Source organism: Caballeronia sp. S22, assembly GCF_964261745.1.
Classification (GTDB): domain Bacteria; phylum Pseudomonadota; class Gammaproteobacteria; order Burkholderiales; family Burkholderiaceae; genus Caballeronia; species Caballeronia jiangsuensis.
This window is the reverse complement of record NZ_OZ180035.1, coordinates 1,082,493-1,139,989: the sequence shown is the minus strand read 5'-3', so window position 1 is coordinate 1,139,989 and position 57,497 is coordinate 1,082,493. Positions and strand designations below refer to the sequence as shown.

50 protein-coding genes and 2 tRNA genes (2 of these 52 cut by a window edge) are annotated in these 57,497 nt (G+C 63.4%); 21 read left to right on the top strand and 31 right to left on the bottom strand.

Going from position 1 to position 57,497, the window contains the following annotated elements; translation table 11 throughout:
• The 3 genes from ACEN42_RS05390 to ACEN42_RS05380 all read right to left on the bottom strand — a co-directional run.
• Nucleotides 1-141, bottom strand: the 5' portion of a protein-coding gene (locus ACEN42_RS05390; RefSeq protein WP_371880822.1) for a hypothetical protein. It extends 54 nt beyond the left edge of the window; 141 of the gene's 195 nt are visible here — the first part of the coding sequence; the start codon lies at nt 139-141; its stop codon lies off the left edge, out of view.
• Between the two features lie 118 nt (nt 142-259).
• Nucleotides 260-1,012 (bottom strand): 5'-methylthioadenosine/adenosylhomocysteine nucleosidase, encoded by a 753-nt coding sequence (locus tag ACEN42_RS05385; protein ID WP_371880821.1) that lies wholly within the window; start codon nt 1,010-1,012, stop codon nt 260-262.
• A gap of 2 nt (nt 1,013-1,014) precedes the next feature.
• Nucleotides 1,015-3,375, bottom strand: a complete 2,361-nt coding sequence (locus tag ACEN42_RS05380; protein ID WP_371880820.1) for a UvrD-helicase domain-containing protein — start codon at nt 3,373-3,375, stop codon at nt 1,015-1,017.
• Between the two features lie 195 nt (nt 3,376-3,570).
• Here ACEN42_RS05380 and ACEN42_RS05375 point away from each other — a divergent pair, with 195 nt between their 5' ends.
• Entirely contained in the window at nt 3,571-6,438 is a 2,868-nt protein-coding gene (locus tag ACEN42_RS05375; RefSeq protein ID WP_187605651.1) for a valine--tRNA ligase, read from the top strand.
• 78 nt (nt 6,439-6,516) lie between these two features.
• On the top strand, nt 6,517-7,398 hold the full coding sequence (gene galU, locus ACEN42_RS05370; RefSeq protein WP_035509203.1) for a UTP--glucose-1-phosphate uridylyltransferase GalU: 882 nt from the start codon (nt 6,517-6,519) through the stop codon (nt 7,396-7,398).
• A gap of 87 nt (nt 7,399-7,485) precedes the next feature.
• Here the strand turns inward: galU and ACEN42_RS05365 are convergent, their stop codons facing one another.
• Nucleotides 7,486-7,713, bottom strand: a complete 228-nt coding sequence (locus tag ACEN42_RS05365; protein WP_035509205.1) for a sulfurtransferase TusA family protein — start codon at nt 7,711-7,713, stop codon at nt 7,486-7,488.
• Nucleotides 7,714-8,014: 301 nt separating this feature from the next.
• Between ACEN42_RS05365 and ACEN42_RS05360 the strand changes: the two genes are divergently transcribed.
• Nucleotides 8,015-8,350, top strand: coding sequence for a helix-turn-helix domain-containing protein (locus tag ACEN42_RS05360; RefSeq protein WP_035509212.1), 336 nt, complete (start codon nt 8,015-8,017; stop codon nt 8,348-8,350).
• A 34-nt stretch (nt 8,351-8,384) separates the two neighbouring features.
• Here the strand turns inward: ACEN42_RS05360 and ACEN42_RS05355 are convergent, their stop codons facing one another.
• The 3 genes from ACEN42_RS05355 to ACEN42_RS05345 are packed head-to-tail and all read right to left on the bottom strand — an operon-like array spanning nt 8,385 to nt 11,270.
• Complete coding sequence (locus tag ACEN42_RS05355) at nt 8,385-9,401, bottom strand: Gfo/Idh/MocA family oxidoreductase (protein ID WP_371880819.1); 1,017 nt, start codon at nt 9,399-9,401, stop codon at nt 8,385-8,387.
• The gene (gene iolG / locus ACEN42_RS05350; protein ID WP_371880818.1) at nt 9,398-10,402 is read right to left on the bottom strand and encodes an inositol 2-dehydrogenase; all 1,005 of its coding nucleotides are present in this window, start codon (nt 10,400-10,402) and stop codon (nt 9,398-9,400) included. The genes ACEN42_RS05355 and iolG overlap by 4 nt, the downstream gene beginning before the upstream one ends.
• Nucleotides 10,392-11,270, bottom strand: coding sequence for a MurR/RpiR family transcriptional regulator (locus tag ACEN42_RS05345; protein WP_238293979.1), 879 nt, complete (start codon nt 11,268-11,270; stop codon nt 10,392-10,394). The genes iolG and ACEN42_RS05345 overlap by 11 nt, the downstream gene beginning before the upstream one ends.
• A gap of 202 nt (nt 11,271-11,472) precedes the next feature.
• Here ACEN42_RS05345 and ACEN42_RS05340 point away from each other — a divergent pair, with 202 nt between their 5' ends.
• The 7 genes from ACEN42_RS05340 (at nt 11,473) to iolB (ending at nt 20,932) form a co-directional block, all read left to right on the top strand.
• Nucleotides 11,473-12,525: a sugar ABC transporter substrate-binding protein gene (locus ACEN42_RS05340; RefSeq protein ID WP_187605654.1), complete on the top strand. Its 1,053-nt coding sequence runs from the start codon at nt 11,473-11,475 to the stop codon at nt 12,523-12,525.
• A gap of 141 nt (nt 12,526-12,666) precedes the next feature.
• On the top strand, nt 12,667-13,833 hold the full coding sequence (locus ACEN42_RS05335; protein WP_187605655.1) for an ABC transporter permease: 1,167 nt from the start codon (nt 12,667-12,669) through the stop codon (nt 13,831-13,833).
• 13 nt (nt 13,834-13,846) lie between these two features.
• Complete coding sequence (locus tag ACEN42_RS05330; protein ID WP_035509225.1) at nt 13,847-14,635, top strand: ATP-binding cassette domain-containing protein; 789 nt, start codon at nt 13,847-13,849, stop codon at nt 14,633-14,635.
• A 13-nt stretch (nt 14,636-14,648) separates the two neighbouring features.
• Nucleotides 14,649-16,643: a 5-dehydro-2-deoxygluconokinase gene (gene iolC, locus ACEN42_RS05325; protein ID WP_371880817.1), complete on the top strand. Its 1,995-nt coding sequence runs from the start codon at nt 14,649-14,651 to the stop codon at nt 16,641-16,643.
• On the top strand, nt 16,640-18,523 hold the full coding sequence (iolD, locus tag ACEN42_RS05320; RefSeq protein WP_371880816.1) for a 3D-(3,5/4)-trihydroxycyclohexane-1,2-dione acylhydrolase (decyclizing): 1,884 nt from the start codon (nt 16,640-16,642) through the stop codon (nt 18,521-18,523). Before iolC ends, iolD begins: the two co-directional genes overlap by 4 nt.
• Before the next feature lie 697 nt (nt 18,524-19,220).
• Nucleotides 19,221-20,123 carry a myo-inosose-2 dehydratase gene (gene iolE, locus ACEN42_RS05315; protein WP_371880815.1) on the top strand — a complete coding sequence of 301 codons (903 nt, stop codon included), beginning with the start codon at nt 19,221-19,223 and terminating at the stop codon, nt 20,121-20,123.
• Nucleotides 20,120-20,932: a 5-deoxy-glucuronate isomerase gene (gene iolB / locus ACEN42_RS05310; RefSeq protein WP_035509234.1), complete on the top strand. Its 813-nt coding sequence runs from the start codon at nt 20,120-20,122 to the stop codon at nt 20,930-20,932. Before iolE ends, iolB begins: the two co-directional genes overlap by 4 nt.
• Nucleotides 20,933-21,597: 665 nt before the next feature.
• Here iolB and ACEN42_RS05305 read toward each other — a convergent pair.
• The 10 genes from ACEN42_RS05305 to alaS all read right to left on the bottom strand — a co-directional run bounded on the left by ACEN42_RS05305 (nt 21,598) and on the right by alaS (nt 32,692).
• Nucleotides 21,598-22,296, bottom strand: coding sequence for an ABC transporter ATP-binding protein (locus ACEN42_RS05305; protein ID WP_371880814.1), 699 nt, complete (start codon nt 22,294-22,296; stop codon nt 21,598-21,600).
• On the bottom strand, nt 22,293-23,033 hold the full coding sequence (locus tag ACEN42_RS05300; RefSeq protein ID WP_371880813.1) for an ABC transporter ATP-binding protein: 741 nt from the start codon (nt 23,031-23,033) through the stop codon (nt 22,293-22,295). The genes ACEN42_RS05305 and ACEN42_RS05300 overlap by 4 nt, the downstream gene beginning before the upstream one ends.
• Nucleotides 23,030-24,112, bottom strand: a complete 1,083-nt coding sequence (locus ACEN42_RS05295; RefSeq protein WP_371880812.1) for a branched-chain amino acid ABC transporter permease — start codon at nt 24,110-24,112, stop codon at nt 23,030-23,032. Before ACEN42_RS05295 ends, ACEN42_RS05300 begins: the two co-directional genes overlap by 4 nt.
• Nucleotides 24,105-24,986 carry a branched-chain amino acid ABC transporter permease gene (locus ACEN42_RS05290; protein ID WP_371881068.1) on the bottom strand — a complete coding sequence of 294 codons (882 nt, stop codon included), beginning with the start codon at nt 24,984-24,986 and terminating at the stop codon, nt 24,105-24,107. The genes ACEN42_RS05295 and ACEN42_RS05290 overlap by 8 nt, the downstream gene beginning before the upstream one ends.
• 70 nt (nt 24,987-25,056) lie before the next feature.
• Nucleotides 25,057-25,494 (bottom strand): thioesterase family protein, encoded by a 438-nt coding sequence (locus tag ACEN42_RS05285; protein WP_035509244.1) that lies wholly within the window; start codon nt 25,492-25,494, stop codon nt 25,057-25,059.
• A 3-nt stretch (nt 25,495-25,497) separates the two neighbouring features.
• Nucleotides 25,498-26,646, bottom strand: coding sequence for an iron-containing alcohol dehydrogenase (locus ACEN42_RS05280; protein ID WP_371880811.1), 1,149 nt, complete (start codon nt 26,644-26,646; stop codon nt 25,498-25,500).
• 65 nt (nt 26,647-26,711) lie between these two features.
• Nucleotides 26,712-27,746: a low specificity L-threonine aldolase gene (locus ACEN42_RS05275; RefSeq protein ID WP_238294019.1), complete on the bottom strand. Its 1,035-nt coding sequence runs from the start codon at nt 27,744-27,746 to the stop codon at nt 26,712-26,714.
• Between the two features lie 155 nt (nt 27,747-27,901).
• Complete coding sequence (locus tag ACEN42_RS05270) at nt 27,902-28,138, bottom strand: hypothetical protein (protein ID WP_187605665.1); 237 nt, start codon at nt 28,136-28,138, stop codon at nt 27,902-27,904.
• Between the two features lie 227 nt (nt 28,139-28,365).
• Nucleotides 28,366-29,337, bottom strand: coding sequence for an IS110 family transposase (locus tag ACEN42_RS05265; RefSeq protein ID WP_371880810.1), 972 nt, complete (start codon nt 29,335-29,337; stop codon nt 28,366-28,368).
• 730 nt (nt 29,338-30,067) lie between these two features.
• Nucleotides 30,068-32,692 (bottom strand): alanine--tRNA ligase, encoded by a 2,625-nt coding sequence (gene alaS / locus ACEN42_RS05260; RefSeq protein WP_371880809.1) that lies wholly within the window; start codon nt 32,690-32,692, stop codon nt 30,068-30,070.
• 213 nt (nt 32,693-32,905) lie between these two features.
• Here alaS and ACEN42_RS05255 point away from each other — a divergent pair, with 213 nt between their 5' ends.
• Entirely contained in the window at nt 32,906-34,126 is a 1,221-nt protein-coding gene (locus ACEN42_RS05255; protein ID WP_371880808.1) for a CaiB/BaiF CoA transferase family protein, read from the top strand.
• Nucleotides 34,127-34,133: 7 nt separating this feature from the next.
• Here the strand turns inward: ACEN42_RS05255 and ACEN42_RS05250 are convergent, their stop codons facing one another.
• On the bottom strand, nt 34,134-34,346 hold the full coding sequence (locus ACEN42_RS05250; RefSeq protein ID WP_035510797.1) for a hypothetical protein: 213 nt from the start codon (nt 34,344-34,346) through the stop codon (nt 34,134-34,136).
• A 363-nt stretch (nt 34,347-34,709) separates the two neighbouring features.
• Here ACEN42_RS05250 and ACEN42_RS05245 point away from each other — a divergent pair, with 363 nt between their 5' ends.
• Nucleotides 34,710-36,419 (top strand): glutamine--tRNA ligase/YqeY domain fusion protein, encoded by a 1,710-nt coding sequence (locus ACEN42_RS05245; RefSeq protein WP_371880807.1) that lies wholly within the window; start codon nt 34,710-34,712, stop codon nt 36,417-36,419.
• 90 nt (nt 36,420-36,509) lie between these two features.
• A complete protein-coding gene (locus tag ACEN42_RS05240; RefSeq protein WP_187605671.1) occupies nt 36,510-37,484 on the top strand; it encodes a transporter substrate-binding domain-containing protein in 975 nt (324 codons plus the stop codon).
• Between the two features lie 666 nt (nt 37,485-38,150).
• On the opposite strand, the gene ACEN42_RS05235 is transcribed toward ACEN42_RS05240, so the two are convergent.
• The 4 genes from ACEN42_RS05235 to ACEN42_RS05220 all read right to left on the bottom strand — a co-directional run bounded on the left by ACEN42_RS05235 (nt 38,151) and on the right by ACEN42_RS05220 (nt 41,793).
• Nucleotides 38,151-39,298 (bottom strand): IS3 family transposase gene (locus ACEN42_RS05235; protein ID WP_371880806.1). Its coding sequence is split into 2 segments (ribosomal slippage): nt 38,151-39,049 and nt 39,049-39,298, totalling 1,149 coding nucleotides; the frame shifts between segments, so codons are not numbered across the junction.
• A 128-nt stretch (nt 39,299-39,426) separates the two neighbouring features.
• Nucleotides 39,427-39,876: an NUDIX hydrolase gene (locus ACEN42_RS05230; protein ID WP_187605742.1), complete on the bottom strand. Its 450-nt coding sequence runs from the start codon at nt 39,874-39,876 to the stop codon at nt 39,427-39,429.
• A 19-nt stretch (nt 39,877-39,895) separates the two neighbouring features.
• Entirely contained in the window at nt 39,896-40,294 is a 399-nt protein-coding gene (locus tag ACEN42_RS05225) for an RT0821/Lpp0805 family surface protein (protein WP_238288596.1), read from the bottom strand.
• 146 nt (nt 40,295-40,440) lie between these two features.
• Entirely contained in the window at nt 40,441-41,793 is a 1,353-nt protein-coding gene (locus ACEN42_RS05220) for a cytochrome-c peroxidase (protein WP_371880805.1), read from the bottom strand.
• A 247-nt stretch (nt 41,794-42,040) separates the two neighbouring features.
• On the opposite strand from ACEN42_RS05220, the gene ACEN42_RS05215 reads away from it, so the two are divergent.
• On the top strand, nt 42,041-43,609 hold the full coding sequence (locus ACEN42_RS05215; protein WP_187605745.1) for an acid phosphatase: 1,569 nt from the start codon (nt 42,041-42,043) through the stop codon (nt 43,607-43,609).
• 72 nt (nt 43,610-43,681) lie between these two features.
• Here ACEN42_RS05215 and ACEN42_RS05210 read toward each other — a convergent pair whose 3' ends face one another.
• Complete coding sequence (locus ACEN42_RS05210; RefSeq protein ID WP_371880804.1) at nt 43,682-44,395, bottom strand: GntR family transcriptional regulator; 714 nt, start codon at nt 44,393-44,395, stop codon at nt 43,682-43,684.
• A 201-nt stretch (nt 44,396-44,596) separates the two neighbouring features.
• On the opposite strand from ACEN42_RS05210, the gene ACEN42_RS05205 reads away from it, so the two are divergent.
• Complete coding sequence (locus tag ACEN42_RS05205) at nt 44,597-45,901, top strand: cyanate transporter (protein ID WP_371880803.1); 1,305 nt, start codon at nt 44,597-44,599, stop codon at nt 45,899-45,901.
• Here ACEN42_RS05205 and ACEN42_RS05200 read toward each other — a convergent pair.
• The 3 genes from ACEN42_RS05200 to ACEN42_RS05190 form a co-directional block, all read right to left on the bottom strand.
• Nucleotides 45,801-46,256, bottom strand: a complete 456-nt coding sequence (locus tag ACEN42_RS05200) for a response regulator (RefSeq protein WP_187605748.1) — start codon at nt 46,254-46,256, stop codon at nt 45,801-45,803. The genes ACEN42_RS05205 and ACEN42_RS05200 overlap by 101 nt on opposite strands.
• A gap of 311 nt (nt 46,257-46,567) precedes the next feature.
• Nucleotides 46,568-46,644, bottom strand: a tRNA-Arg gene (locus tag ACEN42_RS05195).
• 95 nt (nt 46,645-46,739) lie between these two features.
• Complete coding sequence (locus ACEN42_RS05190; protein ID WP_187605749.1) at nt 46,740-47,570, bottom strand: undecaprenyl-diphosphate phosphatase; 831 nt, start codon at nt 47,568-47,570, stop codon at nt 46,740-46,742.
• Nucleotides 47,571-48,123: 553 nt separating this feature from the next.
• Between ACEN42_RS05190 and ACEN42_RS05185 the strand changes: the two genes are divergently transcribed.
• The 3 genes from ACEN42_RS05185 to ACEN42_RS05175 all read left to right on the top strand — a co-directional run bounded on the left by ACEN42_RS05185 (nt 48,124) and on the right by ACEN42_RS05175 (nt 50,176).
• The gene (locus ACEN42_RS05185; protein ID WP_371880802.1) at nt 48,124-49,026 is read left to right on the top strand and encodes an aldose epimerase; all 903 of its coding nucleotides are present in this window, start codon (nt 48,124-48,126) and stop codon (nt 49,024-49,026) included.
• Nucleotides 49,027-49,151: 125 nt separating this feature from the next.
• Complete coding sequence (locus tag ACEN42_RS05180; protein WP_371880801.1) at nt 49,152-49,826, top strand: peptidoglycan DD-metalloendopeptidase family protein; 675 nt, start codon at nt 49,152-49,154, stop codon at nt 49,824-49,826.
• A 29-nt stretch (nt 49,827-49,855) separates the two neighbouring features.
• A complete protein-coding gene (locus ACEN42_RS05175; RefSeq protein ID WP_035510821.1) occupies nt 49,856-50,176 on the top strand; it encodes a hypothetical protein in 321 nt (106 codons plus the stop codon).
• A gap of 11 nt (nt 50,177-50,187) precedes the next feature.
• Here ACEN42_RS05175 and ACEN42_RS05170 read toward each other — a convergent pair whose 3' ends face one another.
• From ACEN42_RS05170 to ACEN42_RS05160, 3 genes are all read right to left on the bottom strand, one after another.
• Nucleotides 50,188-50,331 carry a hypothetical protein gene (locus ACEN42_RS05170; protein ID WP_187605752.1) on the bottom strand — a complete coding sequence of 48 codons (144 nt, stop codon included), beginning with the start codon at nt 50,329-50,331 and terminating at the stop codon, nt 50,188-50,190.
• 306 nt (nt 50,332-50,637) lie between these two features.
• Nucleotides 50,638-50,811: a hypothetical protein gene (locus tag ACEN42_RS05165; RefSeq protein WP_187605753.1), complete on the bottom strand. Its 174-nt coding sequence runs from the start codon at nt 50,809-50,811 to the stop codon at nt 50,638-50,640.
• A 70-nt stretch (nt 50,812-50,881) separates the two neighbouring features.
• A tRNA-Pro gene (locus ACEN42_RS05160) sits at nt 50,882-50,958 on the bottom strand.
• Between the two features lie 106 nt (nt 50,959-51,064).
• Between ACEN42_RS05160 and ACEN42_RS05155 the strand changes: the two genes are divergently transcribed.
• Both ACEN42_RS05155 and ACEN42_RS05150 read left to right on the top strand, forming a co-directional pair.
• A complete protein-coding gene (locus ACEN42_RS05155; protein ID WP_238215383.1) occupies nt 51,065-51,523 on the top strand; it encodes a histidine phosphatase family protein in 459 nt (152 codons plus the stop codon).
• A gap of 141 nt (nt 51,524-51,664) precedes the next feature.
• Nucleotides 51,665-52,489: a GNAT family N-acetyltransferase gene (locus ACEN42_RS05150; RefSeq protein WP_187605755.1), complete on the top strand. Its 825-nt coding sequence runs from the start codon at nt 51,665-51,667 to the stop codon at nt 52,487-52,489.
• Between the two features lie 50 nt (nt 52,490-52,539).
• Here ACEN42_RS05150 and ppx read toward each other — a convergent pair whose 3' ends face one another.
• Complete coding sequence (ppx, locus tag ACEN42_RS05145) at nt 52,540-54,051, bottom strand: exopolyphosphatase (RefSeq protein WP_250483856.1); 1,512 nt, start codon at nt 54,049-54,051, stop codon at nt 52,540-52,542.
• 268 nt (nt 54,052-54,319) lie between these two features.
• On the opposite strand from ppx, the gene ppk1 reads away from it, so the two are divergent.
• Nucleotides 54,320-56,383, top strand: coding sequence for a polyphosphate kinase 1 (gene ppk1 / locus ACEN42_RS05140; protein ID WP_035510828.1), 2,064 nt, complete (start codon nt 54,320-54,322; stop codon nt 56,381-56,383).
• Between the two features lie 685 nt (nt 56,384-57,068).
• Here the strand turns inward: ppk1 and phoR are convergent.
• Nucleotides 57,069-57,497, bottom strand: partial view of a phosphate regulon sensor histidine kinase PhoR gene (phoR, locus tag ACEN42_RS05135; protein WP_371880800.1) — the end only. 885 nt of this gene lie beyond the right edge of the window; the window shows 429 of its 1,314 coding nt (coding positions 886-1,314); the start codon falls outside the window, past its right edge; its stop codon occupies nt 57,069-57,071.

Sequence of the window (57,497 nt, the reverse complement as noted above, 5' to 3'; positions counted from 1 at the left end):
CGGTTGCGTGACGCGCGGCGGACGTTGCGTCGCCTTCTTCGGCGCCTGAGCCGACGCCTCGTTCCACGCGCGGCGCGTCGTTTCGAGCACCTTGGCGGCGTTCGCCGAAATCATGCCGATGGCGGTGAAATCGTTGGTCATGTCGTCGGACCTCCCGTTTGCTCGATGACTGCCTCACGTCGTGCGAGTCATTGTATTGAGAATCATTCTCAACTACAAGCGGGAATTTCAGCGAGGGAACGCGGGCGCGGCCGGTGAATCAGGCCGCGTCGCGCAGAAATCGCGACAGGATGCCCGACGAGTAAGTCGCGGCGATCGAGGTGAGGAATTCGGCGAAGGATGCGGGCGCTGCGGCGTCGGCGGTATCGGAGATCGTGCGCACGACCGCGCACGGCACGTCGTGCTCGTAGCAGACTTGCGCGATGGCCGCGCCTTCCATTTCGACCGCGAGCGCGTGCGGCAATGCATCGCGCAACGCGAAGAGCGCGTCGTGGCTCGCGATGAAGCGATCGCCGCTCACGACCAGCCCGCGATGCACGCGCGGCGCGGCAACGGCGAAGCGTTCCGCCAGCGCGCCGCCTTCTGCGGCGATGAACGCGTCGGCGGCTGCGGCGAGCGCATCGGAAAGCGGGCGATCGGCGTCGAAGCGCGCGCGGTCGAGCAGCGGCACTTCGTAGCGCGGAAAGAGCGGCGACGCATCGAGATCGTGCTGCATCAACGCATCCGCGACGACGACATCGCCCACCTGCACATCCGCGCGAACGCCGCCCGCGACGCCCGTGAAGACGATGGCATCGGCGTCGAAGACGTGGATCAGCGCGCTGGCGGTCGCCGCCGCGGCCACCTTGCCGATGCGCGCGAGCGTGACCACGACGGCCCGGCCGTGCGCATCGCCGACGTAGTACTCGCGCCGCCCGAGCGTGACCGTGCGAACCTCGCCCGCCGCCTGCATCTGCGCGATCAGGTCGCCCAGTTCCTGCGGCAGCGCCGCCATGATCCCGAGCCGCTTCATGTTCATTCGACGGCCTGAAGCTTCGCCACCGACAACGCGAGCCACTTCTCGCCGTGGCGCTTGAAGCGCACCTGCGCGCGCGCATCGCCGCCGGAGCCTTCGAGCGCCGTCACGGTGCCTTCGCCGAACTTCGTGTGGAACACGGCCTGGCCGACCTTGAAGCCGCCCTCCGCCGCGCGCTGCTCGTTGGCGAACGCGGGCAGGGCCGGACTCGACTGAGCGGCGCCGTAGGTGGAACCGCCGCGCTCCTGTCCGGGACGCGCGAACCAGTCGCGGCCCCAGCCGGCGTTGTCGGCGCGTCCGCCCCAGCGCGCGCCCGCCTCGACCTTCGGCGTGAGCCACTTGAGCGAGCCTTCGGGCAATTCGTCGAAGAAACGCGAGCGGATGTTGTAGCGCGTCTGGCCGTGCAGCATGCGGCTCTGCGCGAACGACAGATAGAGCCGTTCCTTCGCCCGCGTGATCGCCACGTACATGAGACGCCGCTCTTCCTCCAGCCCGTCCGATTCCTGCGCGCTGTTCTCGTGCGGGAACAAGCCCTCTTCCAGCCCGGTGATGAACACCGCCGTGAATTCGAGGCCCTTCGCCGCGTGCACGGTCATCAGTTGCACGGCGTCCTGGCCGGCCTGCGCCTGGTTGTCGCCGGCTTCGAGCGATGCGTGCGACAGGAAGCCGGCGAGCGGCGTCATCGTGTCGGGATTCTGCGCGGGGTCGGCGATGTTGGGTGCGTCGAGCACTTCGATCTCGCCGTCGTCGCTGACGATCTCCGGCAGAGCCGTAGCGCCCGGACGTAGCGGAATCGAGCGCGCGGGCGTATCGAGTCCGTAGCCTTCTTCGCTGACGAACGCCGCCGCCGCGTTCACGAGTTCCTGCAAGTTCTCGAGACGGTCCTGACCTTCGCGCTCGCCTTCGTAGAACGCGGCGAGGCCGCTCGTGCGCACGACGTACTCGACCGTTTCCGGCAGGCTCATCTGCTGCGTCTCGGCGCGCATCTTCGCGATGAGGGTCGCGAACGCGCCGAGGCTCGAACCCGCCTTGCCGGTGACATACGGCACGGCGGCGGCCATCGAACAGTTATAGAGACGCGCGGCGTCGGCGACCTGCTCGATGGAACGCGCACCGATGCCGCGCGTCGGGAAATTGACGACGCGCGCGAACGCGGTGTCGTCGTTCGGATTGTCGATCAGACGCAGATACGCGAGCGCGTGCTTCACTTCCTGGCGCTCGAAGAAGCGCAGGCCGCCGTACACACGATACGGAATGCCCGCGTTCACGAGCGTGTGCTCGATGGTCCGCGACTGCGCATTGCTCCGATAAAGCACCGCGACCTCGCCGCGCGACACGCCCGTATTGATGAGCGCCTTGATCTCCTCGACGATCCAGCCCGCTTCCTGCGAATCCGTCGCGGATTCGTAGACGCGCACCGGCTCGCCGTGGCCCGCGTCGGTGCGCAGATTCTTGCCGAGCCGCCGCGCGTTGTTCGCGATGAGGTAGTTCGCCGTATCGAGAATATGGCCGTGCGAGCGGTAGTTCTGCTCGAGCTTGATGAGATTGCGCACGCGAAACTCGCGCTCGAAGTCGTGCATGTTGCCGACGTTCGCGCCGCGGAATGCGTAGATCGACTGGTCGTCGTCACCGACCGCGAAGATTGCGTTATGTTCGCCCGCTAGCAGTTTCAGCCATGCGTATTGCAGCTTGTTCGTGTCCTGAAACTCGTCGACGAGAATGTTGCGAAAGCGCGCCTGATAGTGCGCGCGCAGCGGCGGATTGTGCGCGAGCAGCTCGTAGCAGCGCAGCAGCAACTCCGGAAAATCGACGACGCCTTCGCGCTGGCATTGCTGATCGTAGGCTTCGTAAAGCTCGACGAACTTGCGATTGAACGCGTCGGTGGCATCGACGTCTTTCGGACGCAGGCCCTGCTCCTTCGCGTTATTGATGAAGTACTGCAGGTTCTTCGCCGGATACTTTTCGTCGTCGACGTTCAGGCCCTTCATCAGACGCTTGATGGCGGAAAGCTGATCGGCCGTATCGAGGATCTGGAAGGTCTGCGGCAGGCCGGCGTCGCGGTAATGCGCGCGCAGCATGCGGTTGCACAGGCCGTGAAAGGTGCCGATCCACATGCCGCGCGTGTCGATCGGCAGGAGCGCCGAAAGGCGCGCCATCATTTCGCGCGCCGCCTTGTTCGTGAAGGTGACGGCCAAAACGGTCGGCGGCGACGCATAGCCCTGCCGGATCAGCCATGCGATGCGCGTGATGAGCACGCGCGTCTTGCCGCTGCCGGCGCCCGCGAGAATGAGCGCGGGCTCGTTCGGCAGCGTCACGGCGGCGAGTTGTTCGGGGTTCAGATTCGCGAGCAGGTCGGGCATGGGAAAGTGCAGCGGCAGGAGAGCGGGCCAGAAATAATTCTGGCGACAGGCCGGTCATTATAAGACCGCGCCGATGGAGTCGCCGGCCGGCCGGAGGTGCGCGCCCACGGGCCGAATTCGTCCGACGTCGCGCGCGCAACCTTATAATTGGGGATTCCCCCGCATTTTTTCACGCATTTTTCGGCAGATTCCACAATGAGCGACAGCACGCTTGCGAAGAGCTTCGAGCCTCAAAACATCGAGTCCCAATGGGGCCCGGAATGGGAAAAACGCGGGCTTTCCGCTCCCACGTTCAAAGAGGGCGCGAAGAATTTCTCCATCCAGTTGCCGCCCCCGAACGTCACCGGCACGCTGCACATGGGGCACGCGTTCAATCAGACCATCATGGACGGTCTCACGCGCTATCACCGCATGCTCGGCGAGAACACGCTGTGGGTACCGGGCACGGACCACGCGGGCATCGCGACGCAGATCGTCGTGGAGCGCCAGCTCGATGCGCAAGGCGTCTCGCGCCATGACCTCGGCCGCGAGGAATTCCTGAAGCGCGTCTGGGCGTGGAAGCAGCAATCCGGTTCGACCATCACGAATCAGGTGCGCCGCCTGGGCGCGTCGATCGACTGGTCGCGCGAATACTTCACGATGGACGACAAGATGTCGGCCGCCGTGCGCGACGTGTTCGTCACGCTGTACAAGCAAGGGCTCATCTACCGCGGCAAGCGCCTCGTGAACTGGGACCCGGTGCTCGGCACGGCCGTGTCGGATCTGGAAGTCGTGAGCGAGGAAGAGAACGGCAGCCTGTGGCACATCCAGTATCCGCTGCCGGACGGCTCGGGCCATCTCACGGTTGCGACGACGCGCCCCGAAACCATGCTCGGCGACGTCGCCGTGATGGTGCATCCGGAAGACGAGCGGTATCGGCATCTGATCGGCAAGACGGTCGTGCTGCCGCTGTGCGACCGCGAAATCCCGGTCATCGCCGATGAATACGTCGATCGCGAATTCGGCACCGGCGTCGTGAAGGTCACCCCCGCGCACGATTTCAACGACTACGCCGTCGGCCAGCGCCACAAGCTGCCGCAGATCGAGATTCTCACGCTCGATGCGAAGATCAACGACAACGCGCCCGAGAAGTATCGCGGCATGGACCGCTTCGACGCGCGCAAGGAAGTCGTGAAGGATCTCGAAGCGCTCGGCCTGCTCGAATCCGTCAAGCCGCACAAGCTGATGGTGCCGCGCGGCGATCGCACGCAGGTCGTGATCGAGCCGATGCTCACGGACCAGTGGTTCGTCGCGATGACGAAGGCCGCGCCCGAAGGCACGTTCAATCCGGGCAAGTCGATCACGGAAACGTCGCTCGATGTCGTGCGCAGCGGCCAGATCAAGTTCGTGCCGGAGAACTGGACCACCACGTACTATCAGTGGCTCGAAAACATCCAGGACTGGTGCATCTCGCGTCAGTTGTGGTGGGGCCATCAGATTCCCGCGTGGTACGGCGAGAACGGCGAGATCTTCGTCGCGAAGACCGAAGAAGAAGCCCGCGCCGATGCCGACGCGCAAGGCTACAAAGGCTCGCTCAAGCGCGATGAAGACGTGCTCGACACGTGGTTCTCGTCCGCGCTCGTGCCGTTCTCGTCGCTCGGCTGGCCGAACGAGACGAAGGAACTCGACGCATTCCTGCCCTCTTCCGTGCTCGTGACGGGCTTCGACATCATCTTTTTCTGGGTCGCCAGAATGGTGATGATGACCACGCACTTCACCGGAAAGGTGCCATTCGACACCGTCTATGTGCATGGCCTCGTGCGCGACGCCGAAGGTCAGAAGATGTCGAAGAGCAAGGGCAACACGCTCGACCCGATCGACATCGTGGACGGCATCGATCTCGAAGCACTCGTCGCGAAACGCACGACGGGCCTCATGAACCCGAAGGCCGCCGCGCAGATCGAGAAAAAGACGCGCAAGGAATTCCCCGAAGGCATTCCGTCGTTCGGCACGGACGCGCTGCGCTTCACGATGGCGTCGATGGCCACGCTCGGCCGCAACGTGAACTTCGACCTCGCGCGCTGCGAGGGCTATCGCAACTTCTGCAACAAACTGTGGAACGCCACGCGCTTCGTGCTGATGAACTGCGAAGGCCACGATTGCGGTTTCGCGAATCCGGGCGCATGCAAGCCGGGCGATTGCGGTCCGGGCGGCTACACGGATTACTCGCAGGCCGACTTCTGGATCGTGTCGCTGCTCCAGCGCGTGGAAGCGGAAGTCGAGAAAGGCTTCGCGGACTATCGATTCGACAACGTCGCGAGCGCGATCTACAAGTTCGTGTGGGACGAATACTGCGACTGGTATCTCGAACTCGCGAAGGTGCAGATCCAGACGGGCACGCCGGAACAGCAGACCGCGACGCGCCGCACGCTGTTGCGCGTGCTGGAAACGGTGCTGCGCCTCGCGCATCCGATCATTCCGTTCATCACCGAGGCGCTGTGGCAGAAGGTCGCCCCGCTGACGGACGCGTTCCCGTCGGGTGCGAAGGAAGGCGAAGTGTCGATCATGACGCAGCCCTACCCACGCGCCGCGCAGAAAAAAATCGACGAATCCGCAGAACAGTGGGCCGCCGAACTGAAGACTGTCATCGATGCATGTCGTAATCTGCGTGGCGAAATGAATCTGTCGCCCGCGGTGAAGGTGCCGTTGCTCGCGCACGGCGACGCGGCGCGCCTCTCCGCGTTCGCGCCGTATATCGCCGCCCTCGCGCGTCTTTCCGAAGTGAAGATCATCGACGACGAAGCCGCTCTCGACAAGGAAGCTCACGGTGCGCCGGTCGCGATCGTCGGCACGAGCAAGCTCGTGCTGAAGGTCGAGATCGATGTCGCCGCGGAGCGCGAGCGTCTCACGAAGGAAGTGGACCGTCTGACTGCCGAGATCGCAAAATGTAACGCGAAGCTCGGGAATGAAAGCTTTGTTGCAAAAGCGCCGGCGGCTGTCGTTGAACAGGAGCGCAAAAGGCTGGCAGAATACGGAACCACTATCGAGAAACTTCAGGCCCAATTATTGCGTCTGCCGGCTTGAATTGGGGGTTCGAATCATTTATCGATCCGTTCCGGTTGTCTCGACGTTTCAGTGAATTAAGAGGATCAGGGTCATCACATGCTAAAAGTTACCAAAGCGGTTTTCCCCGTCGCAGGTCTGGGCACGCGGTTCCTACCCGCGACCAAGGCAAGCCCGAAGGAAATGCTGCCAGTCGTGGACAAGCCGCTGATTCAGTACGCGGTCGAAGAAGCGATGGCCGCCGGCATCACCGAAATGATCTTCGTGACCGGCCGCAGCAAGCGCGCCATCGAAGATCACTTCGACAAGTCGTACGAGATCGAAGCGGAACTCGAAGCGCGCGGCAAGGACAAGCTGCTCGAACTCGTGCGCAGCATCAAGCCGAGCCACGTGGACTGCTTCTATGTGCGTCAGGCCGAAGCGCTCGGTCTCGGCCACGCGGTGCTGTGCGCGGAAAAGCTCGTCGGCGATAACCCGTTCGCCGTGATCCTCGCGGACGATTTGCTGTACGGCAAGCCGCCCGTGATGTCGCAGATGATCGAAGTATTCGATCACTATCACAGCTCGGTGATCGGCGTCGAAGAAATCCCGGCGCAGGATTCGAAGTCCTACGGCGTCATCGACGGCAAGGAGTGGGAAGACAACATCTTCAAGCTGTCGGGTATCGTCGAGAAGCCGGAACCGGCTGTGGCGCCGTCGAATCTGGGCGTGGTCGGCCGTTACGTGCTCAAGCCGCGCGTCTTCGATCACATCCGCGCGCTGAAGCCGGGCGCGGGCGGCGAACTGCAACTGACGGACGCGATTCAATCGCTGCTGTCGGACGAGCAAGTGCTCGCGTACAAGTACCACGGCACCCGTTTCGACTGCGGCAGCAAGCTGGGCTATCTCAAGGCCACGGTGGAATTCGCGCTGCGTCACCCGGAAGTGAAGGCGGACTTCGAGGAATATTTGCGCAATCGCGCGCCGATTCTCGAAGGCTGAAACCGCGCTGACTAGCCGGTTCGCCTGAAAAAAATGCCCGTCACCTGCGTGACGGGCATTTTGTTTTTGTGCGCCTGCTTGTCCGCTTTAACGACGGCGCATCAGAAAGATGAACGTCTTGTCCTGCGACGTCGATTCGACGATCTCGTTGCCGGTCTGCTTGGCGAACGCCGCGAAATCGCGCTGCGATCCCGGGTCGGTTGCGAGCACCTTCAGAATCTGACCGCTCGTCATGTCGGCGAGCGCCTTCTTTGCCCGCAGAATCGGCAACGGACAGTTGAGCCCGCGCGCGTCGACTTCCTTGTGAACTTCCATCGCGATTGAACCTTTCTTTGCCTGTTGGGTGAGCGCTCGGTGAAGGTTCGATTTTAGCGCAGAGGTCACAACTCCACCGCCCTCCCGCTTTCATAAGCCTCGCGCATCGCGATGCCGATACGAGGACTGCCGCAACCGGTTGGGACTTTTCTAGTTCACGCGTCACAGCGTTGGGCCTAGCTTCCTCGGTCTGAGAGCCGATATCTCGAGTAACAAACGGGTGCGAGACAGACACCCAGCGGGACAAGGAAATCGCAGCGATTCGCTATCGCGCGATCACGAACGAAAGGAAAACACGGATATGAGCAAAGTCGACACCCAAGTGCGGCACGTAACGAAGCCCGGCGCAAACATCTTCACCGAACTCGGCTTCGCGGCCGACGAAGCGCGCCGATACCATGACGAGTCGCAAGCACTCGTCGGCCAGACCCTGGCGCTCAAAGCGCAACTCATGGACGAGCTCGCCACGTGGATCGAAGCGCACCACCTCAAGCAAGCCGAAGCAGCCGAGATACTGCATGTGACGCGGCCTCGCGTCTCGGATGTCGTGAACAAGAAAACGGCCAAGTTCACCATCGATACGCTGGTGGAGATGCTGGCTCGGGTGGGCAAACCCGTCCGGCTGGTTGTCGGATAAAGGCCCGCATCGACAAGTGCGGGCCCTGGAATACTCACAACTCCACCGCCCTCCCGCTCTCATAAGCGTCGCGCATCGCGATCCCGATACGCGTCGCCTCCCTCGCATCCTCCAGCGTGAGGCCAGTCGGCGTCCCGTCCCTGAGCAGCGCCACGAACGCCTGCGCCTCGCGCAAAAACGCATCCTCGAAGCGCTCGAAGAACGTCGGCGTGCACGCGTTGCGCATACCGTGCGCATCCGCGATCTCGACGCGGTTCGCCCTCGGATTGCGTCCCACCGACAGCGCGCCCGCCGTGCCGATCACTTCCGTCTGCGTATCGTGCCCATGCGCCATCGTGCGCGATGCATACAACACCGCGAGCCGCCCGTCCTCGAACTCGATCGTGCCCACGCCGTTGTCGATATCGCCGCACTCGCGCAAGCCATCGTGAATCGCGATGGTGCCGCTCGCATACACCCGTTTGGCGCGCGGATTGCCGAGCAGCCAGCGCGCAAGATCGATGTCATGCACGCTGCAATCGAGAAAAAGCCCGCCCGATGTCGGCGCGAATCGCACGAAGAAGCCGTCCGGATCGTTCTTGTCGCAGGTCTGCGAGCGCACCATGAAGGGCCGCCCGATCGCGCCTTTCGCGACGCCATCGAACGCATCGCGATAACTCGCATCGAAACGTCGCACGAAGCCGATCATCACCTGCAGATGCGGATGACGCGCATGTTCTTCGAGCACGGCATCGCATTCGGCGAGATCGAGCGACAGCGGCTTCTCGCAGAACACGTGCTTGCCCGCGCGCAATGCGGCGATGATCTGCCGGGCATGCAGCGACGTGGGCGTGACGAGCCACACGGCGTCGATGGAAGCGTCCGCGAGCAGTTCGTCGTAGTCGGCATAAAGCGAAAGCTCGGGCAGCGACTGCTCGGCCCATGCACGCTCTTCCTTTACCGGACTGCACGCCGCGACGAGCCGTGCGCCCGGCACGTGCCACGCGAGATTCTCCGCATGCCGGCGCCCGAGCCGCCCCAATCCGACGATACCGAAGCGCAGCGATTTCATGCGACCTTCTCCCCGAGCGTGACGATGCGCTTCTCGCGCCACGACAGCGTCGCGGCTTCGGCAAGCTCGAGCGCCTTCAGACCGTCCGCGACCGTGGTACGCACCGGCTTGCCGTTCTCGACCGCATCGAAGAAATGCGCGATCTCCGCCGCGTACGCCGCGCGATAACGTTCGAGGAAGAACGCCTCGGGCTTGTCGCTCGACACCGCCGTCGCCGTATAGGCGGTGACTTCGGTCGGCCGCAGGTTGCCCGCCTGCAGCATGCCGGCGCTGCCGAGCAGTTCGAAGCGCTGATCGTAGCCATACGCCGCGCGCCGCGCCGTATTGATCTGGCACAGACGGCCTCGCTTCGTGCGGATCGTCACCGCGGTCGAATCGATATCGCCCGCATCGGCGATGGCCGGATCGCTCAGGCAACTGCCCGTCGCGTGCAGCGTGTCGGCTTCATCGTCGAGAATCCAGCGGAAGATATCGAAATCGTGGATCAGCATGTCCTTGAAGATGCCGCCCGAATGCTTGATGTACTCGACCGGCGGCGCGCCCGGATCGCGGCTCGTGACGATCAGCATTTCCGGTTCGCCGATCTCGCCGGCATCGATGCGCGCCTTCACCGCCGAGAAGGTCGGATCGAAGCGGCGCTGAAAGCCGATCATGCAGACGACGCCCTCCTTCGCGACCGCATCGGCGCACGCGCGCGCGCGCTCGATCGTGAGATCGACGGGCTTCTCGCAGAAAACATGCTTCTTCTGCGCCGCTGACGCGAGAATCAGATCCGCATGCGTGTCCGTGCTCGAACACACGACGGTCGCGCCGACGGAAGCATCGCCCATGGCGCCATCGACATCGGCGACCTGTGCTCCATGTAAAGCAGCCAGCGCGGACGCCGCGTCACGATTCACATCGACGACGTATTTCAAACGCACGCCCGGCTGCCGCGCGAGATTGGCCGCGTGAATCTTGCCGATGCGCCCTGCCCCAAACACCGCCACATCAATCGTCATAGCCACCTGTCTCCTTGGATTCCTCGACGTTCAACTCCAGCCGGTACGCGAGCGCGATGAACAACGCCTGGCACAGGCAAATGGTGCTCGTGAGCGAACGGAACGCGAACGCGCTGCCCTCCTTCACGAGCAGACTCGCGCTCGCATGACGCGCGAGCGGCGAAAGCTGGCTATCGGTGATGACGAGGGTCGCCGCGCCATGATGCTGCGCGGCGCGCACGCAATACTGCGTCTCCTTGCCGTAGGGCGCGAAGCTGATCGCGACCACCACGTCCCCCTTCTTCACGCTGCGGACCTGCTCGCGGAACATGCCGCCGAAGCCCGAAATCAGATGCACGCGTTTCTTCGTGTGCTGCAATGCATAGACGATGTAGCTCGCCACCGCGAAAGACCGGCGCACGCCGATCACATAGATGTTCTCCGCCTGCGAGAGCATGTCCACGGCGGCTTCGAACTGCGCGTCGTCGAGGCCGGCTTCGAGTTCGTCGAGACCCGTGCGGCTCGCCGCGATGAATTCGCGCGCCACCGACAACCCCGACGCCTCGCCCGCCTTCTCGTCGATGAGCCTGCGTATGCGCTGCTGATAGCTCTGCTGCGAGCCGCCCGCGCCCGTATATGCCTGCCTGAACACGGCCTGCAGGTCGGAGAAGCCGGAGAAGCCGAAGCGCTGCGCGAAACGCACGACCGCCGACGCATGCACGCCGCACGCACTGGCGATATCGCTCGTGCGATCCATCATCACACTCTGGCGATGCTGCTCGATGTAGGTCGCGACACTCTTCAACTGGCGCGGCAGCGAGTCGTACGCGTCGGTGATCCGCTGCATGAGTTCGTCGACGCTTTGTACGTCGGTGCTGGCGTCATCCATCACAGGCTCTTCCGATGTTCGTCGTAGAACCGATTATAGGAAGGCGGCAAGCAAATTGGAATGTATTTTCCATTTGCCGAACCAATGAAATTTCTGTTGCAGGTCGCCGAAAACTGACCTACTCTTGGTCCTGAGCACGGCACATCAAACGGTCGGCTCGCGAAAACATCACACCAAACAACAACCGAGATAGGTGGAGACAATGACCATTTGCAACGGTCGGGCCGCGCTGCGCGCGCTGGCGGCTGCTGCTGCGTTGTGCAGCGCAACGTTGATGGCGGCGAGTCCCGCTCAGGCGGCGCCCGACGCGAAGTTCGTGCTGATCAGCCACGCGCCGGATTCCGATTCCTGGTGGAACACCATCAAGAACGCGATCAAGCAGGCTGACGAAGACTTCAACGTGCAGACGGACTACCGCAATCCGCCGAACGGCGATATCGCGGACATGTCGCGTCTGATCGAGCAGGCCGCCGCGCGCAACTACGACGGCGTGATCACCACCATCGCCGACTTCGACGTGCTGAAGAGTTCGATCAACAAGGTCACCGCGAAGAAGATTCCGCTCGTGACGATCAACTCCGGCACGGAAGAACAGAGCGCGCAACTGGGCGCGATCATGCACGTCGGCCAGCCGGAATACGTGGCCGGCAAGGCGGCGGGCGAAAAGGCAAAGGCCGCGGGCGTGAAGTCGTTCCTGTGCGTGAACCACATCGCGACGAACACCGTTTCGTTCGATCGCTGCAAGGGCTTCGCGGACGCGCTCGGCATCGACTACAAGGCCTCGACGATCGATTCGGGACAAGACCCGACCGAGATTCAGTCGAAGGTATCGGCGTATCTGCGCAACCATCCGGACACGGGCGCGATCCTCACGCTCGGACCGACGCCCGCATCCGCGACGCTCAAGGCCGTCACGCAAATGGGCCTGCAAAACAAGATCTATTTCGTGACCTTCGACTTCTCCGACGACATCGCGAAGGGGATCAAGGACGGCACGATCAAGTTCGCGATCGATCAGCAGCCGTACTTGCAAGGCTATATCCCGGTGGCGGTGCTCGCGATCGTGCACAAGGAGCACACCACCGATCCGGCAAAGATCCGTCAGATTCTCGAAGCGAATCCGAAGTTCAAGGCGCGCCTCGAAACCTACGGACTGCAACCGTCGTACGGTCCCAAGAACATTCGTTCGGGTCCGGGCTTCATCACCAAAGAAAATCTCGACAAGGTCGTGAAGTACGCCGGTCAATATCGTTGATCGCAAGCTGACCTTCTTTGGGCGGCTTCCTTAGCGCCGCCCGCTTTCATCGATGTCCCATGCTTCTGTCGCGTTCCCTTGCGGGGCGCGGCGGGGGCACGCACATCCGTACTGCATCGTATCGAGTCTCAAGGAGCCATCATGGGCGTAGCCGGCAAGCATTACCCTCCTCACGTGAACGCTCAGCAGGACGACGCTGAAACTCCCGACAAGGCCAAGCCCTCGGATGAGCGCGTACGCCAGCAATCGTGGTTCGGTCACTTGCTGAATCGCCCGGAATTCGCGGCGATTTCGGGCACCGTGCTCGTGTTCATCGTGTTCGGGTTCGGCGCGGGTTCGTCCGGCATGTTCAACCTCGACGGCGTGATGAACTGGTCGCAGGTCGCCGCCTATCTCGGCCTGCTCGCGGTCGGCGCGTGTCTTCTGATGATCGCGGGCGAGTTCGACCTGTCCATCGGTTCGATGATCGGTTTCGCCGGCATGATGGTCGCGTTGCCCTCGGTCTACTTCCACTGGCCGCTATCGCTTTCCATTCTCTTCGCGTTCCTGATGTCGATGCTGCTCGGCGCACTGAACGGCTATCTCGTGATGAAGACGCGTCTGCCCTCGTTCATCGTCACGCTCGCGTTCCTGTTCATTCTGCGCGGCCTGACGCTCGCGCTGTCGATCATGTTCGCGGATCGCACCATCATCTCCGGCGTGGGCGATCTCGCGCAGGCCGATCCGATCGCCAATACGCTGTTTCACGGCGTCGCGTTGCACGGCGTGTTCACCTGGCTCGCGCACATGGGCATCGGCAAGCTGCTCGATAGCGGCGAGCCGCTCGTGCCGGGCATTCCGAAGGTCATCATCTGGTGGCTCGTGCTCGCGGCGATCGGCGCGTTCGTGCTCGCCAAGACGCGCTACGGCAACTGGATTCTCGCGGTCGGCGGCGATGCGAATGCCGCGAAAAACGTGGGCGTGCCGGTGAAGCGCGTGAAGATTTCGCTCTTCGTGCTGACCGCATTCTGCTCGTGTCTGTTCGCCGTGCTGCAAGTGTGCGATATCGGTTCGGCGGCAGCGGATCGCGGCCTGCAAAAGGAATTCGAGGCGATCATCGCGGCGGTCATCGGCGGCACGTTGCTGACGGGTGGTTACGGCTCAGTGGTCGGCGCATGCTTCGGCGCGCTGATCTTCGGTGTCGTGCAGATCGGCATCACCTATACGAACGTGAGCTCGGACTGGTTCCGCGTGTTCCTCGGCGTGATGCTGCTCATCGCCGTGCTCTTCAATCACTACGTGCGCCGCCGCGTCTCGCAGGCTCAATAAGAGGAGAACCGACATGAACGACGACAACATCCTCGCACTCGAGAACGTCAGCAAGTTTTTCGGCAAGGTGATCGCGCTCAACGGCGTCACGTTGCGGCTCAAACGCGGCGAAGTGCATTGCCTGCTCGGCGATAACGGCGCGGGCAAGTCCACGCTCATCAAGACGCTGGCAGGTGTCCATACACCCTCTTCCGGCGATTATCTGGTCGATGGCAAGCCGGTCCATTTCGATTCGCCGAAGGAAGCGCTCGATCTCGGCATCGCGACCGTGTATCAGGATCTCGCGCTCGTGCCGCTTCTTTCCGTCGCGCGTAACTTCTTCATGGGACGCGAGCCGCAGAAGAAGCGCTTCGGCATGTTCAACGTGATGGACCTCGATCTTGCCGCCGAAACCTCGCGCGCCAAGCTCGCGGAAATGGGCATCAACGTGCGCGATCCGCATCAGCCTATCGGCACGATGTCCGGCGGCGAGAAGCAATGTCTCGCGATCGCGCGTGCGATCCACTTCGGCGCACGCGTGCTGATCCTCGACGAACCGACCGCCGCGCTCGGCGTGAAGCAGAGCTTCAACGTGCTGAAGCTGATCCACAAGGCGCGCGAGAAAGGCATCTCGGTGATCTTCATCACGCACAACGTGCATCACGCATATCCGATCGGCGATTCGTTCACGCTGCTCAATCGCGGCCGCTCGATGGGCACCTATACGAAGGACACCATCAGCAAGAACGAAGTGCTCGACATGATGGCGGGCGGCGCCGAAATGCAGCAGATGATGACAGAACTCGAAGGCGCGACGATCTGAGGACATGGAAGCCATGCCAACACAAAATACTTCTCGCTTCGCGCCGGATCGCACGCGCGATATCGTGTGCCTCGGACGCCTCGCCGTCGATCTCTATGCACAGCAGGTCGGCGCGCGTCTCGAAGACGTATCGACCTTCGCGAAATATCTCGGCGGCTCGTCCGCGAACATCGCGTTCGGCTGCGCGCGGCTCGGTCTCGATTCGTCGATGCTCGCGCGCGTCGGCAACGATCACATGGGGCGCTTTCTCACGGAGACGCTCGAACGCGAAGGCTGCGACGTGAGCCATGTGCGCATCGATCGTGAACGGCTCACCGCGCTCGTGCTGCTCGGCCTCGAAGACCGCGACACATTCCCGCTCGTGTTCTATCGCGAGAACTGCGCGGACATGGCCGTCGATGAAGCCGACTTCGATGAAGCGTATATCGCGTCGTCGAAAGCGTTGCTCATTACGGGCACGCACTTCTCCACCGAACAGGTGAACCGCACGAGCCGCCGCGCGCTCGAATATGCGCGCCGCAACGACGTGCGCACGATTCTCGACATCGACTACCGGCCGGTGCTGTGGGGCCTCACGGGCAAGGCCGATGGCGAGACGCGCTTCGTCGCGAACGAAAGCGTCACCGCGCATTTGCAGCGCATCCTGCCGCTGATCGATCTCGTGATCGGCACGGAAGAAGAGTTTCGCATCGCGGGCGGCAAGGACCGTCTGACCGATGCGCTCGCGATGGTCCGCAGCGTCACGAGCGCGACCCTCGTCGTAAAGCGCGGGCCGCTCGGCTGCTCGATCATCGAGGGCGACGTACCCGCTTCCATCGACGATGCGCCGATACACGGCGGCGTCGAAGTCGAAGTGCTCAACGTGCTCGGCGCGGGCGATGCGTTCGCGTCCGGCTTCCTCTCGGGCTGGCTGCGCGACGAGCCGCTCGAGGCCTGCGCGCGAACGGCCAATGCATGCGGCGCGCTCGTCGTGTCGCGTCACGGCTGCGCACCCGCGATGCCCACGCCCGCCGAACTCGACTACTTTCTCGCCGCGGCCAAGGACGATCCCGTGCGCATGCGCCGCCCGGACCGCGATGCGACCTTGGCGCGGCTGCATCGCGTGAGCCCGAAGCGCAAGCAATGGGATGAAGTGCTCGGCTTCGCGTTCGATCATCGCAACCAGTTCTTCGATCTGGCGCAGCAGACGGGCGCGAGCGAAACGCGCATCGCGACATTGAAGAACCTGTTCGTCGATGCCGTCGCGCAGACGGAAAAGGAACTCGGGCTCGAAGGACGCATCGGCGTTCTGATCGACGATCGCTACGGCCAGGATGCGCTGAACGCGGCGACCGGGCGCGGCTGGTGGGTCGGACGTCCCGTCGAATTGCCGGGTTCGATGCCGCTCGTGTTCGATCACGGCCGCTCGATCGGCACGACGCTCGTTCAATGGCCGCGCGAGCAGGTCGCGAAGTGTCTCGTGCAATATCACCCCGATCATCCGCATGACGTGCGGCTCGAACAGGAAGCACAGATACGCGCGCTCTACGATGCCGTGCAGGAAAGCGGCAACGAACTGCTGCTCGAAGTGATCGTGCCGAAGAACGGTCCGCCCGTGGAAGACGACACCGTGTATCGCGCGTTGAAGCGTCTCTACAACCTCGGCATCTATCCGGAATGGTGGAAGCTCGAACCGATGAGCGCGACGCAATGGCAGGCGATCGATGCGCTGATCGCCGAACGCGATCCGTATTGCCGCGGCGTCGTGCTGCTCGGGCTCTCGGCGGCTGTCGATCAGTTGCGTGATGGCTTCAGGGCGGCGGCATCGTCGAAGACCTGCAAGGGGTTCACTGTCGGACGCACGATCTTTCATGAGCCGAGCCATGCGTGGCTCGCAAACGAGATCGACGACCGCGAATTGATTGCGCGTGTGCGCCGCACGTTCGAAGCGCTGATCGGCGCTTGGCGCGATGCGCGTGCGGCGTCGCATGTCGAAGACCATCGGATCAAACAGGAGCAAGCCGCATGAACCAGCGTGCTACGCAAACTGAAACTGCCGTGAACAACACCATTCGACTGACCGCTGCGCAGGCCGTCGTGCGCTATCTCGCGGCGCTTCGCACCGAACATGGCGAAGCGCTTTTCGGCGGCGTGTTCGCGATCTTCGGGCACGGCAATGTCGCGGGCATCGGCGAGGCGCTGTATCGGCATCGCGATGAATTGCCGACGTATCGCGCGCACAACGAGCAGGCGATGGCGCATAGCGCGATCGCCTATGCAAAGGCGCACATGCGCCGCCGCATGATGGCGGTGACGACGTCCATCGGACCGGGCGCGACCAATCTCGTGACCGCCGCCGCGCTCGCGCATGTGAACCGGCTGCCGGTGCTTTTGCTGCCGGGCGATATCTTCGTGTCGCGCGCGCCGGACCCGGTGCTCCAGCAGGTCGAGGACGGTCATGATGGCGGCGTGTCCGCGAACGATGCATTGAAAGCGGTGTCGCGATACTTCGATCGCATCGTGCATCCCGCGCAGTTGCTGAGCGCATTGCCGCGCGCGATTCGCGTGCTCACCGATGCGGCGCTGTGCGGCCCGGTCACGCTCGCGCTGCCGCAGGACGTGCAGGCGATGGCGTATGACTACCCTGCTTCGTTCTTCGAGCCGCCCGTGGTCGAGTTTCATGCGCCCGCGCCCATTCCGCGCGAGATCGAACGTGCCGCAGCGATGCTGCGCGAAGCACGTGAACCGATGATCGTATCGGGCGGCGGCGTGCTTTACGGACTCGCGACCGATGCCTTGCGCGCGTTCGCGCACAAGCACGGCGTTCCGGTCGCGGAAACGCAGGCGGGCAAAGGCGCGCTTGCGTGGGACGATGCGTTGAATGCGGGCGGCATCGGCGTGACGGGCGGATCGGCTGCGAACGAACTCGCGCATGCGAGCGATTGCGTGCTCGCCGTCGGCACGCGCTTGCAGGACTTCACGACCGGATCGAACACGCTCTTTACGCAAGCGCGGCTCGTCGCGATCAATGCGAATCCGTTCGATGCGCTGAAGCAGAACGCTGTCGCCGTGCAGGCGGATGCGCGCGTCGCGCTCGATTCACTGTCGGCCGCGCTCGGCGACTGGCGCGCATCGCCGCAATGGACGACGCGCGCGCACCGGCTCGCGAACGAATGGCGCGCGACTGTCGCGCATGTGACGAACACGCCTGTCGCGGATGGCTCGTTGCCGCGCGAAGCCGATGTCATCGGCGCGGTGCAGCGCTCGGACGATGAATCGCCTGCGAACGACATCGTCGTGTGTGCGGCCGGCACCTTGCCTGCGGATTTGCAGAAGCTCTGGCGCACCGGTACGCCGGGTGGCTATCACGTCGAATACGGTTATTCGTGCATGGGCTATGAAATCGCGGGCGGTCTGGGCGTGAAGCTCGCGCGGCCGGAGCGCGAGGTGATCGTGATCGTCGGCGACGGCAGCTATCTGATGATGAATAGCGAACTCGCCAGTTCCGTGATGCTTGGCGCGAAGTTGATTGTGGTGCTGCTCGACAATCGCGGGTTCGGTTGCATCAATCGATTGCAGCAGGCTTGCGGGGGGGCGCCGTTCAACAACCTTATCGATGATTGCAAGCAAGGCGCGCTCGGGGCGCCGGAGATCGATTTCGCGATGCATGCGCGGGCGCTTGGGGCGTTGTCGGAGCATGTGGCTGGCATCGATGAACTGCAAGCGGCGATGAAGCGCGCGCGGGCGGCGGATCGAAGTTATCTGATTTCTATCGATACCGATCCGGCTCGGCCTACCGAGGAAGGTGGATGGTGGTGGGAAGTCGCCGTGCCCGAGGTTTCTGATCGCGCTGCGGTCGTCGTTGCTCGGGAGGGGTATGAGCGGGCGGTCAAGGCTCGGGGGTTTTAGGGGGGGGTTTTGTCGTGGAATCCTGTTTTCGCGTCGGTTTATTAGCACTGCCCCTCCCCGGGGCGGGGGTCACTTTCTTTGCTGCTGCAAAGAAAGTAACCAAAGAAAGCAGCTCGTTCAGGCCCGCGGTCACACGCACGTTGGCCATGCTTGCCAGCCCTAGGCGGCACTCGCCTAAGTGTCGCCCTCATAGGCCCTATCGGGCTTGGATCGCGCACGGTCTGACAAGCTAGTTGTTTTAGGGCGCTGGTTCAGCACCAAATAGCTTCGGCACAGCGCTACGCGCTGCCGTTGGGGATGCAAGGGAAACCAACGGAGCGCATGTGCTGTGCATGAGATGGCGGCGTTAGCAAGAAGGTCTGCGCCGACCCGATTGACCCATCGGCCGCGAAGCGGGCCGGAGCTATTTGGTGCTGAACCAGTTTCTTGTGTGGTGCGATGTATCAGACCGTGCGCGGTCCAAGCCCTTGTCTGCTTGTGGGGGCACTCGCTACTGCCGGGCCATTAGGCCAATCGCCTGTGCCGCGGCCGGTGTGAAGTGCTTAGGCTGGGGAGAGCTGTTTCTTTGGTTACTTTCTTTGCAGCAGCAAAGAAAGTGACTGCCGCCCCGCACAGGGGCAACGCTAATAAACCAAAAAGAAATCAGGATCCGGCGAAACAAAACGCGAAGCACCATCAAAACCACAAGGACAAAACCATGGCATTAAACGTCCGCATCGGCATCAACCCCCTGTCGTGGATGAACGACGACTTGCCATCGCTCGGCGGCGAGACCCCACTGTCCACCGCCTTGACCGAAGGCAAAAAAATCGGCTACGAGGGATTCGAGCTAGGCAACAAGTTCCCCCGCGAACCGCAGGCGCTCAAATCGCTGCTAGCCCAATACGATCTCGCGCTCGTGTCCGGCTGGTACTCCGGCAGGCTCGCGGAGCGCAGCGCGCAAGAGGAAATCGAAGCCGTCGGCCCGCATCTCGATCTGCTCGCGACGAACGGCGCGACCGTGATGGTCTACGGCGAAGTGGCGCATTCGATCCAGGGCGCGCCGCGGCCGCTCTATCAACGTCCGCGCTTCTTCTCCGATGCGCAGTGGAACGATTACGCCGAGCGCCTGAACCGCTTCGCCGAATTCACGCTCACGCGCGGCGTGCGCGTCGCCTATCATCATCACATGGGCGCGTATGTCGAAACGCCCGCGGATGTCGATCGCCTCATGGCCCTGACAAACGATGCAGTCGGTCTGCTGTTCGACGCGGGGCACATCACGTTCGCGGGCGGCGATGCCCTGAGCGTGCTGCAAAAGCACATCGCCCGCGTGTGTCATGTGCATTGCAAGGACGTGCGGCCGGACATCGTGAAGCTCGCGCGCAATCGCAACTGGAGTTTTCTCGATGCGGTCATCAACGGTGCGTTCTCCGTGCCCGGCGATGGCTGCGTGGACTATCCGGGCATCATCGCGTGTCTCGCGAAACATGATTACGACGGCTGGCTCGTCGTCGAAGCGGAACAGGATCCGGTGATCGCGCCGAGCTATGCCTATGCCGACAAGGGCTATCGCACGCTGCGCGCGCTCGTCGATGGAACATTCAAGGAGGCAGCATGAGCCTGCTGGTCAAAGCATCGCGCGAAGGACAAACCATCGCGCGCGTCACGCCCGATTCCGCGGGCTGGAAGCATGTCGGATTCGCGGCGTATCGCCTGAACGCGGGCGATGTCGTGCATGTGTACGACGCCGATCGCGAAAGCTGCATCGTCGTGCTGACGGGCACAGTGAGCGTCGAAGCGGGCGACGAACATTATCAGTCGATCGGCTCGCGCGACAGCGTGTTCGAGGACGCCGCACCCTATGCGGTCTATGTGCCGCCGAAGCTCGCGGCGATCGTGCGCGCGGAACGCGATGCGGAAATCGGCGTCGCGAGCGCACCCGCCAAGGGCGATCTTCCGCCGCGGCTGATCGAGCCATCGCAGATGAAGCGCTCGACGCGCGGCAAGAACGCCAATACGCGCTACGTATGCGACATTCTTCCGCAAACGGAAGCGGCGGAGTCGTTGCTCGTGGTCGAAGTGCGCACGCCGGGAGGGCACGCATCGAGCTATCCGCCGCACAAGCACGATCAGGACAATGTGCCCGTCGAGAGTTCGCTCGAAGAGACGTACTACCATCGGCTGAATCCGCCGCAAGGGTTTGCGTTTCAGCGCGTCTATACCGACGAGCGCGACCTCGACGAAACGATGGCCGTCGAGAATCACGATGTCGTGATGGTGCCGCGTGGGTATCATCCGGTCGTCGTGCCCTATGGCTATGACAACTACTATCTCAACGTGATGGCGGGAAGCAAGCGCACGTGGCACTTCAAGAACGATCCGAAGCATGAGTGGATCGTGGAGAGGGATAGCAAGGCTTCGAGCTAGCCGATGGCGTTGGACGCGGGACGGGTTTTTTGCCGGATCCCGTTTTCGCGTCGGTCTATTAGCACTGCCCCTCCCCGGGGCGGGGGTCACTTTCTTTGCTGCTGCAAAGAAAGTAACCAAAGAAACAGCTTTCCCCAGCCTAAGCACTTCACGCCGGCCGCGGCACAGGCGATTGGCTGAATGGCCCGGCAGTAGCGAGTGCCCCCACAAAACTCGCCGGGCTTGGACCGCGCACGGTCTGCCGCACCAAATGTTTAAGCGCGCTGGTTCAGCGCCAAATAGCTCCGGCCCGCTTCGCGGCCGATGGGTCAATCGGGTCGGCGCGTGCTTCTTCGTTGGTTGCCCTCGCATACCCAACGGCAGCGCGAAGCGCTGTGCCGAAGCTATTTGGTGCTGAACCAGTCAGTGAAGCGGTGCGGCGCGTCAGACCGTGCGCGAGCCAAGCCCGATTGGACCTTTGAGGGCGACACTTAGGCGAGGGCCACGGGCGGCTGGCAAGCATGGCCAAACTGCGTGTGACCGCGGGCCTCAACGAGCTGCTTTCTTTGGTTACTTTCTTTGCAGCAGCAAAGAAAGTGACTGCCGCCCCGCACAGGGGCAACGCTAATAAACCGACACGAAAACGGGATCCGGCGAAAAACCGAAGCACATCAACCAACCACGCTCTACCCTATCGAAACCCAATCCCGCATAACATGCTCGCTCGCCACGAGCACCTCGATCGCGCCTTCGAACTGAATCGCCCCATGCCCCATCACCGCGACGCGCGCGTCGAGCATCCGCGCGATCGTCAATCGCTCTTCGATCAGCAGCATCGCAACCCCGCGTTCGCGCAGCGTCGCGAGGCATCCGGCCACTTGCGCGAGCACTTGCGGCGCGAGCCCTTCGCCGGGTTCGTCGATGACGACGAGCGACGGATCTCCCGTCAACGTGCGTGCGAGCGCAAGCATTTGCTGTTCGCCGCCCGATAACGCCCCCGCTTTCACCGACGCGCGTTCTTCGAGCACAGGAAACAACCGATACGCATCGCCCAGCGAAAACCGCGTGCCTTTCCTTTCGCCAAGCAAGAGGTTTTCACGCACGGTGAGCGCGGGAAATACGTCACGCGTTTCGGGCACGTAACCGATACCGAGCCGCGCAATACGATGCGGCCTCAAACCGACGAGTTGAACATCGCGATAACGCATGTCGCCCGCGCATCGCACGAGTCCCATGATGGCCTTCGCGAGCGTCGAACGTCCCGAGCCGTTGCGGCCGACGAGCGCGACCACCTCCCCTTCGCCGATGCACAAATTCACCCCATGCAGCACCTGCGCCGCGCCATACCACGCGCACAAATTGTCGATGCGCAATGGCGCGTTCATGTTGCGACTCCGCCGAGATAAGCTTCCCGCACGTCACGATTCGCACGGATCGCGGCAGGCGTGCCGGTCGCGATCACGCGTCCTTGGACGAGCACCGAGATGCGATCCGCGAGACTGAACACGGCATCCATGTCGTGCTCGATCACGAGCAACGTGCGCCCTTGCGTCGTCGCCCGGATCAACGCGAGCGCGCGCGTCGCCTCCGCGCGATTCATGCCGGCGGTGGGTTCGTCGAGCAGGATGAGCGGCGCGTCGGTTGCGAGCGCGATGCCGAGATCGAGCGCGCGTTGCTCCGCGTAAGTAAGCCGCGCGGCGAGTTCGTACGCGCGTTCGGCAAGGCCGATGGCATCGAGCATCGCGTGTGCGCGCGCATCGATTTTTCGCGAAGGCAGCCATCGGTCGATAAAGCGCGATGACGACGCGCCCAGCGCCGCGCAACGCAGATTGTCGAGCACGGACAAACCGCCGAATACGCTCGTCGTCTGGAAACTGCGCGCAAGCGTTCGGGAGACACGCTGCGGCGGCTTGCCCGTGATGTCGATTCCCTTCGCGACGATGCGCCCGTCGTCGGGTCGCGCACGCCCCGAGATCAGATCGAAGAGCGTCGACTTGCCCGCACCGTTCGGTCCGATGAGCGCATGCCGCTCGCCGTGCGCGACGTGCAGATCGACGCCGCGCAACACACGCGTCGCGCCGAAGCGTTTGGTCACGCCGTGCAGTTCGAGCGCGGCGTTCATCGCGCGCTCCTCGTGCGTCGCGCGAGCCAGAGACCCAGCAAGGCGCACGGCAATGCGATGAGCCACGCGCGCACGTCGATTCGTCCCGCATAGAGCGCTTCGACCGGCACGACGACCGCGACGCCCCACACCAACGCGCTGATCGCGCCGAAGCACAGCGATCGCGCATCGCGCCGGACCAGACCGGCCACGCCCTCCGGCGCGGCGATCACGACCCACACGAAGAAGAGCCCGAGATACATCGGCCACGCAGCGCTCACGCTCGCCACCGCGACGCTGAAGAACGTCAGCAGCACCGCGCCGATCACCGGCCCGAAGAACGCGCCCGCTCCGCCGATCACCGTCGCGACGAGCACACTCGTCGAACGCGCGAGCCCCACGCTTTCCGACGACACCAGCTCGACGTTGATCAACGACAGCACGCCCGCGATGCCCGCGAAGAACGCCGACACGACCAGCATCGTGAAGCGCACGCGCGCCGGCGCGAAACCGATCGCGGCCGCGCGCGCGGGGTTGTCGCGCACGGCATTGGCGAGGCGGCACATCGGCGTGCGCGAAAACGCGAACATCGCGAGCGCCGCGACCACGCACCAGCACGCGATCAGCGCGTAGGCCTCGCGCAGCGGTCCGAAGCTCCAGGCGAACAACGACGGTCCGCTCGCGCGATCGATCGTCACGCCGCCCTCGCCGCCGAACCATCCGGGCACGAGCCACACGCACGCGGCGACGAGTTCGCCGATGCCGAGCGTGATCATCGCGAAAGCCGTGCCCGCGCGCTGCGTCGAGATCGCGCCGAACACGATGGCGACGAGCATCGCCGCGAATCCGCCGATGACCGGCAAGAGCGGCAGCGGCACGCCGTAGCGATTGAACACATGCGCAGCGGTGAACGCGCCGAGCCCCGAATACACGGCATGGCCGAACGACAGCAGGCCAGTCTCGCCGAGCAGCAGGTTGTACGAGAGCGCGAAGACGATGAGCGTCGCGGTCTGCGCGAAATACGCGAGCAGCCAGGATTGATCGAAGCAGAGCGGCAGCGCGAGCGCTAGAACGAGGGCGAGCGCGAGAAACCTAGGCATCGTGCGCACGCTCGCCGAAGAGTCCGCGCGGCCGCGCGGCGAGCATCGCGACGAGCACGAAATAAGGCAGCACGGGTGCGAATTGCGCGACCGTCAACGCCCTCCACGCGGCCGGAAGCGTCACGCCGAGCGATGCGGCGATGCTGCCCGCCGACGCGCTCGCGCCCACCGCGAACGTCTGCACGCAGCCGATCAGCAGCGACGCGACGAGCGCGCCGCCGAGCGACCCGAGCCCGCCGATCACGACGACGACGAACACGATCGGGCCCATCGCATCGGCCATCGCCGGCTCGATGACGGCGAGCGGCGCGCCGATCACGCCACCGAGCGCGGCGAGCGCGGTGCCGATGGCGAAGACCATCGTGAACACGCGCGGCACGTCGTGGCCGAGCGTTTCGACCGTGGCGGGATGCGTGAGCGCCGCGCGCACGACGAGTCCCGTCTTCGAGATGCGCAAGACGAGCCAGAGCGCGCCGAGCATCAGGACGGCGATCGTCATCATGAACACGCGATAGCGCGCGAAAGACGCGCCGTAGAGCGTGAAAAGCGGACCGTCGAGCACGGGAGGAATCGCCGCGGGCAACGGCCCGAGCCCCCACACGAGCTTGACGCCCTCGCCGATCACGATGGCCGCGCCGAACGTGAGCAGCATTTGCCCGAGCGCGCCGCGCGCATGCACGCGTCTCAGCAACAGCCGCTCGAACAGCGCGCCCGCGATGCCGACAACGATCGGCGCGACGATCAACGCGAACCAGAAGCCGCCATACGCGGCGAGCGCCTGCCCGACATACGCGCCGAGCATATAGAAACTCGCGTGCGCGAAGTTGAGCACGCCGAGCATCGAAAAAATCAGCGTCAGCCCCGCCGATAGCATGAAGAGCAGCAAGCCCACGCTCACGCCGTTGAGCAGACTCACGCAGAACCACTGAAGCAAGACGCGACCCTCAGCCGGTGATGAGCGGCTTCAGCGCATCGACGAGCGGCGCGGGCAGCGGCACCGGCCTGCGCGTCACGCGATCCACATAGACATGCACGAAATGTCCTTGTGCGGCGGCGACGTCCGAGCCTTGCGTGAAAATCGCCACTTCGTAGCGCACGCTCGTGTTGCCGAGCTTCTCGACGCGCAAGCCCGCCTCTATCGGCTCGGGAAACACGACCGGCGCGAAGAAGTTGCAGCGCGTCTCGACCACGAGGCCGATGGTCTCGCCCTCGCTGAAATCGAGCACGCCCGCGCGCAGCAGATACTCGTTCACGACCGTGTCGAAGTAGCTGTAATAGACGACGTTGTTGATATGCCCGTAGACGTCGTTGTCCGACCAGCGCGTGCTGATCGCGAGAAAATGCGCGTAGTCCGCGCGCGTGGTCGGGACCGGCTTGCTCATCGCTTAGAGAGACTCCGTCAGCATGCGTCGATAATCGTCGGCGCTCGCCTCGCGCGGATTGGTCTTGTGGCAATGATCGGCGAGCGCGCCCTTCACCACCTTGTCGAATATGCTTTCTTCGACGCCCATCTGCGAAAGGCGCGTCGGCAGGCCGAGGCGCGCGGTCATGTCGTGAACCGCCTGCGCGACATCGGCGTTCTCCGCGAGGTTCATCACGCGGCGCATGCGTGCGAAGCGCCGGTCCGCGACGACCGTCGGCGCGCTCTCGTTGAAGCGCAGCACCGCGGGCAACACCACCGCGTTCAGCGTGCCGTGATGCAGCGACGTGCGCCCGTTCACCGCGAGCCCGCCCAGCGGATGCGACAGCGAATGCACGCAGCCCAGGCCCTTTTGAAACGCCATCGCGCCTTGCATCGATGCGGACATCATGTTCAGGCGCGCGTCGCGGTCCTGGCCGTCGCGCGTCGCGCGCTCGATATTGGCCCACGCGCGTTCGAGCCCGTCGAGCGCGATGCCGTCGGCGGGCGGATTGAATGCGGGCGCGAGAAACGTTTCGATGCAATGCGCGATCGCGTCCATGCCCGTTGCGGCCGTGAGCGACGGCGGCAGTCCGAGCGTCAGCGACGGATCGCAGATCGCGGATTTCGGCAGCAGATGCCAGGAATGGAAGCCGAGCTTGCGCCCGTCTTCGAGGATGATGATCGCGCCGCGCGCCACTTCGCTGCCCGTGCCCGACGTGGTCGGCACCGCGATCAGCGGCGCGGACCGCTCGGTGATCTTGCCGCTGCCGCCTTCGATCGTCGCGAAGCTCGTCAGGGGTGCGTCGTGCGTCGCCGCGATCGCGACGCCCTTCGCCAGATCGATCGACGAGCCGCCGCCCACCGCGATCAGCCCGTCGCACCCTTCGCGCCGGTATTGCTCCGCGGCGCGCATGACCATCGCTTCGGTCGGATTCGAAGGCGTGTCGTCGAACACCGGCAACGCGCCCAGCTTCGCGCTTTCGATCACGCGATCGGCGAGTCCCGCCGCCGCGACGCCTTTATCGGTGATGACGAGCGGACGCTTCACGCCGATACGCGCGCATTCGCTTTCCAGCGACTGCAGCGCGTCGTAGCCGAGATGGATATGAGTCAGGTAGAAGATATAGGCCATTGCGCGGGAACCGGTGAGGAATGTGCGGGCATGTTGGAGCGCTGCGACGCGCGTGTCAATCGGGGTTAGGTCGACGCGGCCAGCGTGCGCACGTCATCGACGAAGCGTTCGACGGTTTCGCGCTGCGTGTCCCATGCGCACATCAGGCGGCAGCCGCCGGAACCGATGAACTGATAGAAGCGCCAGCCCTTCGCACGCAGCGCGGCGGCGACGTGCGTCGGCAGTTCCGCGAACACCGCGTTCGATTCGGGCTTGAAGAGCAGGCTCACGCCGGGAATCTCGACGAGGCGCTCGGCCATCAGTTGCGCCATCGCATTCGCATGACGCGCGTTGCGCAGCCACACGTCGTCATCGAGCAGGCCGAGCCACGGTGCGGAGATGAAGCGCATCTTCGATGCGAGTTGTCCCGCCTGCTTGAGGCGATACGCGAAATCGGCGGCGAGCGCCTTGTCGAAGAACACGACCGCTTCGCCCACCGGCAAACCGTTCTTCGTGCCGCCGAAGCACAACACGTCGACACCCGCGCGCCACGTGATCTCCGACGGATGCACGCCGAGCGTCGCGACCGCGTTGGCGAAACGCGCGCCGTCCATGTGCACTTTCAGATGACGGCGCTTGGCGATCGCGGCGATCGCGCGGATTTCCTCGACCGTGTACACGGTACCGACTTCCGTCGCCTGCGTGAGCGCGACGACCTTCGGCTTCGGATAGTGGATGTCCGCGCGTTTCGTGACGAGTTCCTCGATTGCATCGGGCGTGAGCTTGCCGTTCTCGCCGCGTGCGGTGAGCAGCTTCGAGCCGCCCGAGAAGAACTCGGGGCCGCCGCATTCATCGGTTTCGATATGCGCGAGCTCGTGGCAGATCACCGAGTGATACGACTGACACAGCGAAGCGAGCGCGAGCGAATTCGCCGCGGTGCCGTTGAATACGAAGAAGACTTCGCAATCGGTCTGGAAGAGATCGCGGATGCGGTCGCAGACTTGCGTGGTCCACGAATCGTCGCCGTAGGCGGGTTCGTGGCCGCTCGTGTTGGAATTGATGAGCGCCTGCAGCGCTTCGGGGCAGATGCCTGCGTAATTGTCGGAGGCGAAGTGCTGGATCGGGTCCGTGGACGCTGTCATGGGATCGCTGTGATGGCCTTGTCGGAACGAGGCGCGCGCAACGGGTGGCGTCGCGCGGCCGGCAGTCCGGCCATTCTAGCGGCTCGGATCGGCGCGCGCCGTGGCGCCGATCCGGGCGATGCTTGTTTGCCGTCTTACTTGGCGTCGGTCCCGCTCGCCGCGTTGGCTTGCTGCGCCTTCTTGTCCTTCTTGCTGGCTTCGTGATGGCCGATCGCGCAGCCACCGACCGCGCCCGCCGTGCCGTGCTTGCCCGCGACGTGTCCCGCCACGCCGCCGACCGCCGCGCCTTCGACGCAGCCCTTCGCTTGTGCCGCCCCGGTGGCGGCGAGCATGGCGGATGTCAGTGCGATCAATGCGATTTTGCGACTCATGGTGCTTCTCCCTCTTCTCGTTGAACGTGATGGGAGCGTTGCATGTGATGTGCCTGACAGGCTGTAAGTTGACGGTGCGGTTCGGAGGGGCGGGTTGCTTGGGTTGTCGCCGGATCCCGGGTTCTTTTTGGTCTATTAGTGTTGCCCCTCCCCGGGGCGGGGGTCACTTTCTTTGCTGCTGCAAAGAAAGCAACTGTATTGAGAGTCAAGCGGTAGTGAGCAAAGAATCAAGGTTTTGGGGGATTCCAGGCCGTGCCATCGCGCATCATGGCGTTGAGCTGCGTGAGGAGTTTTCGCATGCCTGCGACGAAGGCGACCTTGGTTTTTTTGCCTCTGGCGCGTAGCTGATCGCAGAACGCCTTGAGATAGGGATTGGCTCGTTGCGCGGCGACGCAGGCCATGTAAAGGGCGCGGCGCACGAAGTGACGCCCGCCCTTGGTATGGCGTTCGCCGCGGTGTGTGCCACTGTCGGAGTTGAATGGGGCAAGGCCGACGAGCGAGGCGATCTGTCGGTTGTTGAGGGAGCCCAATTCAGGCAGGAAGGCGATGAGCGTCGCGGCGGTTGTTTTGCCGATACCCGGAGTGGAGCGCAGCAGGGCTTCGTTTTTGCGCCAGAGTTCGTTGGTGTGGAGGAAGGAGTCGATGTCGCGATCGGCGTCCTTGATGCGTTGCGTGATGAACTGGATGAATTCATCGATGCTGGGCAGGGCCGATTTATGAGCGCGCTTGCGACGGTTTTGCTCGGCGGTGAGCATCTCGATGAGTTGTGTGCGGCGCAGGATAAGGGCCTGCAGCTGCTGGGTCTGCTCATCGGTCAGGGGTCGGACTTCGGGTTGCATGACGGCCCCGTAGCGAGCGATGACGCGCGCATCGATGCGATCGGTCTTGGCCAGTTGTCCGGCGGATCTGGCGAACTCGCGCACCCACGTGGAGTTGACCGCGACGGCGGGCAGACCGGCTTGGCAGAGGGCTTGAAGGACGGCGCGTTCGAGCTTGCCGGTGGCTTCGAGGACGATGAGTTCCGGCTTGAGAGGCAACAATCGGTTGATCAGTTCGGCGAAGCCTTCAGGCGCATTGGGTAGACGAAAGGTTTCGGCGGATCCGTGATAGGCGATGTCGAGGAAGGGTCCGCTGACATCGATACCGACGAACAAGGGCGAAGCGAAGGCGGAAGGAATTTGGTTCACCACAGCACCCATACTTGTAAAGATACGAGCTCGAGGCTCAGTCAACTGTCCGGGTTCAAAGCGGTAAGAAGAAGCGGCGCCACCAGCTTTCTTTCGGGCTGCGAGCCCATGTAACACAAACGGGCTACCGCTTCGGGTGAGCGGAGGAGATCAGTTTCCGCCCACCTGGAATCAATATACAAGTAACCAAAGAAAGCAGCTTCTCACCGCCCGCGGTCACACGCACGTTGGCCATGCTTGCCAGCCGGAAGTGGCACTCGCCTAAGTGTCACCCTCACAGGCCCATTCGGGCTTGGCTCGCGCACGGTCTGCCGCACCAAATGTTTTGGCGTGCTGGTTCAGCACCAAATAGCTTCGGCACAGCGCTACGCGCTGCCGTTGGGTATGCAAAGGAAACCATCGGAGAAGAAGCACACGCAAACCCGATTGACCCGTCGGCCGCGAAGCGGGCCGGAGCCATTTGGTGCTGAACCAATAACGCAAGCGGAGCGATGTGGCAGACCGTGCGCGAGCCAAGCCCGATTGGGCCTGTGAGGACGACACTTAGGCGAGTGCCACCGCGGGCTGGCAAGCATGGCCAAACTGCGTGTGACCGCGGGCCTGAACGAGCTGCTTTCTTTGGTTACTTTCTTTGCAGCAGCAAAGAAAGTGACCCCCGCCCCGGGGAGGGGCAGTGCCAATAGACCGACAAGAAACCGGGATCCGGCGAACTTGACAGACATCCGCCGAATGAACATCCGCTCTAGAGCTGCTGCTGCACCCAACCAGTCACGCCGGCGAGCGCGGCCGGCAGATTAGCCGGCTCCGTGCCCCCCGCCTGCGCCATATCCGGACGACCGCCGCCCTTCCCGCCAACCTGCTGCGCGACGAAATTGACGAGTTCACCCGCCTTCACCTTCTTCGACGCATCCGCCGTCACGCCCGCGATCAGGCTGACCTTTCCGCCCTCCACCGACGCGAGCACGATCGCCGCGCTCTTGAGCTTGTCCTTCAGCTTGTCGACGGTTTCGCGCAGCGTCTTCACGTCCGCGCCTTCGAGCTGCGCGGCGAGCACGCGCACGCCGGACACATCGACGGCCTGCGACACGAGTTCATCGCCCTGGCTGGCTGCGAGCTTCGACTTCAGCGCGCCGAGCTCCTTCTCCAGCGACTTCACATGCTCCTGCACCTGCGAAATACGCTGCGTGAGTTCGGAAGGCTGCGCCTTCAGCACGCCCGCCGCCGCGTTGATGCGGGAATCGAGCTCCTGCACGTAGCGCACTGCATTGTCGCCAGTGATCGCCTCGACGCGGCGAATGCCCGCCGCGACGCCGCCTTCCATCACGATCTTGAAGAAGCCGATGTCGCCCGTGCGCTGCACGTGCGTGCCGCCGCAAAGTTCGCGCGAGAAGCCGAGATCGAGCACGCGTACCGTGTCGCCGTACTTTTCGCCGAAGAGCGCCATCGCGCCGCCCTTCACCGCGTCGTCGTACGGCATCACGCGCACGACACCCGGCGCGTTCGCGATGATCTCGTTGTTCACGATCTGCTCGACGCGGCGGATTTCGTCGTCCGTCATCGGCGCGTTGTGCGCGAAGTCGAAGCGCGTCTTGTCGGCATCGACGAGCGAGCCCTTCTGCTGCACGTGGCCGCCGAGCACGTCGCGCAGCGCCTTGTGCATCAGGTGCGTGGCCGAGTGGTTGCGCGCGGTGCGAGCGCGGCGAATGGCGTCGATTTCAGCCTTCACGACATCGCCGACCTTGAGCGTGCCCTGCTCGACCGTGCCGTGATGACCGACGACATCGGCCTGCACTTTCAAGGTATCCGCGACGGCGAAGCGCACGTTCGCGTTCGCGAGCACGCCCTGATCGCCCACCTGGCCGCCCGATTCCGCATAGAACGGCGTGTGATCGAGCACGACGACGGCCTGCTGGCCGTCCTTCGCCTCATTCACCGATGCGCCTTCGACATACAGCGCGAGAATCTTCGCGTCGTCGAAGATTTCCTTTTCGTAGCCGTGGAACGTGGACTTCGCGCCCGCGTATTCGAGCCCCGCCGCGATCTTGAACTTGCCCGCCGCGCGGGCCTGATCGCGCTGACGCGCCATCGCGTCGTCGAATGCGGGTTCGTCGACGGTCACGCCGCGCTCGCGGCACACGTCGGCGGTCAGGTCGAGCGGAAAGCCGTAGGTGTCGTGCAGCTTGAACGCCAGTTCGCCGTCCAGTTGCTTGACGCCCTTCTTTTCCAGATCCGCGAGTTCGCCTTCGAGAATCGACATGCCGTGCTCGATGGTCTCGAAAAAGCGCTCTTCTTCCTGACGCAGCACGTCGGTCACGCGCTGCTGCGCTTCCTTCAGTTCCGGGTACGCCGCGCCCATTTCCGCGACGAGATCGGTCACGAGCCTGTGGAAGAACGCGCCCTTCTTGCCGAGCTTGTAGCCGTGACGGATCGCGCGGCGCACGATACGGCGCAGCACGTAGCCGCGGCCTTCGTTGCCGGGAATCACGCCATCGACGATAAGGAACGAGCACGCGCGGATGTGGTCCGCGATCACCTTCAGCGAGTTGTTTTCCAGATCTTCGGTGTTCGTCTCGCGGCTCGCGGCCTTGATGAGCGTCTGGAACAGATCGATTTCGTAGTTGCTGTGCACGTGCTGCAGCACGGCGGCGAGCCGTTCGAGGCCCATGCCCGTATCGACGCACTGCTTGGGCAGCGGCGTCATGTTGCCCTGGGCGTCGCGGTTGAACTGCATGAACACGAGATTCCAGATCTCGATGAAACGGTCGCCGTCTTCTTCAGGAGACCCCGGCGGGCCACCCCAGATTTCCGGGCCGTGATCGTAGAACACTTCGGAGCACGGACCGCACGGGCCGGTGTCGGCCATCTGCCAGAAGTTGTCCGATGCGTAACGCGCGCCCTTGTTGTCGCCGATGCGGATGATGCGCTCGACCGGCACGCCGATTTCCTTCGCCCAGATGTCGAAGGCTTCGTCGTCTTCCTGGTAGACGGTCACCGTGAGCTTTTCCGCCGGCAGGTTGTAGACCTTGGTCAGCAGTTCCCAGCAATAGTGGATCGCGTCGCGCTTGAAGTAATCGCCGAACGAGAAGTTGCCGAGCATCTCGAAGAACGTGTGATGGCGAGCGGTGTAGCCGACGTTCTCCAGATCGTTGTGCTTGCCGCCCGCGCGCACGCTGCGCTGCGCGGTGGTCGCGCGCGAGTACGGACGCGATTCGCTGCCCAGGAACACGTCCTTGAACTGGACCATGCCCGAGTTGGTGAAGAGCAGCGTCGGGTCGTTGCCGGGCACGAGGCTCGACGAACGCACGATCGTATGGCCCTTCGATTCGAAAAACTTCAGGAATTTCTCGCGTATTTCGGCGGCTTTCATAGCGTACGGGGCGTGTCTTCGGTTCTTTGATGGCGCTCGCGGGCGGCTCGCTTCGAGCGTTGCCGGCGCGGCAAGGGTGATTGTCGATTATACGGGATTCGCCGCACGCAGCCGGGCGCGCGGCGTGTCCGCGCGGTATGCCCGGTCTCGCGCGCGCGACCGTTCTGTGCGACATTCGCAGTCCGGAGACAATTTGAGCGAGCGAACCATCGAATGGGAGCCTTGAGCCATATCCGCGTGCTGGACCTGACCCGCGTGCTGGCGGGACCGTGGTGCGCGCAGACCCTCGCCGATTTCGGCGCGGACGTCATCAAGATCGAGCGGCCCGAAACCGGCGACGACACGCGCCACTGGGGCCCGCCCTACCTGAAGACGCCCGGCGGCGAGGACACGCACGAGGCCGCGTACTATCTCGCCGCGAACCGCAACAAGCGTTCCGTAACGGTGGATATCGCCACGCCGGAAGGCCAGCGGATCGTCCGCGAGCTGGCCGCGCAAAGCGATGTCGTGCTGGAGAACTACAAGGCCGGGCAACTGAAGAAGTACGGGCTCGACTACGAATCGCTGAAGGCCGTGAAGCCGGACCTCGTCTATTGCTCGGTCACGGGTTTCGGACAGACCGGGCCGTATGCGCAGCGCGCGGGCTACGACTTCATCGTGCAGGGCATCGGCGGGTTCATGAGCATCACGGGCGAGCGCGACGGCCAGCCCGGCGGCGGTCCGCAAAAGGCCGGCGTGGCGATCGCGGACCTGATGACCGGCATGTACGCGACCATCGGCGTGCTCACCGCGCTCGCGCACCGCGACCGCACGGGCGAAGGCCAATACATCGACATGGCGCTGCTCGACGTACAGGTCGCCATGCTCGCCAACATGAACACCAACTTTCTCGCGAGCGGCACGCCGCCGGTGCGCTGGGGCAATGCGCATCCGAACATCGTGCCGTATCAGACCTTCCAGACGAGCGATGGCTGGATCATCGTCGCCGTGGGCAATGACGGGCAGTTCCGCAAGTTCGTCGACGTGGGCGGTCGTGCGGATCTGGCCGACGATCCGCGTTTCGCGGCGAATCCGTCGCGCGTGCGCAACCGCGACATCCTCGTGCCGATTCTCGCGGACATAGTGCGGCTGAAGGGCAAGCACGAATGGATCGCGGAACTCGAAGCCGCGGGCGTGCCGTGCGGTCCGATCAACGATCTGGGCGAAGTGTTCGAAGATCCGCAGGTGCTCGCGCGCAAGATGCAGATCGATTTGCCGCATCCGACGGCCGGCACGGTGAAGGTCGTCGCGAGTCCGATCAAGATGAGCGCGACGCCGCCCGAAGCGCGCACGCATCCGCCGCTATTGGGCGAGCACACGACGAGCGTACTCGCCGACGTGCTCGGTTACGACGAGGCCAAAATCGCGCAGTTGCGGGCGTCGAAGGCAATCTGAGCGGAGATCAGCGAACGCCGGCGCCGATCAGACCGCCCGCCGCCGCGCCCGCGACAGTGCCGATCGGCCCGCCCGTGACCAGATAGCCGAGCGCGCCGCCCGCGGCCGCGCCGACTCCGGCGTGCGCCTGCTGGCGGGACACGTTCGCGCAGGCCGCGAGGCTCGATACGAGCGCGGCGGCGGCGGCGAACCTGAGTGTCGTGAGGGCGATCTTCTTCATGATGGGCTTCCTTGTTTTATCGTTGTGATGTGTCGTGCTTTTCGTGCATGCCCGCGATCGATGCAGGCGAGCCGATCTTAGAATCGCGCACCCGTGCCTTTCAACGCGATTTACGTCCCGTTACGGCGGTTACGAAGCGCGTTATCGCGCGCACACTGTGTAACGGAACTCGCAAAAGGACAAAAGGAGGCGACTGTGCGAATCGCGCGACGAACGCCGTCGCGGCCTGCCCTCGATGGTTGCGTAAGGTAGAATCGACCCAATATTCAAGGCATTCGTACGCGTTTCTGGCCGGCTGGCCGCAAGGAACGCTTCCCGAACCGTTTCACGCGCGCGAGCGCATCCGCTGGCACTCTCTTTCGCATGAACACCGATCGCAACGACGCTCCGGCGCCATCCAATTTCATTCGCAACATCATCGAAGACGACAACCGCTCCGGCAAATGGGCGCAGCGGGTCGAGACGCGCTTTCCGCCCGAGCCGAACGGCTATCTGCACATCGGCCATGCGAAGAGCATCTGCGTGAACTTCGGTCTCGCCGCGGCGTACGGCGGCGTGTGCCATCTGCGCTTCGACGACACGAACCCCGAGAAGGAAAGCGTCGAATACGTCGATTCGATCATCGACGCCGTGAAATGGCTCGGCTTCGACTGGAACAAGGACGGCGCGGAGCACAAATACTTCGCGAGCGACTACTACGACAAGCTGTACGAGTTCGCCGAGATGCTCATCGCCAAGGGCCAGGCGTACGTCGACAGTCAGACCGCCGAAGAGATGCGCGCGACGCGCGGCTCGGCCACCGAAGCGGGCATCAATTCACCGTATCGCGACCGCACGCCCGAAGAGAACCTCGACCTCTTCCGCCGCATGAAGGCGGGCGAGTTCAAGGAAGGCGAGCACGTGCTGCGCGCGAAGATCGACATGGCGTCGCCGAACTTCAACATGCGCGATCCGGTGATCTATCGGATCCGCTTCGCGCATCATTACCGCACGGGCGACACGTGGTGCATCTACCCGATGTACGACTACGCGCACTGCGTGTCGGACGCGATCGAGAACATCACGCACTCGCTCTGCACGCTGGAATTCGAGGATCATCGGCCGCTCTATGACTGGTTCCTCGCGCAACTCGCGGACGACGGCGTGTTTCAACGTCCGCTGCCGCAGCAGATCGAGTTCTCGCGCCTGAACCTCACGTACGCGATCACGAGCAAGCGCAAGTTGCTCCAGCTCGTGCAGGACAATCACGTCGACGGCTGGGACGATCCGCGCATGCCGACCATCGTCGGTGTGCGCCGGCGCGGCTTCACGCCGGAAAGCATCCGCTTGATGGTCGAGCGCGTGGGCGTCACCAAGGTCGATTCGTGGATCGACATGAGCGTGCTCGAAGGCGCACTGCGCGACGATCTCGACGAGAAAGCGCCGCGCGCGATCGGCGTGCTCGATCCGCTTAAGCTCATCATCGACAACTATCCGGAAGGACAGAGCGAGTCGTGCAGCGCGCCGGTGCATCCGCATCATCCGGATCGCGGCGTGCGCACGTTCCCGTTCTCGCGCGAGTTGTGGATCGAGCGCGAGGACTTTCAGGAAACGCCGCCGAAGGGCTATTTCCGCCTGTTCCCGGGCAACAAGGTGCGCCTGAAATACGGCTTCGTCGTGGAATGCACGGGCGCGGACAAGGACGAGAACGGCAACGTGATCGCCGTCCATTGCAATTACTTCCCGGACAGCCGGTCGGGCACGGAAGGCGCGAACAACTACAAGGTGAAGGGCACGATCCACTGGGTCAGCGCGGCCACCGCGTATGCGGCCGAAGTGCGCCTCTATGACCGTCTCTTCAAGGAACCGCAGCCCGGTGCGGGCGGCGCGGAATTCCTCGATGCGCTCAACCCGGATTCGAAGCGCGTCGTGAACGCCTATCTCGAGCCGAGCGCGCGCGATGCGAACGCCGAAGACCGCGTCCAGTTCGAGCGGCACGGCTATTTCGTCGCGGACCGTGTGGATTCGCAGCCGGGCAAGCCGGTGTTCAACCGCATCGTGAGCCTGCGCGACAGCTGGGGCAAACCGGCCTGATATCGACGTAACAAAGGCGCCGCGCAGCCACGCGGCGCACTCGGTGAATCTCGCCGGACTCACCGCACGCCGCTTCTAACGAGGACATCCATGAAGCTGCCGCATGCCTTCGCGCCGCATCGCACCTGGGCGCAACGAAGTGCCGCCCTCGCCTCGTGGCTCGTGCTCGCATCCGCCGGCGCGCATGGCGCCACCGCTGCCGAACTCACCACGGCGCAGGCCACCGTCGATCAGATGCCGCCTTCCGCGACGCTGCGCAAGATCGTGGAGAACGGCGCGATCGTGCTCGGCACACGCGAGTCGTCGGTGCCGTTCTCGTACACGGTGAAGCAGCAGCCGGTCGGCTACTCGTACGACATCGCGCTGAAAGTCGTCGACGAAATCAAGAAGCGCCTCAAATTGCCGAATCTCGCGGTGAAGAACGTGCAGGTCACGTCGGCGAACCGCATCTCGTATGTCGTGAACAATCAGGTCGATCTGGAATGCGGCTCGACCGCGCATGTGGCCGACCGCGATCCGCTCGTCGCGTTTTCGAACAGCTTCTTTCAGTACGGCATCCGCATGGCCGTGAAGAAGAAGTCGGGCATCCGCGATTACGCGGACCTCGCGAACAAGACGGTGGCGACGACGGCGGGCACATCGGATGAGCGCATGTTGCGGCAGATGAGCATCGACAAGAAGCTGAATCTGCGCATCATCAGCGCGCGCGATCATGCTGAAGCATTCGCCGCGCTGAAGTCGGATCGCGCGGTGGCGTTCGTGATGGACGATCCACTTCTCTACGGCAAGATCGCCCAGGAAGGCGCCGCGCGCAACGAATATACGGTGACGGGCGCATCGCTGGCGAACGAGGCGTATGGCTGCATGATGAGAAAGGGCGATCCGGTGTTCAAGCGCATCGTGGATGATGTGATCGCCAATATGCAGCGTTCCGGCGAAGCTGCGAAGCTCTACGACACCTGGTTCATGCGGCCGATTCCGCCGGATGGCATGAATCTGGAATTCCCGATGTCGCCGGAGATGAAGGCGTTGTTTGCCAATCCTAATGACCGTACGGTTGATTGAGTTGGGTTTTTTCGCCCGGATCCTGTGTGCGTGACTGAGTTGGGTTTTCGCCGGATCCCGGGTTCGTGACTGAGTTGGGTTTTCGCCGGATCCCGTTAGCGCGTCGGTCTATTAGCACTGCCCCTGTGCGGGGCGGCAGTTACTTTCTTTGCTGCTGCAAAGAAAGTAACCAAAGAAACAGCTTCTCACCGCCCGCGGTCACACGCACGTTGGCCATGCTTGCCAGCCCGCGGTGGCCCTCGCCTAAGTGTCGCCCTCAAAGGCCCAACCGGGCTTGGCTCGCGCACGGTCTGACACATCGCACCGCTTCACTGACTGGTTCAGCACGAAATGGCTCCGGCCCGCTTCGCGGCCGACCGGTCAATCGGGTCTGCGCGCGCTTCTTCTTCGACGGTTTCCCTCGCATACCCAGCGGCAGCGCGTAGCGCTGTGCCGAAGCTATTTGGTGCTGAACCAGCGCGCTTAAACATTTGGAGCGGCGGACCGTGCGCGGTCCAAGCCCGGCGAGTTTTGTGGGGGCACTCGCTACTGCCGGGCCATTCAGCCAATCGCCTGTGCCGCGGCCGGTGTGAAGTGCTTAGGCTGGGGAGAGCTGTTTCTTTGGTTACTTTCTTTGCAGCAGCAAAGAAAGTGACGGTGTAGTGGTTCAGTATTCTTGGACACCGATTACGCAGTTTCCACCTTTAAATCCTCGAACTCGGCCGGCGGCATGTGACGCGCGGCCGAGTGCAAGCGTTCCTGGTTGTAGTACATCAAGATGTAAGTCAGCACATCGGCGCGAGCCTCGGCGTGATCACGGTATGCGTGCTCGCCGATGCATTCTCCTTTGAGCGTACAGAAGAAGCGCTCGACGACGGCGTTGTCCCAACAGTTTCCTCTGCGGCTCATGCTCTGCACGATCTCGTGCTCCTTAAGAAACTGCTGGAACGTCAAACTCGCATAGTTGCTTCCTTGGTCCGAGTGGAACATCAATCCCGGTTCGGTACGCCGCGTTTGAAGTGCGACCTGTAACGCGCCAATCACCAAGAACGTGTCACAGGAACCCGAGGTCGCCCAGCCGACTACACGCCGGGAATACAGATCGATCACCACAGCCAGATACATCCAGCCCTGCTGCGTCCAGATATACGTCACGTCGCCCGCCCAGAACCGGTTTGGAACCGTCACGGTGAATGCCCGATCGAGCCGGTTTTGCGCAATCGCCGATGCTTGCGTGCGCTTCACATAACGATGCGTGCGACGTACCCGCGCCTGCACACCGCCTTCGCGCATGAGGCGACGCGCACGCTCGCGTCCCACCGCATGGCCCCGACGCTTCATTTCCTGCGATATGCGCCGACTGCCATAGCTTTGCCGCATCTGCGCATGAATCGCCTGCACCTCGCGCACCAGCCCCGTACGTACCGGACGTGCCTTGCCCTGCCGTGCCTTCCATGCGTAGTAACTGCTGCGCGCCACGCCGACTACACGACACAGCGTCGCTGTCGGATATGCCTTCTCTGCCTGCCGGATCACTTCGAATCGCGGTCCAGTTCCTTGACAAAGAAGGCCGTGGATTTTTTTAGAATGTCGCGCTCCCGTTCGAGCTCCGCCACTCGTTTCTCAAGTGCTCGAACCCTTCGCTGTTCAGCGCTGCCGCCCTCGGCTGCGCTCACCGGTGCACCCGCAACCGGCCGGCGATTGCCGATCCAGCGCCGCAACGCCGTCCCTCCAATGCCCAGCGCCTTCGCCGCCTTCGTCACCGTATAGCCCTGCTCCAGTACAAGCGCCACTGCCTCGCGCTTGAATTCCTCTGAAAATTCTCTTCTGCCCATTTGACACCTCGCTGGTCGATCAAAGTCTACCTTTCGAAGTGTCCAAGATTGCTAGACCACTACACTGCCGCCCCGCACAGGGGCAACGCTAATAGACCAAAAAGAAATCAGGATTCCACAAAAAACCCCTAAAGCATCTCATGCAACTCAACAAGCGATAACGTCGTCTGAAACAACCTCGCGAGGCTGCGGCTCGCAAACGTATCGACGTCCGCCGGGCTGACCCAGCGATACGCATCCATCTCAGGAATCATCGTCCCATCGCTATAGCGCGGAAAGTACGATTCACACACGCAATTCTCGATCTGCACTTCATCCTCGCCCACGCGCACGGCGAAGAGATGCAGATCCTTGTCACGACGATAGACGAAGCGCCCGAGATCCTTAAGCCGCCCGGCGGGCAACACAATACCCGTCTCCTCGACGAGCTCGCGCAACGCCGCCTCGCGCGGGCTCTCGCCGGGATCGGCGGCGCCCTTGGGCACGTCCCAGTGCGTGGTTTCGGTCGCGTGGCACAGCAGCACGTCGCCCTGCCCGTTCAGGATGACGACGCCGCACGATACGGTGCGGGCGCTCATCGACACCGTTCCCCGTTCATCACTGCTTCTTGAGTTTCCACTTGCCGTCGCTCCCCTTGCAGGCGACCGGCATCCAGGTCTGCGTCTGCCCTTTCGCGTGCGCGACAAGCGTGACCTTGCGGCACTTGAGCCCACCGGAATCGAAGGTTTCCTGCGGCGTCACGGTGCCGTTGATCGGAACCGTATTGCCCGTGCCCTTGTTGTCCCAGTCGAGCGATTCACCGTCCTTCTTGGTATTGAGCGCGATCTGCGCGGCGTCGTTGAGCGCCTGCAGGTCGCGCTGCTTCATGTAGGTGATCGGCGTGTTGTTCAGGAATCCGAGATTCGCGGCCGACGCGGCCGTGCTCGCGGCAACGAGCGCGCCTGCCGCAAGTGTCAGGAAAGAAGCGCGAGCGAGCGTTCGATGTGTGATCGGCATTGAAGTGTCCTCGTTGCGGATGAGCATGCCGTCTGCAAATGTGACCAGAGCGGCAACGGCGATTCATCAACTCGGCCCATGCGGGCGGGTCGCAAGGAGGATAGCATGACGCGGCGCGTTCGGCCGCCGCGCCGCACGGGCGTGCGCTAGTTGGACACGGACTTCATTTCGTTGATGCCGATGCCCTTCTGCGCGTTCTTGTCCTTCGCCGGATCGTAGCCGTCTGTGAGCGTATCGAGGAACGCGACGACGTCCCTGATCTCGGCTTCGTCGAGCGCGGGCTTGTCGCCCTTCTTGCGATCGAACGGCGCCTCGGTGTTGATGTTCTCCCAGTAGCGCTTCGGCAAATCGTCGAACTTCTGGACGACGCCCTTCTTCGACACCGGGTAGAACTTCTCCGGGTTCGTATCGCGCTCGACGTAGAAGCGCACCACGTCTTCGAGATTGTGATAGATGCCGTTGTGGAAGAAGGTCTTGCGCAGCGCGACATTGCGCAGCGTGGGCGTGCGGAAGATGCCGCAATACTTGTCCTGACCCGTCAGATCGCGGCGCTCGGGGCCGCATGCGCCGAGATCGTGGAAATTCGGGTTTCTGTTGACCGGCAGCGCACGATTGCGCGGCACGCCGATCGCGATCAGCCCGAAGTCGCTGAACTGCGGCGGCGAACCGTCCTTCGCGCGCTGGCTGATGTGGCACGACGCGCAGTTGCCCTTGTTCTCGTCGTTGAAGAGCTGGAGGCCGTGCATCTCGGCGTCGTTGAGCTTCGCGCGGCCCGCGAGGAACGCATCGTACTTGCTCGTGTACGGATAGAACTTCTCGGGCGTCTGCTCGAACGCTTCGAGCGATTGCAGTACCGCGGCGAACACCTTGTCGTCGCTATCGAACACATTGGCGCCGAACGCCTTGCGGAAGTCGTCGGCATAGGGCGATGCCTTCACCGCGGCCGTCACCCTGGCGGGCGTGCTGCCCATTTCGAACGACGACAAGAGCGGAATGCGCGCCTGGTCCGAGCCATGGTCGACGCGGCCGTCCCATGTGAGGCCGCCGGTCGGGCCGGCATCGACGCTCTCGTCGCCTTCGTCGTCGGAATCGTGGAAATGGCGCGTGAACGCCGGCACCGACTGCAGATACTTGAGCGACGGCACCGCGCGGAATCCCGCCCGATGCATGTCGTTGCCGCCCAGTTGCACGGATAGCGCGTTCGGCGGCCCGAACGCATGGCTCGGGCTATGGCACGACGCGCATGCGAGCTTGCCCGACCCGGACAGCGACGGATCGAAGAACAGCTTCTCACCGAGCGACGTCATCTGCTTCACATGCGCGAACACTTCCGCGCGCGACTGGCCATGCGGCGCCGGGTTGGCCGCGATGCTCGTCGCGGCCTGCTTCTGCCCGCTCGCGCCCTGGTCCGCTGCATGGGAATCGCAGCCGCTCATCGCCACCGATAACGCGACGAACGCGAGACCAACAAAGACGGACGGCAAACGCATCGAAGACATGGACGTGAGGATCGGAATTGAAAGATGCCGAAGCGTATGTCGTGCGCGTGTCTTTCATGTGACAAGCCGCGAGGCTGTCATTCCAGGTCCGCCGGGCGAAATTTATTAAGCGAACATTACGCAAACGAAAGCCTTATTACATGGCGGCGTCAATTTGCATTGCGACACTGCGCTCGCCGGCGGGTAAAGGCTTTCCGACGACGACGCCCGCGCCACGCGCCGGTCCCCAACACAAGAGAGAATCTCAATGAACAAGAAACTCGTTTGCGCGGTGCCGCTCGCGGCGGCGCTCGCATTCGGCCTCTACGCATGCGGCGGCGACGATCATCAGACCAGCGATATTTCTTCGGTGAAGAACGTCGTCGTGATTTACGCGGAAAACCGCAGCTTCGACAATCTGTACGGGCACTTCCCCGGCGCGAACGGTCTGCAGAACGTGACTGCGGCGAACTCGCAGCAGCTCGATCGCGACGGCACCGTGCTCGCGACATTGCCGAAGATCTGGACCGGCCTGACGGCGAAGGGCGTGACGCCCGCGATCTCGGAAGCGATGACGGCGAACCTGCCGAACACGCCGTTCGCGATCGACGATCCCAACGGTTTCAACACGCAGCTCAACGTCACGACGCGCGATCTGTATCACCGCTTCTACGAGAACCAGATGCAGATCGACGGCGGCAAGAACGACAAGTTCGCCGCCTGGGGCGACTCGGGCGGTCTCGTGATGGGTCACTACGACACGCCGCCGGACAAGCTGCCGCTCTACAAGATCGCGCAGCAATACACGCTCGCGGACAACTTCTTCATGAGCGCGTTCGGCGGTTCGTTCCTGAACCACCAGTGGCTCATCTGCGCATGTACGCCGGTCTATCCGAACGCGGACACGAGCGTCGCCAAGGGATCGATTTCCGCGGTGAATCCGGATGGCGTGTCGCTCAAGACGAAGACGAATCCTCCGCCCTCCGCGATGACCGGCTCGGCCGACGCGCAGTTCGTGAACTCGGGCACGCTCACGCCCGACTTCTACGCCGTCAACACGATGCAGCCGCCGTATCAGCCGAGCGGCAACAAGCCGGTCACCGGCGGCGATGCGAACCTCGCGGACCCGACCCAGCCGACGACCCTGCCCCCGCAAACGCAGCAGCACATCGGCGATCTGCTGAACACGGCCGGCGTGAGCTGGGCATGGTACGGCGGCTCGTGGGCGGCGGCGCTGGCGGACCGTTCGGTCATCAACGGCGCGGTCAATGTGGTGCCTGATTTCCAGACGCACCATCAGCCGTTCAACTACTTCGCCGATCTCGCACCGGGCACGGCGGCGCGCGCGCAGCATCTGCTCGACGGCGGCACGAACGGTTCGGAGTTCATCAAGGCGATCGATGCGGGCACGCTGCCGCAAGTCGCGTTCTACAAGCCGCAGGGCAACCTGAACGAGCACGCCGGTTATACGGACGTCGCGCAGGGCGACCAGCACATCGCCGATCTGATCTCCCATCTGCAGAAGAGTCCGCAGTGGAAGAACATGGTCGTCGTCGTGACCTACGACGAAAACGGCGGCTTCTGGGATCACGTCGCGCCGCCCAAGGGCGACCGCTGGGGTCCGGGCACGCGTATTCCGGCGCTCATCATCTCGCCGTACGCGAAGAAAGGCTTCGTCGATCACACGCAATACGACACGACGTCGATCCTGCGCTTCATCACCAAGCGCTACAGCCTGCCGGAATTGCCGGGCCTGAAATCGCGTGACGACGCACTCGTCGCGAACGGCGGCAAGGCGATGGGCGATCTGACCAACGCGCTCGACTTCTCGCAATAAGCGATATCTGTCGACGCTGTAACGAGACGGGCCGCGGCTTTTACGCCGCGGCCCGTTTTTTTGCGCCGATGCTCACGCGCCCGCGAAGAGCGACGCCAGATCGTTGGTGCGCACGCCGCTCGCCTGCGCCAGCACGCGCGCTTCCAGTTCGTCGATATGCGTGCGCATCGCGGTGAGCGCGGCAGCGAGATCGCCGTCCTCCAGGGCATCGACGAGCCTTCCGTGTTCGTCCGATGAACAGTTCGACAACTTCGACGGATCGAAAAGCGCCTTGTAGAGTTCGGTCTTCGCGACGAGCTTCGCGAGAAACGCCTGTACGTCCGGCGCGCCCGCCAGCTCCGCGAGCAGCAGATGGAAATGGCCCGCGAGCCGCACGCACTCCTCCACGCTCCCCGCCTTCACCGCGCGCTGCTCGGCCTTGACGTGGGCGCGCAGCGCACGTTTCGCCGTCGCGCTCAGCGTGCCGCACAGCGACGCGACGATGCCCGCCTCCACGACCTGCCGAGCGCGATACACCTCGCGGATATCGGCGGGCGTCGGCGACGGCACGAACGCGCCGCGATTCGCTTCCTGCGTGAGCTTGCCTTCGGCGCCGAGCCTCGCCAGCACCTTTCGGATCGTGCCGCGCGTGCAGTCGAACGCGGCGGCGAGCTCGCGCTCGACTAGCTGCGCGCCGGGCGCGAGCTTGCCGTGCAAAAGCGCGGAAGTGATCGCCGCGTACACGCGTTCGTCGGGCGGCGTCGCGGCCGCGGCTTCGTTGGATGATGTGTCCTTGCGTGATGCCATGATGCCTGGTCGTGCTTGCGTTGAATCGCATTGTATCGAGTGCAGACGCGCTGGCGTGAATTCGGTCTATCAGGTTCAGCGTATTTTTGGTTGACCAAAAACTGATAAAATGGTCAACCAAATCGCATGAATCACCGGAGGATTCCATCACATGAAACCATCGACCTGGATCGTCGGCGCACGATCGTTCGAGTTCGCGCGATGAACCCGCGTGCATCGAACCTCGCGTGGCTCGCGGTGATCGTCGCGATCGGCCTGAACCTTCGGCCGCTGCTCACTTCGATCAGCCCGCTGATGGGCGTGATTCTGCACGCGACGGGATTGTCGTTTCGCGGCGCGTCGATGCTGACCGGCCTGCCTGTCGTCGCGATGGGCGTGTGCGCGTTCGGCGCGAGCGCGCTTGCGCGTTCCGTCGGCCAGGCGCGCGGCGTGGCGATCGGGCTTATCGCGATCGTCGCCGCCTGCGCGGGACGTTTCTTCGCCGGGAACGCGGCTGCGCTCATCGCGAGCGCGGCGATCGCGGGCACGGGCGTCGCGGTCATTCAGGCGCTCCTGCCCGGCGTCATGAAGACGCGCTTCGCCGCGCGCCTGCCGTTCGCGATGGGCCTCTACTCCGCATCGATCATGGCGGGCGGCGGACTCGGCGCGAGCATCACGCCGGCGGTCGCATCGCGCGTGTCGTGGCAGGCGGGGCTCGCGTTCTGGGCGTTGCCCGCGCTGATCGCGCTGGCGGTGTGGATGCTCCTGATGCGCGCGGACGCGTTGCCTCGCGCTTCATCGGCGGGTTCCGCGAAGCCCGCGCCGTCGCTCTTTCTCAATCGCCGGGCGTGGACGCTCGGGATCTTCTTCGGGCTCGTCAATGGCGGCTATACGAGCCTCGTCGCGTGGATGCCCGCGTACTATCAGCAACTCGGCCGCGGCGTGACCGAGAGCGGCGCGCTGCTTGCGATGCTCACGGTATTTCAGGCATCGTCGGCATTGCTGCTGCCGATGGCCGCCGCTCGCTTCGGGCGCGGCCGGGATCGTCGTCCGTGGATCGCACTCGGCCTCGTCGCGCAACTGGCGGGCTTCGGCCTGCTGCTCGTCGCGCCGCTTTCAGCGCCGCTCGCGGTCGTGGCGTTGCTCGGCGGCGGACTCGGCGGCGTGTTCGCACTGTCGCTCGTGCTGACGCTCGATCACGCCGACGACCCCGCACTGGCCGCGCGGCTCGTCGCGTTCGTGCAGGGCGTGGGCTTCGTCATCGCGGCGATCGCGCCGGTCGTCGCGGGCGTCGTGCGCGATGTGAGCGGCGGCTTCTCGATGTCGTGGATGATGCTGGCCGCGAGCCTCGTCGCGATGATCGCGCTGAATGTCGTGTTCGGCCCGCGCAGCTATGCTCGCGCGATGCGCCAGCAGGACGGCGCGCTCAACGCACCGCGTGACAGGCGAAGAACTCGTCGAGCAGATCGGTCATCTGCCACACGGGACACGGGCGGCGGCAATGCCCGTCGTAGCCCGCTTCCCTGAGATGCGCGATCGGCTCTTCCGGCAGAAAGCCGCTCATCGCGATGATGAGGCGATTCGCGTCGTCGTCGAGTTCGCGTAGCGCGCGGACCAGCGCGTAATTGCCGCAGCCACCGACGCGCGTATCGAGAAAAAGCACATGCGGACGCCATTCCCCGGCGATCTGCCTGAGCGAGGACGCGTCCACCGCGAGTTGCGCGGGAAAGCCCTTCAGTTCGAACAAGGACGCGAGCGATGCGCCGAGCACGCGCTCCGGCAACGCGAGCAGCACGCGCCGCGACTCCGGTTGCAGGCGCGACTGCTTGCGGTTCCATAGCGAGCATTGCGCGAGGCTGGATTCGTATGCTCGTTTGTTCAAGTCATTCCTCTGGCGTCGATCGGGCCTGTCGCTGTCACCGTTATGGCGCATCGCGCGCCACGATGACGCATCGGCGCACCGTGGATGGGCGGAACACTCGCTTGTACGAGATGGTTAATTTTTCCGATGCGTTGCGGGGCGCGGGATCGCGGGGATCGGGCGCGCGCACGCAACTCAGGAATGGGCAGGAAGCGGGCCAGGAATGCGGTATGCGTCAAATCGATTAGGCCTGCTGACGTTGTCGGCTGCCTGCACGGACGCCACAAAAGCAAAAAGCCCAGTCGCAAAGACTGGGCTCGACGCAGGCCATTTGGCCCGCCCTACACGACTCGAACGTGTGACCTACGGCTTAGAAGGCCGTTGCTCTATCCAGCTGAGCTAAGGGCGGAGAACCGGAGCGCGCGGCAAGCGCAGAAAGCCGCCGCGCGAATCAGAAGAGATCGCGATTTTACCTCATTCGCCGCCCCGCTTGGCCCGAGTTCATCACACCGGCTGCGGATGCATCATGAACCAGCCGAAGAAGAAGATCCCCGCGATCACGCAATACACGCCGAACGACGCGAGCTTGCCGTGGCCTTCGAAGTAGCGCATCAGGAAGCGCACGCTGAGATACGCCGCAATGCCCGTCAGCACGCCGCCCAGCAGCGAATCGGCCAGTTGCCCCGGCGCGTGGAAGAGCTTCGGCAATTCGAGCACGCCCGCCGCGAAGATGATCGGCGTGCCGAGCAGGAACGAGAATTCCGCCGCCGCCTCGGCCGTAAGCCCGGCGCCCACGCCCGCGATCATCGTCAGACCGCTGCGCGAAAAACCCGGAATCAGCGCGCCGATCTGCGCCAGGCCGACCAGAAACGCCTGCCTGAACGTGAGCTTCTCGGGCGCCCGCATCGCGCGGCTTTTCTGCAGACGGTCGCCCAGCCACAGGAGCACGCCATTGACGATCAGCGCCGCCGCGACGATCCGCAAATCGTGAAAAATGACTTCGAGCCGTTTTTCGAGCACCAGCCCGACGATGCCCGTCGGAATCGTGCCGATGATGAGCGCCCACATCATGTGACCGTCGTCGTTCTTGCGGCCGCCGAGCGACGCGAAGAAGCCGCGAATCAGCGCGATCCAGCGCACGCGGAAATACCAGAGCAGCGCGACGGCCGTGCCCAGGTGCAACGCGACGAGAAACGGCAGCAATTGCGGCGCATGCTTGTCGATATGCATGCCGATCAGGCCGGGAACGAGCAAGGTGTGGCCCAGACTGCTGACCGGAAAGAGTTCGGTCACGCCCTGGAGCACGCTCAGGAATACGAGAAACCACAGAGTCACGCGTCGGTCCTTTTTTGAGGAGGAAGAAGGACGCGCCGTGCAGTTCCATCCCTCGCATCACGCGAAGCCGAACGAGGCGAAAGGGAAATTGGAACAGGAAGGAAAAGTCGATACGGCGCGCAAACGGGACCGATTATGCCGCTGGTGAAAACCCGCGCCAAGCGCAAACCGCACACAAAATGCGTCGACAGTCAATCGTCGGGGAAACGAAGAACAATCGCAAACAGAATACAGGCAATACGAAAGAAAGCGCGCGGCGTGGCGAGCCGCGATTCCGCCGTCAGATCGTCAGCTTGTAGAGGAAGATTGCCGTGCTCGCGCCGAAGAGGGCGAACATCGCGACGCCCATTGCCATCGCCAGATCCATGACTGCTCCTTGTCCGTCTGATTCCCAACACACGGAGCATATAACAACATATCGAATGAGGCTTGGTCAGTCGCAATTTCCCGCAAAGGGTTTTTCCGGACGGAATTCCGAGGCAGAATCTTTGGGGTCGAGCCGCGCCCGATCGCCGTGCGCGGCGCCTCGCCATCCAACGGAGCGCCTGCCATCATGTCACCGGAAACTGACGTCATCGAAATCGAGCGCGACGGCGCCGCCATCCAGCTCGCGCCGCACGTGGGCGGACGGCTCATGACCTGGCGCGTCGGCGGCGAGCCGGTCGTTCACTGGCCCGACACACCCGACTGGTCCAATCCGGCCAAGATCCGCGGCGGCAATCCGCTGCTCTTTCCGTTTCTCGGGCGTCATTTCGTCGATGGCGAAATCGGCAAATGGCGCGATCCGGAAGGCGTCGTGCATGCGCTGCCGACTCACGGCTTCGCGCGCAACCTGCCCTTCTCCTGCACGCGCGATGCCGACGGCCACGGTCTGCGCATGACGCTCGTCGACAGCGACGCGACCCGCGACGGCTATCCGTTCGCGTTTCGCTTCGAGGCGGCGTATCGCATCGTCGACGGCAATACGCTAGAGGTCGAGCTGACGACGTCGAATCCGGGCGAGGTCGCGCTGCCGTACTACACCGGGCATCACTTCTACTTTCATCTGCCGCACGGCCAGCGCGCCGAAAGCAGCGTCGAGCTGCCGCACACCGAGCGACGCCGGCAACTCGCGGACGGCTCGATCAGCGAGGCCGAGCCGGGCCTGCCGCGCTATTCGCTCGCCGATCCGGGCATCGTCGATACGTTTCACTGCCTCACGCGCCAATCCGACGAACCGATGCTGGTCAAGCTGCCGGGATTGAAGCGCACGATCGGCTTCGAACTGCAGCAGCCGGACTCGGTGCCGTGGTACGCGGTGACGACCTGGACCGAATCGGATACGTCGGACTTCTATTGCGTCGAGCCGTGGATCGGCTTGCCCGACGCCATTCACAACGGCCGTGGCCTGCGCTGGCTCGCGCCGGGCAAGACCGAGACGGCATTGCTCAGGCTCGTCGTCACGCGCGACGAGTGAGACGAAAAACGGCCGGCATGAGGCGTCTTTCTGTCCGGGGAAACCCGAGACGGTAAAATCCTGCCTTTCGACTCGCCGCGCGACAGTGCCCGCACTTCTCGCGGCGGTGCTTTACGAGGTCAGGTTTGCAAAAAAGAATTCGACGGCTCGTCTGCGCATCGCTCATCGCAGTGTTGGCCGCTTGCGGAACGGGACCGGTGGCGCCGGGCTTTTATCGCGTCGAGCGCGGCGACACCGTGTCCAAGATCGCGCGTGAGAATCGCACGTCGGTGGCGAACCTCAAGCGCTGGAACGGGCTCACGAATCCCGACGCCATCGAGGTCGGACAGGTGCTGCGCATCGCGCCGCCGGCGGGCAGCGCATCGGCGCCGGAGCCATCGGCTGCGGGAACCGCCGGCAGCGCGCAAGCGTCGTCGCAGGCAAAGGCGGGACCGGGCGTGACGCTCGTGTGGCCGGCGCAGGGCAACATCATTCGCGGCTTCGACGGCAAGAACTCGAAGGGCATCGATATCGCCAATGCGGCGGGCACGCCCGTCATCGCCGCCGCGACCGGCAATGTCGTCTACGCGGGCAATGGGCTGCGCGGCTACGGCAACATGCTGATCATCAAGCACGACGATGAATATCTGACCGCCTACGCCCACAATCGGGTGCTGCTGGTGAAGGAAGGCCAGACAGTGCAGCAGGGCCAGCAAATCGCCGAAATGGGCGATACCGACAGCGATCGCACGATGCTGCATTTCGAAGTGCGCTACATGGGCCGCTCGACGGATCCCGCGCGCTATCTACCGCCGCGCTGAAGGCCCGGCGGACGTTACGAGGAAGATTGATGAGATTGACGATGAGGATGCACACGGCCGCGCTCGGCGCGGCTCTGGCTTTGACCGGCGCACTCGCAGGATGCGCGCAGACGGCGACGATGACCTATCTGCCTTCGGGCGACACGGGCTTCGCGATCAACTGCAGCGGCGGCGATGCGAGCACAACTTGGGCGGCCTGCTACAAGCAGGCGGGCGAAATGTGCGGGGCGTACGGCTACGACGTGGTGTCGAAGGATGCCGATAACGGCGCGACCGCGGGCGGGTCTGTCGGCGGGATTTTCGGCGCGAACATCAAGAACCGCTCGATGGTCATTCGCTGCAAGCAGTAACGCCTGCGCCGTCAGGTGTCGAACGTTTCGTCTTTCGGCTTGTTCGAGCCTGGCGTACGCCAATGCCCGGATAACGGATCGATATGCGCCGCGAACGCAACGAGCGATCCAACGGCGAGCGGCGCGACGGCGGCGAAAACCCAGAGCAGATCCATGACAGATACACTTCGAAACACACTGCTCGAATCATACTTGCCAGGCAAATATTCCGCTTGAGCGAATCCTCCGAATCGTGCGGCAGGTAGCGTTTCCCGAATTCGATCCGTGCGCCGGCACACGCTGATCCGGGCAGCGGCTAGCATCCCCGCTTGCATCCCGTTACGCGCCGAAACAAGCGCATACAGTCATGAGCCGGCGATATTCCTACACTGGCGACAGCCCGCGCACTATATCAGCGCGAACAGTCGACGCGGGTCAGAAGCCCCGATGTGCCCGCATCGGGGCTTCGCCTTTTGTGGCGGTTACTGAGGCTTGGCGGGATCGGGGACCATCGACGGCGGGGTCATGTCCGTCGGCACGCCCTTGTAGTCGGGCGGATCTTGCGGCTCGTGCTTCTGATGAGCGGAGTCGGCGCAGGCAGCGAAGCCGATCGCGATGAATACGGCGCAGACGATGTTGAAAACGATACGCGGCATGAGACTCCCGGATGAGCGTCGAAAAGACAAAGGGGTTACAAGCCGTAACTTGTAACCCCTTCGTGTATCGTGGTCGGAGCGAAAGGATTCGAACCTTCGACCCTCTGATCCCAAATCAGATGCGCTACCAGGCTGCGCTACGCTCCGACGAGCCGCAGATTGTAACGCGGCCCGCGAGCATCCGCAATGCCAAACGCGGGCACGCATCTTTCTGGTTCATCCGAAAGCGAACCTCATCACCCGGAGACGATCAATGAACCTCATCCTCTGGCGTCACGCCGAAGCGGAAGATCAGGCGTCGAGCGATCTCGCGCGCCAGCTCACGCCGCGCGGACGCAAACAGGCGCAAGGCATCGCGAAATGGCTGAAGGCGCGCGTCGGCGACGACGCCGTGTTGCTCGCCAGTCCCGCGACGCGCACGATCCAGACCGCGGAAGCCTTCGGCGACCGCTATCGCGTGATCGACGCGCTCGCGCCGGGCAACGGCGCACAGGCCGTGCTCGATGCTGCGGGCTGGCCGGAAGGCGTCGCGGAGACGGTCGTCGTGATCGGGCATCAGCCGACGCTCGGCCGTGTCGCCGCGCTCCTCATGACCGGCCACGAAACGGAATGGTCGATCAAGAAAGCGGGCATCTGGTGGTTTCAGGGACGCACGCGCGGCGGCGACGGCCACGTCGTGCTGCGCGCGGTGGTCAATCCCGATCTGCTCTGAGCGCGGCAGCGGCGGCGCAAGCTCGCGTTCATGCGCGTGTCGTTTCATCGAAACGTCATTGCGATGCCATGCGAGCGTCACCGTGCATTACTACATTGGCGAGGACTTGAAGCCACAGCAACGTCCTGTCGAGGAATGCCAATGCAAGATTTGCCGACGCCTTTCCTGCAACTCGGAGCGTCATCGCTCTCGCTCGATTCGCGCCGTCACCTTCCGCGCACGTCGGAAACCGTCACGGGCCGCGAGCGCCTGCAAGTCACGTGGGCGCGTGACGAAGACGCGCTGCGCGACGCGCAACGCCTGCGCTACCGCGTGTTTTCCGAAGAAATGGGTGCACGTCTGTCCGGCCCCGCGGGGCTCGACGTCGATGCCTTCGACGCCTATTGCGATCACCTGCTCGTGCGCGATCTCGACACGTTGCAAGTGGTCGGCACGTATCGCGTGCTGCCGCCGCATCAGGCCGCGCGCATCGGCCGTCTTTATGCCGAAAGCGAATTCGACGTGTCGCGCCTGACGCACCTGCGGCCGAAACTCGTCGAAGTGGGCCGGTCGTGCGTGCATCCGGACTTTCGCAATGGCGCGGTGATCATGTCGCTGTGGGGCGGCCTCGCCGCGTACATGATGCAGAACGGCTATGAAACGATGCTCGGCTGCGCGAGCGTCGGCATGATCGACGGCGGGCACTACGCCGCGAATCTCTACACTTCGCTGCCGCCCGATGCGCTCACCGCGCCCGAATATCGCGCATTCCCGCACACGCCGCTGCCCGTCGAAGAACTGCGCACGGGCGCCAGCGTGAGCCCGCCGCCGCTCGTGAAAGGCTATCTGCGCCTGGGCGCGAAAATCTGCGGCGCGCCGGCCTGGGATCCGGATTTCAACACGGCCGACTTCCTCACGCTCTTTCGTCTGTCCGAGATCAACGCGCGTTACGCGCGGCACTTCATCGGCGACATGCAGGGCCGCTGAAGCCCCGATACAAAAAAGGCCCCGCTCGACGGGGCCTTGTCATTGTGGCATCAGTCGCCTGTGTACACGACGCGATACGGCCGGCCGATCTTCTCCCACTCCATCGCTTCCTGGACGAGGCTGTAATCGGTGAGCGGATTGTTCGTCACCCATTCGCTCGGCAGATGCACGTCGAAACCGCCGCCCGCTTTTTTCACCTCGATGCCGGGCAGCCCGACATCCGCACGGCGGCGCGACAGCAGCGCCGCGAGCCGCAGACAGAAGAGCAGCGTCCACTCGACGTCGCGCGCCTGTGCAAGCTTGCCGAGCTTTCCCGCATGGCCGAGCACGAGCGCGGCGAGGCGCGCCTGATCGGTGCGCGAGAAGCCGGGCATGTCGGCGTTGCTCGTGATATACGCGGAATGCTTGTGATAGGCGCTATGCGCGATCGACAAGCCGATCTCGTGCAGCGACGCCGCCCACGCGAGGAACATGCGGTTTTCCTCGCGCACGTCTTCGTCGGGTTCGCCGAGCTGATCGTAAAAGCTGATCGCCAGTTCGCCGATGCGTTCGGCCTGCGCGGCATCGACGCCGTAACGGCGCTTGAAGCCTTCGACCGTCACCGTGCGCATGTCCTGATGCTGCGAACGCCCGAGCAGGTCGTACAGCACGCCGAGACGCAGCGCGGCGTCGGTCGTATCGGCGTATTCGATGCCCAGTTCCTCGAACACGCCCAGCATGATCGAGAGGCCGCCCGCCAACACCGGCACGCGATCGGGCTTCAGCGCGATGAGCTTCAGCCGGTTCACGTTCTCGGCCTTGATGAGCGCGCGTTTCAGCTTCTCCAGCCCGCCGCGCGAGATGCCGTGCGTGATGCCTTCGTCGTTGAAGCCGTTCGCCTCGATCAGTTCCGCGAGCGCGCGCGCCGTGCCCGACGAGCCGATCGCCTGATCCCAGCCGGTGCCCTTGTATTCGCTCGAAATGATCTGGATTTCGCGCTTGGCGGCGAGTTCGGCCTGACGCATCGTGTATTCGTCGACGTTGCCCGCCGGGAAGAACTGGCGGCTATGGCTCACGCAGCCGATATAGAGACTTTCCATGTGAATCGGCGTGTAATGCGAGCCGATGATGAACTCCGTCGAGCCGCCGCCGATATCCACCACGAGCCGTTTGCCTGCGCTTGCCGGCACCGAATGCGCCGCGCCCGCATAGATGAGGCGCGCTTCCTCGCGCCCCGCGATCACTTCGATCGGAAAACCGAGCGCGGCTTCCGCTTCGACGAGAAAGTCGTGTGCGTTCTTCGCGACGCGCAGCGTATTGGTGGCGACGGCACGCACCTGATCGGGATGAAAGTCGCGCAGACGTTCGCCGAAACGCTTCAACGCATCCCAGCCGCGCACCTGCGATGCGCGGTCGAGCATCTTGTCCTTCGACAGGCCGCCGCCGAGCCGCACGGGTTCGCGCAGCGCATCGACCTGATAGATCTGGCTGCCGGCGGGCGTTTCCTCGACCCGTCCGACGATCAACCGGAAACTGTTCGATCCGAGGTCGACGGCGGCAAGTAGATGGGGATGTGTGACCATCGGAGTTCCAGATTCGTGAAGTGGGAAAGGCACTGTCACAGCGGCGCTGTTGCAGCGCACGAATTCTATTCTATGCCGACGCGGCCCGCGGCCCTTGCCAACTCGTTCGAAACCGCGTCTTTGCCGGAATCGCGCTTTTGCGCTAGCGACGCTATCCGCATTGTGAGTAGAATTTGTGAAATTCGTTCTGTCTTAAAAAAGACATCATACTGTGAGAGCATCCGAGAGTTCCTTTGCCCATCTGATCGAGACACCTTCCCTCCCTCCGATGTCCATACGCTATCCGCTATTCAACCGCGAACTGGGCATACTAGGTTTCAACGAGCGCGTCCTTGCGCAAGCCGCCGACACGACGGTTCCCTTGTTGGAACGCCTGCGTTTCATCTGCATCACCAGCAGCAACCTCGACGAATTCTTCGAAGTCCGGATGGCGGGTCTGCAAGAGCAGATGCGCGACAACCCCGGCTCGCTCTCGCCGGACGGCATGTCGCTGCAGCACGTCTACGATCTCGTCTCCGAGCGCGCGCAACGCCTCGTGCGCCAGCAATACTCGATGCTGCACGACATCGTGCTGCCTGCGCTCGAAATGGAAGGCATCTACTTCCACGGCGCGGAAGACTGGACCGAGCAGCAGAACGCGTGGGCGCGCGAATACTTTCACAACGAGCTATTGCCGGTGCTGACGCCGATCGGGCTCGACCCCGCGCATCCGTTTCCGCGCGTGTTGAACAAGAGCCTGAACTTCGTCGTCGAACTGGAAGGCACCGACGCCTTCGGCCGTCAGGCGATGATGGGCATCGTCCAGGCGCCGCGCGCGCTGCCGCGACTCGTGCGCATGCCCGAAGCGCTGTCGGGTTATCCGCATGGTTTCGTGCTACTGAGTTCGTTCATGCAGCACTTCGTGAACGAGCTGTTCCCGCATCTCGTCGTGCGCAGTTGCAATCAGTTTCGCATCACGCGTAACAGCGAGCTTTTCGTCGACGAGGACGAAATCACCAATCTGCGCGTCGCGCTGCAGGGCGAATTGCCGGCACGTCATCTGGGCAACGCGGTGCGTCTGGAAGTATCGGCGGAAACGCCTCCGCATCTCGTGCGCCGTCTCCTCGATGAAGGCCAGTTGAGCGAACGCGATTTGTATCGCGTGAACGGGCCGGTCAATCTCGTGCGGCTCATGCAGTTGCCCGAGATGGTCGACCGCCCGGACCTCAAGTTCGTGCCGCATATTCCGTCTGTGCCGAAGGCGATCGCGAACACGTCGAATCTCTTCGATGCGATCGATCAGGGCGATATCCTGCTGCATCATCCGTACGAGAGCTTTCAGCCGGTGCTGGAGTTGCTGCTTCAGGCGGCGAAGGATCCGCAGGTCGTCGCGATCAAACAGACCATCTATCGCACGGGCACCGATTCGCCGCTGATGGACGCGCTCATGCAGGCCGCGCGCAACGGCAAGGAAGTGACCGTGGTCGTGGAGCTGCTCGCGCGTTTCGACGAAGAGACGAATATCAATTGGGCGTCGCAGCTCGAAGCGGTGGGCGCGCATGTCGTGTATGGCGTGGTCGGCCACAAGTGCCACGCGAAGATGATGCTGATCGTGCGGCGCGTGTCGCAAGGCGGCAAGCTCGTGCTGAAGCGTTACGCGCATCTGGGCACGGGCAACTATCATCCGCGCACGGCGCGTCTTTATACCGACTTCGGCCTGATGACTTCGGATCAGGAAATGTGCGAGGACGTGCATCACGTCTTTCAGCAACTGACCGGCATCGGCGGGGAGATTGCGCTGCATCAGCTATGGCAATCGCCGTTCACGCTGCACGCCAAGCTCATCGATGCGATTCGCGCCGAGGCCGAACATGCGCGTGCGGGACGGCGTGCGCGTATCGTCGCGAAGATGAATGCGTTGCTGGAGCCTACGGTCATTGCCGCGCTTTACGAGGCGTCGCATGCGGGGGTGAAGATCGATCTGATCGTGCGAGGAGTGTGTTCGCTCAAGCCTGGCGTGGAGGATCTGTCGGAGAACATCACGGTCCGGTCGATCGTCGGGCGCTTTCTCGAGCATCATCGCATCTTCTATTTTTATGCGAACGGCAAGGAGGATGTGTTTCTTTCCAGCGCGGACTGGATGGATCGAAACTTTTTCCGTCGCGTGGAGGTGGCGTTTCCGATACGCGATCGGCGGTTGAAGCGGCGAGTTATTGCCGAGGGCTTGTCGGTTTGTCTCGGCGATAATCAATCGGCCTGGGTCATGCAGAGCGATGGGCATTATCGGAAGCGGCGGCCGGGGAAGTCTATTCGCAATGCGCAGTTGGGATTGCTGGCGAAGTTTTGTTCTTGATGGTTTTTGTTGTTTTTTTGTTGTCGCCGGATCCCGTTAGCGTGTCGGTTTATTAGCACTGCCCCTCCCCGGGGCGGGGGTCACTTTCTTTGCTGCTGCAAAGAAAGTAACCAAAGAAACAGCTATCCCCAGCCTAAGCACTTCACACCGGCCGCGGCACAGGCGATTGGCCTAATGGCCCGGCAGTAGCAAGTACCCCCACAAGCAGACAAGGGCTTGGACCGCGCACGGTCCGCCGCTCCAAATGTTTAAGCGCGCTGGTTCAGCACCAAATAGCTTCGGCACAGCGCTACGCGCTGCCGCCGGGTATGCGAGGGAAACCAACGGAGCGCATGTGCTGTGCATGAGATGGCGGCTTTAGCAAGAAGGTCTGCGCCGACCCGATTGACCGGTCGGCCGCGAAGCGGGCCGGAGCCATTTGGTGCTGAACCAGTGAGGTAAGCGGTGCGAGGCGACAGACCGTGCGCGAGCCAAGCCCGGTTGGGCCTCTGACGGCGACACTTAGGCGAGTGCCACCACGGGCTGGCAAGCATGGCCAAACTGCGTGTGACCGCGGGCGGTGAGAAGCTGCTTTCTTTGGTTACTTTCTTTGCAGCAGCAAAGAAAGTGACCCCCGCCCCGGGGAGGGGCAGTGCTAATAGACCACCGCGATAACGGGATCCGGCAACACCCCCCCCAAAAAACCTTACGCGGCCAGCGACTTCCTCGAAGCCGTCCGCGACCCCGGAAACCGCACGATAAACATACTCCCCTTCCCCACTTCACTCTTCACATCGAGCTCGGCATTATGCCGCTGCAACACATGCTTGACGATGGCAAGCCCGAGCCCCGTGCCCCCCGTATCCCGCGACCGGCTGCGATCCACGCGATAGAACCGCTCGGTCAACCGCGGAATATGCTCGGCCGGAATCCCGAGCCCGCTATCCCGCACAGTGAACACCGCGCGATCCTTCATCCGCTGCCACGTCACTTCAATCGTCCCGCCGTCCGGCGTATACCGCACCGCGTTCGTGACGAGATTGCCGAGCGCGCTCATCACCTCAGTCTCCGCGCCCGCGATCGTCAGCGCATCATCGCTATGAAACGTGATGCGATGCCGCCCGCTCGACAGATT

Coding starts and splice junctions, on each gene's coding strand:
- ACEN42_RS05250 (WP_035510797.1), bottom strand. CDS start 34,346: ATGAAGAAGATCGCCCTCACGACACTCAGGTTCGCCGCCGCCGCCGCG.
- iolD (WP_371880816.1), top strand. CDS start 16,640: ATGAACCAGCGTGCTACGCAAACTGAAACTGCCGTGAACAACACCATT.
- ACEN42_RS05290 (WP_371881068.1), bottom strand. CDS start 24,986: ATGCTATCGGCGGGGCTGACGCTGATTTTTTCGATGCTCGGCGTGCTC.
- ACEN42_RS05155 (WP_238215383.1), top strand. CDS start 51,065: ATGAACCTCATCCTCTGGCGTCACGCCGAAGCGGAAGATCAGGCGTCG.
- ppk1 (WP_035510828.1), top strand. CDS start 54,320: ATGTCCATACGCTATCCGCTATTCAACCGCGAACTGGGCATACTAGGT.
- ACEN42_RS05205 (WP_371880803.1), top strand. CDS start 44,597: ATGAACCCGCGTGCATCGAACCTCGCGTGGCTCGCGGTGATCGTCGCG.
- iolC (WP_371880817.1), top strand. CDS start 14,649: ATGCCAACACAAAATACTTCTCGCTTCGCGCCGGATCGCACGCGCGAT.
- iolE (WP_371880815.1), top strand. CDS start 19,221: ATGGCATTAAACGTCCGCATCGGCATCAACCCCCTGTCGTGGATGAAC.
- ACEN42_RS05240 (WP_187605671.1), top strand. CDS start 36,510: ATGAAGCTGCCGCATGCCTTCGCGCCGCATCGCACCTGGGCGCAACGA.
- ACEN42_RS05305 (WP_371880814.1), bottom strand. CDS start 22,296: ATGAACGCGCCATTGCGCATCGACAATTTGTGCGCGTGGTATGGCGCG.
- ACEN42_RS05355 (WP_371880819.1), bottom strand. CDS start 9,401: ATGAAATCGCTGCGCTTCGGTATCGTCGGATTGGGGCGGCTCGGGCGC.
- ACEN42_RS05360 (WP_035509212.1), top strand. CDS start 8,015: ATGAGCAAAGTCGACACCCAAGTGCGGCACGTAACGAAGCCCGGCGCA.
- ACEN42_RS05165 (WP_187605753.1), bottom strand. CDS start 50,811: ATGCCGCGTATCGTTTTCAACATCGTCTGCGCCGTATTCATCGCGATC.
- iolB (WP_035509234.1), top strand. CDS start 20,120: ATGAGCCTGCTGGTCAAAGCATCGCGCGAAGGACAAACCATCGCGCGC.
- ACEN42_RS05300 (WP_371880813.1), bottom strand. CDS start 23,033: ATGAACGCCGCGCTCGAACTGCACGGCGTGACCAAACGCTTCGGCGCG.
- ACEN42_RS05265 (WP_371880810.1), bottom strand. CDS start 29,337: ATGGGTGCTGTGGTGAACCAAATTCCTTCCGCCTTCGCTTCGCCCTTG.
- ACEN42_RS05150 (WP_187605755.1), top strand. CDS start 51,665: ATGCAAGATTTGCCGACGCCTTTCCTGCAACTCGGAGCGTCATCGCTC.
- ACEN42_RS05255 (WP_371880808.1), top strand. CDS start 32,906: ATGGGAGCCTTGAGCCATATCCGCGTGCTGGACCTGACCCGCGTGCTG.
- ACEN42_RS05210 (WP_371880804.1), bottom strand. CDS start 44,395: ATGGCATCACGCAAGGACACATCATCCAACGAAGCCGCGGCCGCGACG.
- ACEN42_RS05365 (WP_035509205.1), bottom strand. CDS start 7,713: ATGGAAGTTCACAAGGAAGTCGACGCGCGCGGGCTCAACTGTCCGTTG.
- ACEN42_RS05225 (WP_238288596.1), bottom strand. CDS start 40,294: ATGCCGATCACACATCGAACGCTCGCTCGCGCTTCTTTCCTGACACTT.
- ACEN42_RS05345 (WP_238293979.1), bottom strand. CDS start 11,270: ATGGATGACGCCAGCACCGACGTACAAAGCGTCGACGAACTCATGCAG.
- iolG (WP_371880818.1), bottom strand. CDS start 10,402: ATGACGATTGATGTGGCGGTGTTTGGGGCAGGGCGCATCGGCAAGATT.
- ACEN42_RS05245 (WP_371880807.1), top strand. CDS start 34,710: ATGAACACCGATCGCAACGACGCTCCGGCGCCATCCAATTTCATTCGC.
- ACEN42_RS05230 (WP_187605742.1), bottom strand. CDS start 39,876: ATGAGCGCCCGCACCGTATCGTGCGGCGTCGTCATCCTGAACGGGCAG.
- ACEN42_RS05185 (WP_371880802.1), top strand. CDS start 48,124: ATGTCACCGGAAACTGACGTCATCGAAATCGAGCGCGACGGCGCCGCC.
- ACEN42_RS05380 (WP_371880820.1), bottom strand. CDS start 3,375: ATGCCCGACCTGCTCGCGAATCTGAACCCCGAACAACTCGCCGCCGTG.
- ACEN42_RS05330 (WP_035509225.1), top strand. CDS start 13,847: ATGAACGACGACAACATCCTCGCACTCGAGAACGTCAGCAAGTTTTTC.
- ppx (WP_250483856.1), bottom strand. CDS start 54,051: ATGGTCACACATCCCCATCTACTTGCCGCCGTCGACCTCGGATCGAAC.
- alaS (WP_371880809.1), bottom strand. CDS start 32,692: ATGAAAGCCGCCGAAATACGCGAGAAATTCCTGAAGTTTTTCGAATCG.
- ACEN42_RS05280 (WP_371880811.1), bottom strand. CDS start 26,646: ATGGCCTATATCTTCTACCTGACTCATATCCATCTCGGCTACGACGCG.
- ACEN42_RS05215 (WP_187605745.1), top strand. CDS start 42,041: ATGAACAAGAAACTCGTTTGCGCGGTGCCGCTCGCGGCGGCGCTCGCA.
- ACEN42_RS05385 (WP_371880821.1), bottom strand. CDS start 1,012: ATGAAGCGGCTCGGGATCATGGCGGCGCTGCCGCAGGAACTGGGCGAC.
- ACEN42_RS05220 (WP_371880805.1), bottom strand. CDS start 41,793: ATGTCTTCGATGCGTTTGCCGTCCGTCTTTGTTGGTCTCGCGTTCGTC.
- ACEN42_RS05335 (WP_187605655.1), top strand. CDS start 12,667: ATGGGCGTAGCCGGCAAGCATTACCCTCCTCACGTGAACGCTCAGCAG.
- galU (WP_035509203.1), top strand. CDS start 6,517: ATGCTAAAAGTTACCAAAGCGGTTTTCCCCGTCGCAGGTCTGGGCACG.
- ACEN42_RS05375 (WP_187605651.1), top strand. CDS start 3,571: ATGAGCGACAGCACGCTTGCGAAGAGCTTCGAGCCTCAAAACATCGAG.
- ACEN42_RS05175 (WP_035510821.1), top strand. CDS start 49,856: ATGAGATTGACGATGAGGATGCACACGGCCGCGCTCGGCGCGGCTCTG.
- ACEN42_RS05295 (WP_371880812.1), bottom strand. CDS start 24,112: ATGCCTAGGTTTCTCGCGCTCGCCCTCGTTCTAGCGCTCGCGCTGCCG.
- ACEN42_RS05170 (WP_187605752.1), bottom strand. CDS start 50,331: ATGGATCTGCTCTGGGTTTTCGCCGCCGTCGCGCCGCTCGCCGTTGGA.
- ACEN42_RS05270 (WP_187605665.1), bottom strand. CDS start 28,138: ATGAGTCGCAAAATCGCATTGATCGCACTGACATCCGCCATGCTCGCC.
- ACEN42_RS05285 (WP_035509244.1), bottom strand. CDS start 25,494: ATGAGCAAGCCGGTCCCGACCACGCGCGCGGACTACGCGCATTTTCTC.
- ACEN42_RS05340 (WP_187605654.1), top strand. CDS start 11,473: ATGACCATTTGCAACGGTCGGGCCGCGCTGCGCGCGCTGGCGGCTGCT.